Origin of the sequence: Martelella endophytica (assembly GCF_000960975.1) — a bacterium.
Taxonomy (GTDB): Bacteria; Pseudomonadota; Alphaproteobacteria; order Rhizobiales; family Rhizobiaceae; genus Martelella; species Martelella endophytica.
Genome location: NZ_CP010803.1, coordinates 114037 through 170471 on the forward strand (window position 1 = coordinate 114037; position 56435 = coordinate 170471).

At 61.8% G+C, this 56435-nt stretch carries 53 protein-coding genes, 1 tRNA gene and 1 pseudogene (2 of these 55 only partly in view); 20 read left to right on the plus strand and 35 right to left on the minus strand.

Annotation, left to right across the window (positions count from 1 at the left end; all coding sequences use genetic code 11):
• The 3 genes in view from TM49_RS00530 to TM49_RS00540 are tightly spaced (each overlapping or abutting the next) and all read left to right on the plus strand, a layout consistent with a single transcriptional unit that may run on beyond the window.
• Positions 1-397, plus strand: partial view of a ligase-associated DNA damage response DEXH box helicase gene (locus TM49_RS00530; protein ID WP_045679082.1) — the 3' end only. It extends 2126 nt beyond the left edge of the window; 397 of the gene's 2523 nt are visible here — the last part of the coding sequence; the start codon falls outside the window, past its left edge; it ends in the stop codon at positions 395-397.
• Positions 394-1101: a ligase-associated DNA damage response endonuclease PdeM gene (gene pdeM, locus TM49_RS00535; protein WP_045679083.1), complete on the plus strand. Its 708-nt coding sequence runs from the start codon at positions 394-396 to the stop codon at positions 1099-1101. Before TM49_RS00530 ends, pdeM begins: the two co-directional genes overlap by 4 nt.
• On the plus strand, positions 1101-2006 hold the full coding sequence (locus tag TM49_RS00540; protein ID WP_045679084.1) for a phosphotransferase: 906 nt from the start codon (positions 1101-1103) through the stop codon (positions 2004-2006). The genes pdeM and TM49_RS00540 overlap by 1 nt, the downstream gene beginning before the upstream one ends.
• On the opposite strand, the gene TM49_RS00545 is transcribed toward TM49_RS00540, so the two are convergent.
• The 7 genes from TM49_RS00545 to acnA all read right to left on the minus strand — a co-directional run bounded on the left by TM49_RS00545 (position 1987) and on the right by acnA (position 14588).
• The gene (locus TM49_RS00545; RefSeq protein WP_045679085.1) at positions 1987-2766 is read right to left on the minus strand and encodes a TIGR02186 family protein; all 780 of its coding nucleotides are present in this window, start codon (positions 2764-2766) and stop codon (positions 1987-1989) included. The genes TM49_RS00540 and TM49_RS00545 overlap by 20 nt on opposite strands.
• Positions 2763-3689 carry a sulfite exporter TauE/SafE family protein gene (locus TM49_RS00550; RefSeq protein WP_045679086.1) on the minus strand — a complete coding sequence of 309 codons (927 nt, stop codon included), beginning with the start codon at positions 3687-3689 and terminating at the stop codon, positions 2763-2765. Before TM49_RS00550 ends, TM49_RS00545 begins: the two co-directional genes overlap by 4 nt.
• Positions 3690-3806: 117 nt before the next feature.
• Entirely contained in the window at positions 3807-8666 is a 4860-nt protein-coding gene (locus TM49_RS00555; RefSeq protein ID WP_045679087.1) for a peptidoglycan-binding protein, read from the minus strand.
• A gap of 158 nt (positions 8667-8824) precedes the next feature.
• Positions 8825-9553, minus strand: a complete 729-nt coding sequence (locus TM49_RS00560) for a DUF1223 domain-containing protein (RefSeq protein WP_052700005.1) — start codon at positions 9551-9553, stop codon at positions 8825-8827.
• Positions 9554-9733: 180 nt separating this feature from the next.
• Positions 9734-10333, minus strand: a complete 600-nt coding sequence (locus TM49_RS00565) for an exopolysaccharide biosynthesis protein (RefSeq protein WP_052699641.1) — start codon at positions 10331-10333, stop codon at positions 9734-9736.
• Positions 10334-10449: 116 nt separating this feature from the next.
• Entirely contained in the window at positions 10450-11538 is a 1089-nt protein-coding gene (locus TM49_RS00570; protein ID WP_045679088.1) for a Gfo/Idh/MocA family protein, read from the minus strand.
• A gap of 356 nt (positions 11539-11894) precedes the next feature.
• Positions 11895-14588 (minus strand): aconitate hydratase AcnA, encoded by a 2694-nt coding sequence (acnA, locus tag TM49_RS00575; protein ID WP_045679089.1) that lies wholly within the window; start codon positions 14586-14588, stop codon positions 11895-11897.
• Positions 14589-14848: 260 nt separating this feature from the next.
• Here acnA and ccmA point away from each other — a divergent pair, with 260 nt between their 5' ends.
• The 5 genes from ccmA to TM49_RS00600 are packed head-to-tail and all read left to right on the plus strand — an operon-like array spanning position 14849 to position 17724.
• Positions 14849-15511, plus strand: coding sequence for a heme ABC exporter ATP-binding protein CcmA (gene ccmA, locus TM49_RS00580; protein ID WP_244464769.1), 663 nt, complete (start codon positions 14849-14851; stop codon positions 15509-15511).
• A 2-nt stretch (positions 15512-15513) separates the two neighbouring features.
• A complete protein-coding gene (gene ccmB / locus TM49_RS00585) occupies positions 15514-16173 on the plus strand; it encodes a heme exporter protein CcmB (protein ID WP_045679091.1) in 660 nt (219 codons plus the stop codon).
• Between the two features lie 38 nt (positions 16174-16211).
• Entirely contained in the window at positions 16212-16982 is a 771-nt protein-coding gene (locus TM49_RS00590) for a heme ABC transporter permease (RefSeq protein WP_045684536.1), read from the plus strand.
• Positions 16982-17146, plus strand: coding sequence for a heme exporter protein CcmD (gene ccmD, locus TM49_RS00595; protein WP_045679092.1), 165 nt, complete (start codon positions 16982-16984; stop codon positions 17144-17146). Before TM49_RS00590 ends, ccmD begins: the two co-directional genes overlap by 1 nt.
• Positions 17143-17724: a DsbE family thiol:disulfide interchange protein gene (locus TM49_RS00600; protein ID WP_045679093.1), complete on the plus strand. Its 582-nt coding sequence runs from the start codon at positions 17143-17145 to the stop codon at positions 17722-17724. The genes ccmD and TM49_RS00600 overlap by 4 nt, the downstream gene beginning before the upstream one ends.
• A gap of 6 nt (positions 17725-17730) precedes the next feature.
• Here TM49_RS00600 and TM49_RS00605 read toward each other — a convergent pair whose 3' ends face one another.
• The 3 genes from TM49_RS00605 to TM49_RS00615 form a co-directional block, all read right to left on the minus strand.
• Positions 17731-18366, minus strand: a complete 636-nt coding sequence (locus tag TM49_RS00605) for a YitT family protein (RefSeq protein ID WP_045679094.1) — start codon at positions 18364-18366, stop codon at positions 17731-17733.
• 106 nt (positions 18367-18472) lie between these two features.
• Positions 18473-18778: a hypothetical protein gene (locus tag TM49_RS00610; protein ID WP_045684538.1), complete on the minus strand. Its 306-nt coding sequence runs from the start codon at positions 18776-18778 to the stop codon at positions 18473-18475.
• A gap of 104 nt (positions 18779-18882) precedes the next feature.
• Complete coding sequence (locus tag TM49_RS00615) at positions 18883-19824, minus strand: class I SAM-dependent methyltransferase (protein ID WP_045679095.1); 942 nt, start codon at positions 19822-19824, stop codon at positions 18883-18885.
• A gap of 186 nt (positions 19825-20010) precedes the next feature.
• On the opposite strand from TM49_RS00615, the gene TM49_RS00620 reads away from it, so the two are divergent.
• Together TM49_RS00620 and TM49_RS00625 are read left to right on the plus strand one after the other, a co-directional pair.
• Entirely contained in the window at positions 20011-20277 is a 267-nt protein-coding gene (locus tag TM49_RS00620; protein ID WP_045679096.1) for a DUF6460 domain-containing protein, read from the plus strand.
• Positions 20274-20777 (plus strand): CAP domain-containing protein, encoded by a 504-nt coding sequence (locus TM49_RS00625; protein WP_052699643.1) that lies wholly within the window; start codon positions 20274-20276, stop codon positions 20775-20777. The genes TM49_RS00620 and TM49_RS00625 overlap by 4 nt, the downstream gene beginning before the upstream one ends.
• Here TM49_RS00625 and TM49_RS00630 read toward each other — a convergent pair whose 3' ends face one another.
• Positions 20778-21854, minus strand: a complete 1077-nt coding sequence (locus TM49_RS00630) for a quinone-dependent dihydroorotate dehydrogenase (protein ID WP_045679097.1) — start codon at positions 21852-21854, stop codon at positions 20778-20780.
• Positions 21854-22195: a DUF952 domain-containing protein gene (locus TM49_RS00635; RefSeq protein ID WP_045684540.1), complete on the minus strand. Its 342-nt coding sequence runs from the start codon at positions 22193-22195 to the stop codon at positions 21854-21856. The genes TM49_RS00630 and TM49_RS00635 overlap by 1 nt, the downstream gene beginning before the upstream one ends.
• Before the next feature lie 270 nt (positions 22196-22465).
• On the opposite strand from TM49_RS00635, the gene TM49_RS00640 reads away from it, so the two are divergent.
• From TM49_RS00640 to TM49_RS00655, 4 genes are all read left to right on the plus strand, one after another.
• Positions 22466-23113, plus strand: coding sequence for a response regulator transcription factor (locus tag TM49_RS00640; protein ID WP_045679098.1), 648 nt, complete (start codon positions 22466-22468; stop codon positions 23111-23113).
• Positions 23114-23202: 89 nt separating this feature from the next.
• A complete protein-coding gene (locus TM49_RS00645; RefSeq protein WP_045679099.1) occupies positions 23203-23877 on the plus strand; it encodes a S24 family peptidase in 675 nt (224 codons plus the stop codon).
• Positions 23878-23912: 35 nt separating this feature from the next.
• Entirely contained in the window at positions 23913-24329 is a 417-nt protein-coding gene (locus tag TM49_RS00650) for a tellurite resistance TerB family protein (protein WP_045679100.1), read from the plus strand.
• A 275-nt stretch (positions 24330-24604) separates the two neighbouring features.
• Entirely contained in the window at positions 24605-26482 is a 1878-nt protein-coding gene (locus tag TM49_RS00655; RefSeq protein ID WP_052699644.1) for a glycosyltransferase family 2 protein, read from the plus strand.
• A 45-nt stretch (positions 26483-26527) separates the two neighbouring features.
• On the opposite strand, the gene TM49_RS00660 is transcribed toward TM49_RS00655, so the two are convergent.
• Both TM49_RS00660 and TM49_RS22850 read right to left on the minus strand, forming a co-directional pair.
• Positions 26528-27742 carry an NAD(P)/FAD-dependent oxidoreductase gene (locus tag TM49_RS00660; protein ID WP_045679101.1) on the minus strand — a complete coding sequence of 405 codons (1215 nt, stop codon included), beginning with the start codon at positions 27740-27742 and terminating at the stop codon, positions 26528-26530.
• Positions 27743-27951: 209 nt separating this feature from the next.
• Positions 27952-28263 carry a hypothetical protein gene (locus TM49_RS22850; RefSeq protein WP_201777074.1) on the minus strand — a complete coding sequence of 104 codons (312 nt, stop codon included), beginning with the start codon at positions 28261-28263 and terminating at the stop codon, positions 27952-27954.
• Here TM49_RS22850 and TM49_RS00665 point away from each other — a divergent pair.
• Positions 28231-28536, plus strand: a pseudogene (locus TM49_RS00665) (integrase core domain-containing protein); the annotation flags it as partial. The gene TM49_RS22850 and the pseudogene TM49_RS00665 sit on opposite strands and share 33 nt — an antisense overlap.
• A gap of 111 nt (positions 28537-28647) precedes the next feature.
• Here the strand turns inward: TM49_RS00665 and TM49_RS00670 are convergent.
• Positions 28648-29802, minus strand: a complete 1155-nt coding sequence (locus TM49_RS00670) for an ABC transporter ATP-binding protein (protein ID WP_045679102.1) — start codon at positions 29800-29802, stop codon at positions 28648-28650.
• An 81-nt stretch (positions 29803-29883) separates the two neighbouring features.
• Entirely contained in the window at positions 29884-30963 is a 1080-nt protein-coding gene (locus TM49_RS00675) for a LacI family DNA-binding transcriptional regulator (RefSeq protein WP_158498590.1), read from the minus strand.
• A 497-nt stretch (positions 30964-31460) separates the two neighbouring features.
• On the opposite strand from TM49_RS00675, the gene TM49_RS00680 reads away from it, so the two are divergent.
• The 4 genes from TM49_RS00680 (at position 31461) to TM49_RS00695 (ending at position 36265) form a co-directional block, all read left to right on the plus strand.
• On the plus strand, positions 31461-32726 hold the full coding sequence (locus TM49_RS00680) for an ABC transporter substrate-binding protein (RefSeq protein ID WP_045679104.1): 1266 nt from the start codon (positions 31461-31463) through the stop codon (positions 32724-32726).
• A 140-nt stretch (positions 32727-32866) separates the two neighbouring features.
• Positions 32867-33799 carry a carbohydrate ABC transporter permease gene (locus TM49_RS00685; RefSeq protein WP_052700006.1) on the plus strand — a complete coding sequence of 311 codons (933 nt, stop codon included), beginning with the start codon at positions 32867-32869 and terminating at the stop codon, positions 33797-33799.
• The gene (locus TM49_RS00690) at positions 33799-34635 is read left to right on the plus strand and encodes a carbohydrate ABC transporter permease (protein ID WP_045684547.1); all 837 of its coding nucleotides are present in this window, start codon (positions 33799-33801) and stop codon (positions 34633-34635) included. Before TM49_RS00685 ends, TM49_RS00690 begins: the two co-directional genes overlap by 1 nt.
• A 31-nt stretch (positions 34636-34666) precedes the next feature.
• Positions 34667-36265 (plus strand): glycoside hydrolase family 43 protein, encoded by a 1599-nt coding sequence (locus TM49_RS00695; RefSeq protein WP_045679105.1) that lies wholly within the window; start codon positions 34667-34669, stop codon positions 36263-36265.
• Between the two features lie 133 nt (positions 36266-36398).
• Here the strand turns inward: TM49_RS00695 and TM49_RS23560 are convergent.
• From TM49_RS23560 to TM49_RS22475, 17 genes are all read right to left on the minus strand, one after another.
• Positions 36399-36516, minus strand: a tRNA-Gly gene (locus TM49_RS23560).
• 231 nt (positions 36517-36747) lie between these two features.
• Entirely contained in the window at positions 36748-38253 is a 1506-nt protein-coding gene (locus TM49_RS00700) for a tripartite tricarboxylate transporter permease (RefSeq protein WP_045679106.1), read from the minus strand.
• Between the two features lie 26 nt (positions 38254-38279).
• Positions 38280-38786, minus strand: coding sequence for a tripartite tricarboxylate transporter TctB family protein (locus TM49_RS00705; RefSeq protein WP_045679107.1), 507 nt, complete (start codon positions 38784-38786; stop codon positions 38280-38282).
• Between the two features lie 63 nt (positions 38787-38849).
• On the minus strand, positions 38850-39809 hold the full coding sequence (locus tag TM49_RS00710; RefSeq protein ID WP_045679108.1) for a tripartite tricarboxylate transporter substrate binding protein: 960 nt from the start codon (positions 39807-39809) through the stop codon (positions 38850-38852).
• 157 nt (positions 39810-39966) lie between these two features.
• Positions 39967-40935: a 2-dehydro-3-deoxygalactonokinase gene (locus TM49_RS00715; RefSeq protein WP_144409412.1), complete on the minus strand. Its 969-nt coding sequence runs from the start codon at positions 40933-40935 to the stop codon at positions 39967-39969.
• Positions 40936-40939: 4 nt separating this feature from the next.
• Positions 40940-41752 carry an IclR family transcriptional regulator gene (locus TM49_RS00720; RefSeq protein ID WP_045679110.1) on the minus strand — a complete coding sequence of 271 codons (813 nt, stop codon included), beginning with the start codon at positions 41750-41752 and terminating at the stop codon, positions 40940-40942.
• Between the two features lie 187 nt (positions 41753-41939).
• Positions 41940-42878, minus strand: a complete 939-nt coding sequence (locus TM49_RS00725; RefSeq protein ID WP_045679111.1) for a 2-hydroxyacid dehydrogenase — start codon at positions 42876-42878, stop codon at positions 41940-41942.
• Between the two features lie 144 nt (positions 42879-43022).
• Positions 43023-43673: a 2-dehydro-3-deoxy-6-phosphogalactonate aldolase gene (locus tag TM49_RS00730; RefSeq protein ID WP_045679112.1), complete on the minus strand. Its 651-nt coding sequence runs from the start codon at positions 43671-43673 to the stop codon at positions 43023-43025.
• A complete protein-coding gene (gene dgoD, locus TM49_RS00735) occupies positions 43667-44815 on the minus strand; it encodes a galactonate dehydratase (protein ID WP_045679113.1) in 1149 nt (382 codons plus the stop codon). Before dgoD ends, TM49_RS00730 begins: the two co-directional genes overlap by 7 nt.
• 228 nt (positions 44816-45043) lie before the next feature.
• Positions 45044-45835 carry a TIM barrel protein gene (locus TM49_RS00740; RefSeq protein WP_045679114.1) on the minus strand — a complete coding sequence of 264 codons (792 nt, stop codon included), beginning with the start codon at positions 45833-45835 and terminating at the stop codon, positions 45044-45046.
• Between the two features lie 57 nt (positions 45836-45892).
• Positions 45893-46855, minus strand: coding sequence for a 2-dehydro-3-deoxygalactonokinase (locus TM49_RS00745; RefSeq protein ID WP_045679115.1), 963 nt, complete (start codon positions 46853-46855; stop codon positions 45893-45895).
• Positions 46852-47913, minus strand: a complete 1062-nt coding sequence (locus tag TM49_RS00750) for an ABC transporter ATP-binding protein (RefSeq protein WP_045679116.1) — start codon at positions 47911-47913, stop codon at positions 46852-46854. The genes TM49_RS00745 and TM49_RS00750 overlap by 4 nt, the downstream gene beginning before the upstream one ends.
• A 162-nt stretch (positions 47914-48075) precedes the next feature.
• Positions 48076-49410: a mandelate racemase/muconate lactonizing enzyme family protein gene (locus tag TM49_RS00755; protein WP_045679117.1), complete on the minus strand. Its 1335-nt coding sequence runs from the start codon at positions 49408-49410 to the stop codon at positions 48076-48078.
• A gap of 53 nt (positions 49411-49463) precedes the next feature.
• Positions 49464-50390 carry a dihydrodipicolinate synthase family protein gene (locus tag TM49_RS22470; protein WP_052699645.1) on the minus strand — a complete coding sequence of 309 codons (927 nt, stop codon included), beginning with the start codon at positions 50388-50390 and terminating at the stop codon, positions 49464-49466.
• A 38-nt stretch (positions 50391-50428) separates the two neighbouring features.
• Entirely contained in the window at positions 50429-51259 is an 831-nt protein-coding gene (locus TM49_RS00765; RefSeq protein WP_045679118.1) for a carbohydrate ABC transporter permease, read from the minus strand.
• Positions 51260-51270: 11 nt separating this feature from the next.
• Positions 51271-52209 carry a carbohydrate ABC transporter permease gene (locus TM49_RS00770; RefSeq protein WP_045679119.1) on the minus strand — a complete coding sequence of 313 codons (939 nt, stop codon included), beginning with the start codon at positions 52207-52209 and terminating at the stop codon, positions 51271-51273.
• An 81-nt stretch (positions 52210-52290) separates the two neighbouring features.
• The gene (locus TM49_RS22475; protein WP_052699646.1) at positions 52291-53535 is read right to left on the minus strand and encodes an ABC transporter substrate-binding protein; all 1245 of its coding nucleotides are present in this window, start codon (positions 53533-53535) and stop codon (positions 52291-52293) included.
• Between the two features lie 326 nt (positions 53536-53861).
• On the opposite strand from TM49_RS22475, the gene TM49_RS22480 reads away from it, so the two are divergent.
• A complete protein-coding gene (locus TM49_RS22480; RefSeq protein WP_052699647.1) occupies positions 53862-54581 on the plus strand; it encodes a GntR family transcriptional regulator in 720 nt (239 codons plus the stop codon).
• 91 nt (positions 54582-54672) lie between these two features.
• On the opposite strand, the gene TM49_RS00785 is transcribed toward TM49_RS22480, so the two are convergent.
• The gene (locus TM49_RS00785; RefSeq protein WP_045679120.1) at positions 54673-55818 is read right to left on the minus strand and encodes an ABC transporter ATP-binding protein; all 1146 of its coding nucleotides are present in this window, start codon (positions 55816-55818) and stop codon (positions 54673-54675) included.
• A gap of 23 nt (positions 55819-55841) precedes the next feature.
• Positions 55842-56435 carry the 3' portion of an IclR family transcriptional regulator gene (locus TM49_RS00790; protein WP_045679121.1) on the minus strand. The gene runs 129 nt beyond the window's last position, so 594 of the gene's 723 nt are visible here — the last part of the coding sequence; the start codon falls outside the window, past its right edge; the stop codon is at positions 55842-55844.

Genomic DNA, 56435 nt, shown 5'->3' on the forward strand with positions numbered 1-56435 from the left:
GAAGCGCACCTTCCGCACCTGCGCCACCATTGCCGGGCTGATCGAGCGGCGCTTTCCCGGCAAGGAAAAGACCGGCCGGCAGATGACGGTCTCGGCCGATCTCATCTATGACGTTCTCCGCAGCCACGAGCCCGACCACATCCTGCTGCAGGCAACGCGTGCCGACGCTGCGGCCGGCTTGCTGGATATCGCCCGCCTTGGCACAATGCTCGAACGAATCAAGGGCCATCTGACCCACTACCGGCTGAAGCGCGTGTCGCCGCTGGCCGTTCCGGTGCTTCTGGAAATCGGTCGCGAAAGCGTCAATGGCGGGGCCGGTGAGAGTGTGCTACGCGAAGCGGTGGATGCGCTGGCGGCGGAACTTGAGGCAGCCGGCGAACAGGAACAGGTATCATGAGCCTTCAACAGCAACCGCGCGAACGGGAGACGGCATGTGACACGCGCTTTTGCGGCCACGCCGTGACGTTCGACGCCTCCGGTGCGCTGTGGTTTCCCGAACTCTCGCTGCTCGTCGTCTCCGATCTGCATCTGGAACGTGGAGCAGCCCATGCCCGGCGCGGCTTTTTCCTGCCGCCCTATGATACCGGCCGCACGCTTGCAGCCCTTGCCGCCGTCATCGACCGCTACCGGCCCGAACGCGTCGTCTCGCTCGGCGACAATTTCCATGACCGCGTCGGCGCCCGCGACATGGCGGCTGCCGAACGGCAGAGCCTTGAAGCACTGACCGAGCGCCGCGACTGGGTCTGGATCAACGGCAATCACGACCCCGACGGCGTTGCCGGGCTTCCGGGGCGCGTGGAAGACGAGTGGCTGTTCGAGGGCCTCACATTCCGCCACGAGCCGAAGCGCGGTGTTAAGGGCGAGATCTGCGGCCATCTTCATCCGTCCGCGACGCTCCGCCGGCCGGGCAAATCGGTGCGCCGCCCCTGTTTCGCGCTCGATGGCGCACGGCTGATGCTGCCGGCCTTTTCGACGACCGCCGGCGGGCTCGATCTCAGACACGCCGCATTCGCCGGCCTCTTCGACCGGCGGGTTCTGACCGTCCACATGCTTGGACCCGAGCGGGTCTATTCGCTGCCCTTCGCAGCGCTTTCCGCCTGATGCACGCCGATGCTGTTCCGATCGACCTTGCGCGCGCCCGCCGGCTGATCGAGGACCAGTTTCCCGAATTTTCCGGTCTGCCGCTGACCCCGCTGGAGGCGGGCACGGATCATGCGATCTTCCGGATCGGCGAGACCGCGGCGGCGCGATTTCCACGCCGGGCCGCCGACCCCGATGTCCTGCACCAGAAGCTCGAGCAGGAGGCCGCAGCACTTGCCGAACTTGCGGCCTATGCGCCGGTGCCAACGCCCGAACCGCTCGGCCTTGGCCGACCGGGCGCGGACTATCCCCTGCCCTGGTCTGTGCAGACCTTCCTGCCGGGAGAAACCGCAACGCCCACCGGACTGGCGCATTCGGAGGCCTTTGCCGGCGATCTCGCGCGGCTGATCGCGACGCTGCGGAACGTCGATACCGCCGGGCGCAGCTTTGACGGGGTGAACCGGGGCGGACGGCTGACCGACCATGACGGCTGGGTCGCGACCTGCCTTGCCAACAGCGAGGGGCTTCTCGATGTGACGCGGCTTCGCGCGCTCTGGGAAGGCTTGCGGACTCTGCCCGCCGTCGGTCCCGACGTGATGAGCCACCGTGATCTGATCCCCGCCAATCTTCTGGTGCGTGAGGACAGGCTTGCCGGCCTGCTGGATGGCGGCGCCTTTGGCCCGGCGGATCGCTCGCTCGACCTTGTAGCCGGCTGGCACCTGCTTGATGCACCACGCCGTGCGCAGTTCCGGCAAGCGCTTGCGCCGCCGGAAACAGAATGGTTGCGCGGGGCTGCCTGGGCCTTCGAGCAGGCCATCGGCCTGGTCTGGTACTATGAGAAGAGCCATCCGGGAATGCACGCGCTCGGGCGCAGCACACTTGCCCGCCTGCTCGATGATCCGGAAATCAGTTCTTACGGAAGATGACGCTGGCGAGCCAGCCGGACATGAGCGCGATGCACACCGCGGCAAGACCGTAAAACAGCGCATATTCATGCGCCGCGGTGGTGATCTGCGCCTCGAAACCGGTCTTCACCACATTGAGCGGCAGCGCTCGCCGATCGACCAACTGGCCCTTCTTGAAGAGATAGGCCTGAACCGTGTGAATGCCCTGCGGGATGTTGACCGACAGTCTGAGGCTTGCGCGAAACAGGCTGTTGGACACGAATTTCACGCCGTCCGGCTCATACTCGTAGAGCTCGTCGGTGGCGTTCAGCCGCAGCATCGCGGCGCGGAAGGTGGCAAGATCGCTGGCATCGAAATAACCGACGGGCGAAATGCGCAGATGATCGACGCCGAGCCCTTCCGAAGAAAGCGCCTGCGGGCTGGCGATATCTGAAAGCGGCCGCGTGCTCGAAATCGAATAGGAGCGCGGCACATGCTCGAATGTGACCGTCTGGCGGTTCACCCAGATGCCGAAGACGCGCTCCTTGCGGCGGACATCGGCCTCCGCCTTGGGCCCCTCGAGCAGCACGACAATATCGTAATCGCCGCGCGACAGCAGCATCGGGTCGGCATCGTTGATCGCGCCGAAGACGGTGAGGTCGGCACCGGAGAAATCCGAGGTGATGGCGATCTGGTTGGTCGACGTGCCGATCTCGAGCGTTTCCTGGCGGAGCGGCCCATCCTGCGCGCTGGCGGCTCCGCCGAGGGCAAGCGTCAGTGCGGCAACGAGGAAGCGTATCATTCCGGCGCCCCCTCGAAGACGACCGAGAACAGGTCGGCGGGCGTCGCCACCAGGCCGATGGCCAGCCTGACGCCGACGGCAAGGATGAGCAGCGCCAGCAGCGCGCGCAACTGCTCGCCCTTCAGTTTCTGGCCGACGCGCACGCCATACTGCGCCCCGATCACGCTCGACAGCATCAGGATGGTGGCGAGCACGATGTCGACGGCATAGTTGGTCGCCGCCTGCACGACGGTGGTATAGGCCGATACGAAAATGATCTGGAACAGCGACGTGCCAACGACGATGTTGGTCGGGATGCGCAGCAGATAGATCATCGCCGGCACCATGATGAAGCCGCCACCGATGCCGAGCGAGGAGGTCAGCACGCCGATGGTGCCACCCAGCAGGAAGACCGGGATGACGCTCAGATAGAGCTTCGATTTCTTGAAGCGCATCTTCAGCGGCAGGCGGTGGATCCAGTTGTGGTGGCCGGGCCGCCGCACCGTCTTCGGCTGCTGTTTCGCGCTGCGGCGGATGGCGCCGATGCTCTCGACCAGCATCAGGCCGCCGATCGAGGAGAGCAGCACCACGTAGAGCAGCGAGATGACGAGATCGAGCTGGCCGAGACTGCGCAACAGCGAAAACAGCCACACGCCAATCGTGGCACCGACCAGACCGCCGGTCAGAAGCACCGTACCAAGCTTCATGTCCAGCGTACCGCGCCGGAAATGGGTGAGCGTGCCGGAAACCGAGGAGGCGACCACCTGGCTCGCACCGGTCGCAACCGCCACAACGGGCGGAATATGGTAGAAAATCAGAAGCGGTGTGATCAGGAATCCGCCGCCGACGCCGAACATCCCTGAAAGGAAGCCTACCGCCGCGCCCATGCCGAGGATGACGAAAATATTCACCGAGAGCTCGGCGATCGGCAGGTAGATTGTCACGACGGCCCCAATAGCGTTTTGGCCGGATCGCGAAATCCAGCCTCTTGAAAACACATATTCTTTTGCGACTCATTGCGTCTTGTGTCAATTCGCCGCAAGATTATTTTAGGTTTTGGTTCAGGCGTTGTTACGTGCCAGGAGCGCCTTTACCAATTCAGGCGTGATCTCGCCGTTCGCGGCAAAGCCGTTTGCCTTCTGAAACGCACGGATAGCGGCATCGGTGCGGGCGCCGAGAACGCCGTCGGCTGGGCCTGCGTCATAGCCGTTCTTGTTGAGGATCGACTGGATGTCGCGCACGACCGCCTCCTTGTCGACACTGGCGGCGGCAACATCCGCGGCTGTCCATTCCGGGGGCGTTTCGACAATATTGGCAGAGGCTTTCGGGGTCTTTGCATGCCAATCGGCAACCGCCTTCTTGCCGGCAAGCAGCGCCTCCGGTGCCAGCGCATCCGCCACTTCGTCCCGACGCTTGGCCGCCTCGGCATCGCCATTCTGTGCTGCGATCGCGAACCACTTGTAGGACTGGGTCAGGTCGTGCTCGACGCCCGTGCCGCGGGCATAAAGGATCGCAAGGTTGAACTGGCTGTCGCCGACGCCATAATCGGAGGCTTTCTCGAACCAGCGCGCGGCAGCATCGAAATCCGGTTTCTCGCCGCCGGTGCCGCTCGCCAGCATGACGGCGAGGTTGTGCATGGCGCTGACATTGCCGGCTTCGGCGGCCGCGCGATAGAGCGCGATAGCGCGTTTCGGATCCTTGGTGACACCGAGGCCCTTTTCATAGGCACTGCCGAGCTGGAACGTCGCCGGCACCAGGCCGCGATCGGAAGCTTCGGCCATCCAGATTGCCGCCTTGGCCTCATCCTTCGGCAGGCCAAGACCCTGATCGTAACGCAGCCCGATCTCGTAGAGCGCGGCGGCATTGCCGGCACGCGCAGCGGTGGCGAGCGCCTGAGGCTCGAGCTTTTCCGGAAGCGGAATGTCGAGGGGCTTCGGCGGCTTCGCGGTATCCGCGAATTCTTTGGGCAGCACCGTCTCATCGGACTTGCGCAGCACGGTTTCCGGCTCCTCGCTGTCGCCGACAGGGCTCTGCCCGACCGGCTCGGAAAGCATGGCGAGCACATCTTCGGTGGAAACGGTGGTGGCGGCGGTCCGGACGGGACTGTCGGGCGCTGCGGCGCTTTCGGCGACCGGCGGTGTTGCTGCCGGCGCCTTCGGCGCATCGGTAACAGCGGCCTGCTTCACGGCAAGTGCGACCGGCGCCGGCGCAGCGGCCACGGGAGCGGGCTTGCCGGCCACCGGGGACTGCGGCGCGGCACGCGTGGTTTCGACCTTTTCGGGCCGGTCGAGCGAAATGCTGCCGGTCACGATCTGGTTGTCGGTTTCGACCATGCGGAATGCGTCCGCCGCTGGTGCCACAGCCTGAGAGAACGATGCCGCGACCTCTCTTGGCTGAGGATCACGCAGCGATGGCGATGCGGCAACGACCGGCTTCGGCTGAGCGGCGACAGGTGCCGGCTTCTGCTCCTGCGGCATGGCGATTAGATGTTGCGGCGCCGCGGTCGGGCGGATCGGGTCGAAGGCGGGCGGGCTGTCGCTCGCCGTCCCCTTCAGCATCGGATAGGCCATGATCGCGAGCAGGATGGCGCCGGCGGCGAGATAGACGGGCCGGCGGGAGACATCCTTGCGCGGTGGCTCGTCGCCGGTTCTGTCGGCCCGCGGCTCGGCGGAGATCGACGGCGTCATGTCCTCGGCATTGGCGATCGCGGACTGGGCGGCACGGCGGGCAGCGGCGATCAGATCGCCCTGGGGCGGCGGCGCATTCAGCACCTTGTTCTTCACGCCGGCGGGTTTTGCGGGCTCGCGCTTGCGCTCCGGAGCATAGGGAAGATCGCGCGTCGGCGACGGCGCTGCCGGCGCGCCGGCCTGGCTTGCCCGAACCCGCGAGAGAATGGCCATCACATCGTCGGCTTCGGCGCGGTCCGGTTTTTCGGGTGCCTCGGCGGGAGCGACCGCGGCAACCGGTTCAGGCTTTTTTGCCGGGATGTTTTCAACCTCCGCGTCGCGCGCCTTCGTCGGTACCTGCAGCGTGTCGAGGCGGTTCGCGATCGATTTCAGCGTCGTGTCGAGACCGGTCCGGTCCCCCTCCGCGCGGCTCGCCTCGTAAAGCGCCTTCATGTCGGCGGCAAGCGCGGTGATCGTGCGCACATGGGCATCGGTTTCGTCCCGGCGGCTTTCCGAAAAGGTCTTCAGCACTTCTTCGGCGGCATGCTGGGCGGCCTCGATGACATAGTCGTCATTGCTGGCAGACATCGCCTCGATGCGGGCGGAGAGCCGTTCCTCGAGTTCCGAGAACGGCAGCTTCGGCGCCGGGCGGCTGGCAAGCGTCGTCAGTTCGGCAATCTGGCGCTCAAGCTTCTTCAGCGACTGACCGCTGTCATCGCGGCGGGTCTCGTCAAGCTGCGCGGCGAGCGCCGCAAGCTGGGCGGAAAGCCGCGCTTCCGTGCCATTCTGTTCCAGCGCCTCGAGCCGCCGGCCAAGCCGCTCTTCCATGCCGGAGAGATCGAGGCTGTCGATACGGCGAACGAGCTTCTCCTCGACGGCCTTCGGATCGAGCGCCTCGATCTGGTGGCGAAGCGCCCGGTCGAGCGAGGGAACCGGCATGGCATCGATCTTCGAGGCAAGCCGGCGTTCGGCGGCGGCGAGATCGATGCGGGAAATCCTGTCGTCGATCCGGGCCACCGCCTCTTCCAGCATCCGCGGATCGAGACCGCCCTTGCCGTTCTCGACGAGGCTCGCAAGCCTGTCGAACTGGGCTCGGAGCTCACGGCGGGTTTCGTTATCGAGCCCGGCCGGGCCGATATCCTGCAGCCGTGCGGCAATCCGGCGTTCCAGTGCCTCGATGTCGATACGGCCAAGCTTTTCGTCGATGCGGGCGACAGCCTCTTCCAGCGCGCGTGGCTCGAACGTCGACTTACCGTTTTCGACGGCTGCAGCAAGCTTCGCGAACTGCGACCGGATTTCCCGCTGCGTTTCACCGTCAAGCCCCGCAGGGGCCTGAAGGCGTGCGGCAATCCGGCGCTCCAGCGCCTCGATGTCGATACGGCCAAGCTTCTCGTCGATGCGGGCAACGGCCTCTTCCAGCGCGCGCGGCTCGAACGTCGACCTGCCGTTTTCGACGGCTGCGGCAAGCTTTGCGAACTGAGACCGGATTTCCCGCTGCGTTTCACCGTCGAGCCCCGCAGGGGCCTGAAGGCGTGCGGCAATCCGGCGTTCCAGCGCCTCGATGTCGATACGGCCAAGCTTCTCGTCGATACGGGCGACGGCCTCTTCCAGCGCGCGCGGCTCGAACGTCGACCTGCCGTTTTCGACGGCGGCGGCAAGCTTCTCGAACTGGCCGCGGATTTCCTGTTGGGTCGCGTCATCGAGCGCGGCAGGCCCCTTGGCCTGCAGCCGTGCGGCGAAGCGGCGCTCCAGTCCATCGATATCGATGCGGGCGATCCGGTCGTTGATGCGCGACACGGCATCCTCAAGCGCCTGCGGCGCGATGCCGTCCTTGCCATTTTCGATGAGGCCGGCGAGCTTTTCGAACTGCTCGCGGATTTCGCGGCGACTTCCGGCGTCGAGTTCGTTCGCCCCCTGAGCGTCGAGCCGTGCCGCGATGCGGCGTTCCAACCCGGCAATGTCGATGCGACCGATGCGGTCGGACAGCCGGGTCACGGCATCTTCGAGTGCGCGGGGCTCTATGCCCGGCTTGCCGTTTTCGACGAGTTGGGTGAGCCTGTCGAAGCGCTCGCGGATTTCCAGCTGGGCCTTCTCGTCGAAACCGGGAGCCGCAAAGCTGTCGAGCTTGCCGGCAAGTCGACGCTCGGCGCCGGCAACGTCAACCTGGCCGATCTTCTCGGCAAGTCCGGCCACGGCCTCGCCAAGGGCTTCGCGGTCGATACCGGGGCGGAGGTTTTCGATGGCACCGGCGAGCTTGTCGAGGCGGGCTTCGAGCCGGATATGGCCGTCATCCTCACCGTATTTCTCGATGCGGCGCGCAAGCGTTTCCAGGTTTTCGAGGAGAACGGCCTGCTTGTTGCCCTGGTCGCGCATCTGCCAGTCAATGGCGGCAAGCGCATTGCCGAGTTCGCCGAGCCGCGTCTCCATCCGCTCGACCGCAGGATCGCGCACCGCTTCGTTCTGGCGGCGGCCAATGCGTTCGAGATTGCGGTCGATATCGCCGATGCGTCGCTCGATGGCCGTGACCTGGCCATCAAGCCTCTTGGAGGAGGCCGGAAGCCGCGTGCATAGCGTCTCCATCGCCTGCGCCAGCGTCGAAAGACGCTCTTCGATTTCCTCCAGATGTTCGCGACTGTCGCCGGCAGCAAGGCCGCGCTTGATGTCGTCGAGCCCCTTGGCGAGGCTTGCGAGATCACCATCGAGACGGGCGGGATCGAGGCCTTCGAGCTGGCGTTCGATACCATCGAACCGGCCCTCCAGCCGCTCGATGCTCTTGGCGTCGGCAAGGCCGCGCAGCATGGTCTGCAGGTTCGAGAACTCCGCCATAAGGCGACTGTCATCATCGGCCGCGGCATTGGCGACCAGCCAATCTATACCCTCGGAGATGCGCAGCAGTTCGCCGCGCGTCTCGGCATCGACCTCACGCGTATCGGTCTGCCGATCGATATGGGACAGCATGTCGTGAAGGCTGGCGAGCTCGTCGCGCAGGCTTGCGGTAAAATCCTCGCGCAGGCTGGAGCGCAGGTCGCGCAGCGTGCGGCTGATGTCGCGCAGTTCGGCATCCATGCGGGCCGAGCCGGCAGCCTGCGGAGCCGCGGCGCGTTCCGCTCCCGGAAGCGGCGGAAGACGGCGGCTCGGAGCGCGTGCCTCCATCAGGTCGCCGAGACGTGATTCCAGTCCCTCGATCGTGCGGTTGAGCGCGTCGAGAGAGGGGCGCCCTCCCGTTTCGTCCTGCATCCTGCGCGCTTCAGCCATCCGCTTGCCTCACCGATAGGGTTTTGCGGTCGCTGGCAGCATCTGCGAGAAGCAGGCGCGCAGGACCGCAGTCATGCGCAAGAGCATTGTCCGATTATGGTAAATAAGTTGTTAACCGGATGACAAAGTCCGGCCACAATCCGGCCGCGAGCGACGCTTCAGCCGTTCTTCGCCGTCATCAGCGTTGCGCCGAGAATGGGGCCCGGATTGCCCCTGGCATCCGTCGATTGCAGCAGGATGGCGCAGCCATCGCTTTTCTTCGGCTCCAGCACACGGGCGGGCAGCGCAATGCTTTTTGCTTCGCCATGCCACATGCCGACCGTCTGCACATCGGTGACGATGTTGCGGTAGTCGATGGTCTTGCCCTTGTTCTCGCCGTCCTTGATCTCGACCTGCTGGCGGGAATTGAAATAGACCACAAGCACATCGGCCTTGCCGCTGCCGGCGCCGATATTGATCTGAACCTCGTCGCCCTCCATGCCGATGTCGATGGGCACGCTAAGACCGTCGCCCTTGGCTTTCATGGCTTCGAGCGACTGGTGCAGCTTCGTCGAACTGGTACCGACCATCTCGCTGCGACCGTTCAGCACCGCCTGCGGCGTGTAGACGCCGGATCGGCCCATCGCGGCCCCGTAATCGTACTGGCGTTTGGTATTCTCCGGGCTCGACATCTGATCGGTCCAGCCGAGATAGTTCCAGTAGTCGACATGATAGGCGAGCACGATGACATCACCCTCATCGACAAGTGTCGCGGCCGCCTTGTCGGCCGGCGGGCAGGACGAGCACCCCTGCGATGTGAACAGCTCGATGACGCCGAGCGGGTTCTTCAACGCGCCGGCCTGAGCGCTACCAAGCGCAAGGCCCGCCAAAAGCGCGCCCAGTATCATCGTCTGCTTCAGCACTGCCTGAACCTTTATCTGCGAGCCGGAAAAGGCCCGTCTGGAAACCAGCGCAATCTAGCGCCATCCGGCTTCAATCGAAAGTCACGATGGGGTGAAAATCCGCGGCGAAAAGCGTGATGCCGCTTATGCGGGCCGGGACGGTCGGGCCCTTCTGGCGGGCGGCCTTCAAAACAGCACGGTCTGCCCGAACCATAGCCCCCCAGCGATCGGAAAGAGCGCCAGCAGCGCGAAGATGCCATCGCGGGTCAGCATCGAGTAGGCCATCAATACCACGGCAGCGCCGAGAAAGGCGGAGGCGAAAGGCACGATCTCGAACAGCGGCATGCCCGCCCCCGCAAGCACGCAGGCAAGCGGCAGAAGCCGGACAAGCGGCGGACGGAAGAGGAAAGTCAGTCGCTGGCGGGAATAGCGATCAACAAAACGCGTGACGGGCAGGATCTTCTTCATCGCGCTCTCCGCCTTGTCGCTGCCAATGCTGCGATTGCGGATGAATCCGGGCAGCCAGATATTGTCACGCCCAAGCACCCTCTGCGCGGCAATCAGTACGATCATGATGCCGAAGAGCGATGACAATCCGGGCACGCCGCCGAGCGGCGAGACCACCAGCAGTGCGGGCAGGATCAGCAATGGCACGAATGATGTCGCGCCGAAGGTCTTCATCATGTCATTGACCGAGACCTCCTGTCCATCGGCCGATTTCAGCGCCTCGCGGGTGATGCCTGTCAGTGAATGTTCATCGTTCTTGTCGCCTTGAGCCAAATCCATTCCTTTGCTTGCGGTGCCTGATGCGGTCGAAACCGGCGGAATGACTGTAACCCTAACGTGTCCCTTTGAAAGGGTCGTGACGGATCTTCCAGGAATCATACACGTTGCGGCACGCTTCAGAGAGTCGCAGGCCTGCTCCACGGCTGGCTTGTCGTGGTGACGGGCTTCCCCGTCGCCGCCGCGGCATCCATCGCCTCAGCCAGATAACAATCCTGTGCGGCCTCGGCGAAGCTGTAGGACGAGCGGCCCTCCTCGACATAGCGCCGCATGTTGGCAAGGCAGGTCGCGACCGCGATCTCGTCGTCGGTCATCGACGGGCCGGGGAATGGGTTTTCGTAAACCCACCGCCCGCCGGCCATGATGCCCGCATGATGATAGCCCTCGAAATTAACGAAATGGCCCTTGTCCATGCGCCTGAGCTCGACGGACATCGGCGTCTTCTCGTCGATCAGGTAATCGGCGCGCTCCGGCGTCACCTCGCCGCGTTCGCCGCGCACGGTGATGCGGGCCGCGCGGATGCGGCTCCTGTGCTGGCCATCGGCGAAATCATAAAGCCCGACCTTGTCACCGAAATCGAAGGTGGCAACGGTCTGGGCCGCCGGGATCACTTCGTAGCGTTCGGGCCCGCCATAGCGTCCCGGTCCCTTCACCACCGGCAGCGAGAAAGCGTTCGCCGTCACCGTGGCATTCTCGAAGCCGATGCCGAGCAGTTTCCGCATGACGCTGACGCCGTGATAGGTCTGCATGATCGAAACATGCGCATAGCGCGGAGTGCCGATCAGCCCGTCATCAATGAGCGTCCGCATGGCAGAGAGCGTCGGATGCAGGAAATATTGCTCGGCGACCTCGATCCGCGCACCGGCTTCGACCAGCCTTTGAAGCTGCAACAGTCCATCAAGATCGGCCGCCGCCGGCGTTTCGGCCAGCACCGGCATCGCATGCGCCGCAAGCTCCGAAATGCGTGCGACGATCTCTTCCTTGCGCACGGAAACGACCACGAATTCCGGACGGGTCGCGGCCAGCAGTTCATCGACCGCGGCGAAGACCGGCACATTCCATCGCTCCGCAAGCGCCGCCCGCCCGTCGGCATCGCGACCGCTGACGATGCCGGCCACGGCGAAATGCTCAGGAAGATAAACCGCTGCCCGCAGAAAAAATTCGGCCCGCCAGCCGGAGCCAATGACGGCAAAAGGTATGGGCGACATGCTGGTTTCCTCCCGATGCTATGCACGTGAAGACATGGCCTAGACGCTATTCGACCAAGGGACAAGCCGCCTTGCGCAACACAGCAACCAATCTCCCCCTTGAGGGGGAGATGTCGCGAGAGCGACAGAGAGGGGTTTGGGGCATAAGCCGCACTCTCCGTGCTCTCGGAAAGGGTTCACCCCTCTCTGCCCCTGTCGGGGCATCTCTCCCTCAGGGGGAGAGATCAGCTTCTAGGAGGCCTCGGGATACTTCTATGCCTGCCTGAGCCCGGTTCAATACCAAGCTCAACAAACACAAAAGCCGGGCAGCTTTGGCTGCCCGGCTTCAAATCTCACATCAGTGACGAACGAACCTCTTAGTCGGTCAGGTCGCGCAGAACGGTCTGCAGGATGCCGCCATTGTTGACGTAGGTGAGCTCGTCGAGCGTATCGATGCGGCAGAGGATCGGAATGTCCTTCACCGTACCGTCGGCAAAGGTGACCTTGGCGATCTTGTGCTCGCGCGGCTTGACGTCGGCAAGACCTTCGATGGTGACGGTCTCGTCGCCCTTCAGGCCGAGGCTTTCCCAGCTGGCGCCGTTTTCGAAGGTGAACGGGATGACGCCCATGCCGACAAGGTTGGAGCGGTGGATACGCTCGTAGCTTTCGGCGATGACGGCGCGAACGCCCAAGAGGTTGGTGCCCTTGGCCGCCCAGTCGCGCGAGGAGCCGTTGCCGTATTCGCCACCGGCGAAGATGACCAGCGGAACGCCTTCCTTCTTGTATTCCATGGCGGCGTCGAAGATCGACATCTCTTCCTTGGACGGATAGTGGATGGTGTAGCCACCTTCCTTGCCGTTCGGGCCGAGCATGTGGTTGCGGATGCGGATATTGGCAAAGGTGCCGCGCATCATCACTTCGTGGTTGCCGCGACGGGTGCCGTACTGGTTGAAGTCGGCAACCGAGACGCCGTGAGCGATGAGATATTCACCGGCAGGCGACTGTGCCTTGATCGAACCGGCCGGAGAAATGTGGTCGGTGGTGATCTTGTCGCCGAAAAGACCGAGAACGCGAGCGCCCTCGATATCCTTCACACCGGCCGGCTCCTTGGTCATGCCAACGAAGTAGGGCGGGTTCTGGACATAGGTCGAATTATCGTCCCAGGCATAGGTCTGGCCATCGGGAACCTGAACAGCCTGCCAGTTTTCGTCGCCCTTGAAGACGTCGGCATACTTGGTCTCATAGAGTTCGCGGGTGACGTATTTCTCGATCGTCTCCTGAACTTCCTTGGCCGACGGCCAGATGTCCTTCAGGTAGACCGGGTTGCCATCCTTGTCCTCACCAAGCGGCTCCGAGGTCAGGTCCTTGGTGACCGTGCCGGCAAGCGCATGGGCGACAACCAGCGGCGGAGAGGCCAGGTAGTTTGCCTGAACGTCCGGCGAAATGCGGCCTTCGAAGTTGCGGTTACCGGAGAGAACGCCGGCAGCAATCAGGCCCTTGTCATTGATGGTCTTGGAAACCGGGGCCGGCAGCGGACCGGAGTTGCCGATGCAGGTGGTGCAGCCGAAACCGACGAGGTTGAAGCCGAGCGCATCAAGGTCCTTCTGCAGACCGGCCTTTTCGAGGTATTCGGCAACGACCTGCGATCCGGGTGCAAGCGAGGTCTTCACCCACGGCTTGGACTTCAGGCCCTTGGCAACGGCGTTGCGGGCAAGAAGGCCGGCAGCGATCAGCACGGACGGGTTCGAGGTGTTGGTGCACGACGTGATGGCGGCAATGGCGACATCGCCGTGGCCGAGATCGTAATCCGTGCCTTCAACCTTGTAACGCTTGCCGAGCTCGGAAGCGTCCTTCTTGTACATGGAAGACAGCGCCTCGGCATAACCGGAAGCGATATTTTCCAGCGCGATGCGGCCTTCCGGACGCTTCGGGCCAGCCATGGACGGGACAACGTCGCCGAGGTCGAGTTCGAGCGTATCGGTGAAGACCAGATCTTCGCCGTCGCCTTCGCGGAACATGCCCTGTGCCTTCGAATAGGCTTCGACAAGGGCGATACGGTCCTTGGTGCGGCCCGACATGTCGAGGTAGCGAAGCGTCTCGGTATCAACCGGGAAGAAGCCGCAGGTGGCGCCGTATTCCGGACCCATATTGCCGATGGTGGCGCGGTCGGCGAGCGTCATGTTGTCGAGGCCGTGGCCGTAGAACTCGACGAACTTGGAGACAACGCCCTTCTTGCGCAGCATCTGAACGACGGTCAGAACCAGGTCGGTCGCGGTCACGCCTTCCTTCAGCTGGCCGGTGAGCTTGAAGCCGATGACCTCCGGCAGCAGCATGGAAACCGGCTGGCCGAGCATGGCCGCTTCGGCTTCGATACCGCCAACGCCCCAACCGAGAACGCCAAGACCGTTGATCATGGTGGTGTGGCTGTCGGTGCCGACGCAGGTGTCGGGATAGGCGATTTCAGAACCGTCTTCTTCCTTGGTCCAGACGGTCTGGCCAAGGTATTCGAGGTTCACCTGGTGACAGATGCCGGTGCCGGGCGGAACGACGCGGAAGTTCTTGAACGCCTGCTGGCCCCACTTCAGGAAGCGGTAACGTTCGCCGTTGCGCTTGTATTCCAGCTCGACGTTGTTGGCGAAGGCCTGGGGCGTGCCGAATTCGTCGACAATGACCGAGTGGTCGATGACGAGGTCGACGGGAACCAGCGGATTGATCTTTTCCGGGTCGCCGCCGAGGTTGACGATACCATCACGCATCGCAGCGAGGTCGACAACGGCGGGAACGCCGGTGAAGTCCTGCATCAGCACGCGGGCCGGACGGTAGGCGATTTCGGCGCCGGCGGTGCCCTTGTCCGTCAGCCACTTGGCGACAGCAAGAATGTCGTCTTTGGTGACCGAACGGCCATCTTCGTTGCGCAGAAGATTTTCGAGAAGCACCTTCATCGAGAAGGGAAGCTTGGAGACGCCCGAAAGGCCGTTGGCCTCAGCCTTTGGCAGGCTGTAGTAGACGTACTCTTTTCCGTCCACATCAAGTGTGGAGCGACATTCGAAACTGTCGAGTGATTTAGCCACGGATAAAAACCCCGCTCATTCTGATTGGCCTAGACCAGCCGTGCGAACGCCTATGTACATACGACATCAGGATGCGGGTACGACCATTTCCGCTGTCCGCACGCGGGACAAAATGCCCCAGGTTCGGCTCAAGGATGTGAAACACGCCGGCCGCTGGCGTGGTTGCGGAACTTATAGATAGTTTCTAAGAAAGGTGCCAGATATCACGCGCTGAAAATTGAATTTTTTTAGGAATCGGTTTGAGTGAGGGGAATGGCGCTTTGGCTGGCAGTCGTGTGAACGCCGAAAACCTGTCCGTCCGCCGCGCCGATCGGCTGATCTTCAGCGGGCTTTCGTTCGTGCTGAAACAAGGGGAGAGCCTTGTTTTCACCGGGCCCAACGGCGCCGGCAAATCGACCGCGATACGCGCTGCCCTCGGCCTGTTGAGGCCAGAGACCGGAAGCGCCTGCTTCGAGGACGAGGCGGGACGCCATCCCTTGGGAGCAGCAAGCCACTATCTCGGACACCTGAATGCGATGAAGCGGGAATTGACGGTTGGCGAGAATCTCGCCTTCTGGCGTGACTTCATGGGGGACTACGAAGGGGGCGATTCTGTTTCGCTCGAGGACGCTGCTGACGCCGTCGGGCTTGCGGGCGCGCTCGATCTTCCCTTTGGCTATCTTTCCGCCGGCCAGAAGCGACGCCTGGCCTTCGCGCGGCTGCTTGTGGCCCATCGCCCGGTGTGGATGCTCGACGAGCCGACAGCCTCGCTCGATGTCGCATCCAAGGTGCTGATCGAAGATATCGTCAACCGGCATCTGGCCAAAGGCGGCATCGCCATCATCGCCACCCACGAGCCGCTCGCGCTTTCCAACTGCGGAGAGCTCGGCTTTTCCGGCCCTGTCGAGCTTGCCGCCGACCCCTTTCTGCCGGAGGGCGTCTGATCGTGCTGGCGCTTTATCTCAGGGACCTGAAGCTTGCGGTGCGTGCCGGCGGTGGAGCGCTGATCGGGCTTCTGTTCTTCTTCTCCGTCATTGCCGTCATTCCCTTTGCCGTCGGCCCCGACCTTGCACTGCTGTCGCGCATCGGCCCGGCCGTCTTGTGGATCGGAGCGCTGCTTGCAACGCTGATCGGGCTCGACCGGCTGTTTCAGGCCGAGCGGGAGGACGGCTCGCTCGATCTTCTGTTGATTCAGGACATGCCGCTTGTCGTCACCGTGCTGGTAAAGTGTCTCGCGCACTGGACGGCATCGGTGCTGCCCCTCGTGGCGCTGTCTCCTGTCATGGGGCTGATGCTGAATGTCGAGGCGCGGGCGCTCGGCGCAGCGGCGCTGACGCTGCTCGCGGGCTCCCCGGCCATCACCTTTATCGGCGCAGCCGGTGCCGCGATTGCCGTGTCGCTGCCGCGCGGCGGCCTGCTTGTGCCGGTGCTGGTGCTGCCGCTCGCCGTGCCGGTGCTGATCTTCGGTGTCAGCGCCACCTATGCGGCGGTCACCGACCCGCAACCGTTTCTGCCGCCATTTCTGATCCTGGTGGCATTGATGCTGTTTTTTGCGGTCATCGGCCCCCTCGCCGCGGCCGCGGCCTTGCGTCAGGCGGCGGATTGAGCGACATCCTTGGGGCAAGGGAAGAAACCATGAGCACGATGAACGGAACCAGAGGCGGCATGATTTCGGGGCTTGCAAACCCGACACGGTTTCTTGCGCTTGTCGGCCGGGTGGTGCCGGTGCTTGCGGGCATCACGGCCGTGCTCTTCATCATTGGCCTGTGGCTCGCCTTCACCACCGAGGGCGACTACCAGCAGGGCGACACCGTTCGCATCATGTATATCCACGTACCCGCCGCCTGGCTTGCCATGATGTGCTACATGGTGATGGCGGCCGCGGCCCTTGGCACGCTGGTCTGGCGCCATCCGCTGGCAGATGTCGCGCACAAGGCGGCCGCCCCCATCGGCGCTGCCTTCACCTTTCTGGCACTGGTCACCGGCTCGCTCTGGGGCAAGCCGATGTGGGGCGCCTGGTGGGTCTGGGATGCGCGGCTGACCTCGGTACTGGTGCTGTTCCTGATGTATCTCGGCATCATCGCGCTGCATCGCGCCATCGACGAACCCGCCCGCGCCGCCAGGCTTGCCGCGATCCTGATCCTCGTCGGCGTCGTCAACATCCCGATCATCAAGTTTTCCGTCGACTGGTGGAACACGCTACATCAGCCGGCAAGCGTGCTGCGGATCGGCGGCCCCACCATTGACCCGGAATTCCTCTGGCCGCTTCTGGTGATGGCTTTCGCTTATACTTTCGCCTTCTTCACCATGCATTTTGCCGCCATGCGAAACGAGATCCTGAGGCGGCGTGTCTCCGCAATGCGCAAGGTCGCGGCAAGCCGCATCGGTGCCGGCACGGTCGAAAGGGTAAGCTGATGGATCACGCCCCCTTCATTCTCGCCGCATATGGCATAACCGCACTGGTCTTTGCCAGCCTTGTTATCTGGCTCATCGCCGACGGCCGCATCCAGAGGCACAAGCTTGAGGCACTCGAGAAAGCCGGGGTCTCCCGTCGCAGCACCGGACGGCCGCAGGCATGACCACTGACAAGCATGAAGAGACGCCGGCGAATGGCCGCCGCTACGCTTTCGCCGCCATTCCGCTCATCGTCGTCATCGGACTTTTCGGCATCTTCGGCTGGCAGATCCTGTTTGGCCGCGACCCGTCGGAAATCCCCTCCGTGCTGATCGGCAAGCAGGCGCCGCCGATCGACCTTCCCGCGCTTCCCGGCAGCGAACGCCCGGCGCTGACCGATGCCGAGATCGCCGGCAAGCTGACGCTGGTCAACGTCTTCGCCTCGTGGTGCGTGCCGTGCCGGCAGGAGCACCCTTTTCTGCTGGAGCTTTCGAAGAACCCGGCGGTCCATCTGGTCGGCATCAATTACAAGGACAAGTCCGACAACGCCCTTCGCTTTCTTGGCGAACTCGGCAATCCCTATGCCGCGATCGGTGTCGACGCCCGTGGCGCCGAGGCGATCGACTGGGGCGTCTATGGTATTCCCGAGACCTTCCTCGTCTCCCCCGAGGGCACCATCCTCTACAAGAAGATCGGTCCGATCGATGCCGCCTCCTATGCGCGCGAAATCCTGCCGGAGATCAGCCGCGCGGCCGGCCGCTGAAGCAGGCTACATCGCGATATAGCGGTCGCGGCGATGGTTGACGGCGAGGATGAGGTTGATGACGACGGCGCCCGCGATCGAACAGGCAATGATGAAGGGCGAGGCGACGAAGAAGGACAGCACCAGCACCATGCCATCAAGGCCGAGCTGCACATAGCCTGCCTTCCAGCCGAGGCGATCCTGCAGGTAGAGCGCCAGAATGCCGAAGCCGCCGAGGCTGGCGCTGTGGCGGAAGAAGATCAGGAGCGCCGTACCGACCAGCGTTCCGCCGAAAAACCCCGCCGCCAGCGGATGGGTTTCCCCAATGGTCAGAAACTGCGGAACGATGCCGGTCAGCGCCGAGGTCAGCGCGACGGAGACGAAGGTCTTGAGCGTGAAGGCGAGGCCGAGCCGGCGCCAGGCGAAATAATAGAACGGCAGGTTGACGAGAAAGAAGGCAAAGCCGAAGCCAATCCCCGTGGAATAGACCAGCAGGAAGGCAAGCCCCGCCGTGCCGCCGGTCAGCAACCCTCCAGCCTTCAGCACCAGAACGCCGAGCGTGGCGAGCATGGCACCGGTGATGATGCCCTGCGCATCCTCGAGCAGCGAATGGCTTTCGGAGGTGGAGTTGAGGATGCCGCGGAGAAACCTGTTTTCTGACACGTGATGCTGTTTCCGTGATGTCGAGGCCGGCCGCCGGATACAAGGAGGCCGGAGCGCTGTCGCGCCCCGGCCAGTCATCACTCAAAATCATGTGCACGTCAAATGGTCAGACGACGTCATCCTGGTTGACGCGACCGCCCTCGCCTTCCCAGTTGAGAATGCGTCGGGTCTCGCCCTCGGTGAACTTGAGACGCAGCCCCGCCCCGCCTTCCTTGTCCTCAGGCAGGAAGATGACGCCGAGCGCCTCCAGCGTCGTTCCGATCTTCTCGCGCATGGCCTCACCAAGGTCGCCGGTCCCCTCCTCGAAGGCCGCGATCTGGTCTTCGGCAAGGCCGCTCTCCTGCGACAGGGCGGAACGGTCGATATGGGCGAGAATGCGGGCCGCATGGCAAAGTTCGGGTGTGATGTTCATGTCTGCCTCCTTTGAGGTTTCCGACGCATCGCGCGCAGCGGCGCGGAGATGCGTGCGGATCAATTTCATGAACAACGCAGTTTGCTGCGGCGAGGTTCCCCGGTTCAGCCGTTCCGGGCGGCGAGAAACAGGATGCCCGGCACTGGTTCGCCGGCGTCCTTGCGCAGCGTGGTTTGGCGCTCGGCCCTAAGCACGAAGCCATGCGCGGCTAGCAGACGGCCGACATAGGCGGCGGAATGGGCATAGCGAAGCGACGGCAGCAGCGTGAAATCGGCGCCAGCACCGCCGTCCTCCACGGAAAACAGGAACAGCCCGTCATTCGCGATCAGCGCCTTGACGTTCTCGAACAGGCTGCCGAGCGCGCCGAGATACATCAGCACATCGGCGGCGACCACAAGGTCGGCGCGATGGCGCCCCAGACTTTCGCCGAAAAGCCCGCTCTCTTCAGGCGCGAGCAGCAGGTCGGCCTGTGCAAGCAGGTCGTAGTGCCCCTTCTCCTCGGCCTTCTGCAGCATGTTCTGCGACAGGTCGAAGCCTTCCAGCCGGTCGGCCCGTCCGGTCAACACCTCGCCGGAAAGCCCCGTACCGCAGCCGAGATCGACGGCCAGGGGGAAGTGACGGCTCCCTTCCGTTTCGGCAAGGAGGGCTGCAAGCCGCTCCGGCGCGCTGTAATCGAGCCGCTCCGTCAGGGCCTCGTCGAAATGTTCGGCATAGGAATCAAACAGCGCCTCGACATAGCGTCCCGGCGGATGGGCGGGAACGCGCGCAGCGCCCAGCACGGCCAGCTTCAGCCGCGCGGCGAAGATGTCTTCCGCATCGAGCTTTTCCAGCACTTCCAGCGTGGCGATGGCGCCATCGACGTCACCGGCATGTTCCTGGTAGGCAGAGAGCATGGCGAGCCCGGCCGGCCATTCCGGAACAAGCGAAAGCGCCTGTTCCATGAGATCGGCAGCGGCGGCAAAATCGCCGGCCTCATCCAGCATGCGCGCATAATCGGCACGCCGATCGGCGATGAGGTCGCCGGAGGAGAAGAAAGTCATGTTCATGATGTGTCGACCGGGAGAATGGACTGAGCGCCAATGCTGCCTTTTGCCGGGAAAAGCAAGCGGAATGTTTACGGCCCATCTTGCCAATCGCCGCGCCCGTCGCCACCTTGCGGCGGAACAACCATGAATGCGCCGCATTGCGCATCTATCGCCCGCGATAGTCGGGGCCTCGGACGGGAGAGCGGTATGGGCAATGAAGTGAACAGGTTTCTGGGCGGCACGGTCGTCGGAACCATCGTCAGGCTGCTGGTGGTGTCGCTGGTCGTCGGCTTCATCCTGTCAGCACTCGGCATTCATCCGCTCGACCTCTGGTACGGCGTCATCGATTTCTTCCGCAACATCTGGCAGCGCGGTTTCGCCGCCCTTGGCGAAGTCGGCCACTATTTCGTGCTCGGCGCCATCATCGTGGTACCGATCTTCCTGATCATCCGCATATTGAGCTATCGCCGTTGACCACCATTCCCTTTCGTACCGGCCGCAGGGCGTTTGCCGTCGGTCTCCTCGCCGTCGGGCTTTCAGCCTGCAGCATCAGCCTTTTCGGCGGCAGTGGCATGCCTTCCGGCGATGTCGACGCCGAGGGCATGACATCGACCTTCCTGCCCTGGGTCAACGATCTGCGCAAAAGCCGTGGCCTGCCGCCCGTTTCATATTCGCGCAGCTGCGAGGCCGCGGCCATCGACCAGGCAAGCCGCATGGCGCTCGCCGGCAAGATGAACCACATCACCGGTCCGGAGAGCGTTTATAATCGCTTCAAGCGCATGAACCTGACGCTGCCGGCGGCGGAAAACATCGCCATGCAGCAGCGCACTCCAGAGCGCGCCTTCCAGGCCTGGGTGAACTCGCCGAAGCATCTGGAAAACATGCTCGGCCCTTATGCGCACGTCGGCGTGGCGATGGCGACGAGCCCGAAATCGGGCAACACGCCGTTCTGGTCGATGTGCCTCAGCCAGTAGTCAGAACGGCTTTCTCGCCCATTCCTCGACGCTGCTGTCGCGCAATTGCGCAAGCGATGAAACGCCCATCCGCTCCATCGCCGTGACCATGGCCTTGAGGCTCGCCTCGACAAGGTCGAAACCTTCATAGACCATGCCGGAATAGATCTGCACCAGATCGGCACCGGCGCGGATCTTTTCTGCGGCCCGTTCGCCGGTCGAGACGCCGCCGACGCCGATGATCACCGCCTCCGGTCCGAGACGCTGGCGCATACGCGCGAGAAGCGCGGTCGACCGCTCGAAGAGCGGCGCGCCGGAGAGGCCGCCGGCCTCACCCGCCTGCCTCTGATCGACAAGCCCGTCACGCGCGAGCGTCGTGTTCGAGACGATCACGCCGTCCAGCGTGCTCGCCCGGATCTCCGCGACGATATCGTCCAGCCCCTCTTCCGTCAGGTCGGGAGCGATCTTCAGGAAGACCGGCGTGCCGGTTGCCGCCTTCTCGCGTTCCTCGGCAATGGCGCCCAGCAGGCGCGCAAGCTGTTCGCGTGCCTGCAGGTTGCGCAGGCCCGGCGTGTTCGGCGAGGAGATGTTGACGGCAAGGTAATCGGCCCTCGCGGCAAAGCGGGCGACGCCGGCGGCATAGTCGGCGATCCGGTCGTCGCTATCCTTGTTGGCACCGATATTGACGCCGACGATGCCCTGCTTGCGGCGGGCATCGAGCCGCGCGGCCAGCGCATCATGGCCTTCATTGTTGAAGCCCATGCGGTTGATCACCGCTTCATCCTTCACCAACCGGAACAGGCGGGGTTTCGGACTGCCCGGCTGCGGGCGCGGCGTCACCGTGCCGACCTCGACATGGCCGAAACCGAGCTTCACCAACCCGTCGATCGCCTCGCCGTTCTTGTCGAGACCCGCGGCCACACCCAGCGGATTGCGAAACGACAGGCCGGCGGCCCGTATCGCGAGCCGCTTGTCATCGGCATGGCGCGCGCGCGGCAAGAGACCGCTGGCGATCCCCTTCAGCGTCAGCCCATGGGCAATTTCGGGATCGAGCGCAAACACCGCCGGACGAGCGGCGCATTTGAACAGGTTGACCATCAGAGCAGCCCCGCAAAATCGTGAAACCCGTCATCCTTCAGCGGCAATGGCTTCTGCCAGAGGACCGCGGAAAGCGGCAGCGGCGCGTAAAGATGTGGGAACAGCGCACCGCCGCGCGACGGCTCGAATTTCAGCGACGCGCCAAGCGCGCCGGCATCAACTGCGACCAGAACCAGATCGCCTGCCCCGGCAAAGTGCTTCGCCGCGGTCTCCTCGACCTGCGCGGCCGTCGAGAAATGGATGAAGCCATCGGCCCGGTCGATCTCGGCGCCGGCATAGACGCCGGCTGCAAGCGCCTGCTGCCACTCCCTCTGGTCGACAATCTTGTATATCGGGTCCATCGGCAGGCCTTCCTTTCTCCGGTGCTGTCCGGCTGACGGCTCCGGGTGTGCAGCAGCCGCCGTCAAAAGTCCATCGCCGCCGGCCCGCGGAACGCCAAAAGCAACAGCAAATTCGGGATTTCGCGGCTTTTTCGGGCGTTTTTTATTGCACTTCATGCCAAAGAGGTGATCATAAACGCGATATCGTGGTCCGTGCCGTGCGGATCGGATCGCATCCGGCAATGGGGAGACCCTGATGGTTGTGAAAATGCCTTTGGGAGGAGGCAGTGAATGACCGGACAGACAATACTGATTGCAGACGACCACCCGCTGTTCCGCAGTGCGCTGAAGCAGGCGATCAGCGGCATGGCGACGTTCTATGCTGTGGTGGAGGCCGGCGACTTTGATAGCGCTCAGCAAGCCGCCCGCGAAAACCCGGAAGCCGACCTGCTTCTTCTCGACCTGACCATGCCGGGGGTCAGCGGACTTTCCGGCCTGATCACCCTGCGCGCCGAATTTCCGGGACTGCCGACCGTCGTGATCTCCGCAAGCGACGACGATGACACCATCCGCCGGACGCTGGCGCTCGGTGCCTCCGGTTTCATCTCCAAGTCCGCCGGCATCGACGAGCTGCGCCAGGGCATCCGCACCGTGCTCGCCGGCGACGTCTATACCCCGGAGAACTACGAGGGCGGCGAGGAGACCGATCCCGACGTCGCCGACATGCTGGAACGGCTGCAGACGCTCACGCCGCAGCAATCGCGCGTGCTGCGCATGCTTTGCGAGGGCCTGCTCAACAAGCAGATCGCCTATGAGCTCGGCGTCTCGGAGGCAACGGTCAAGGCGCATGTTTCCGCCATTTTGCTGAAGCTCAACGTCGACAGCCGCACGCAGGCGGTCATCCAGCTCGGCAAGGTCAATATGGCGATGGTCGCCTGAGGAGAGGATTTTATTCCTCTGCCTTATTTACGCTACGTGTAAGGTTCGGGTATATATTCCCAACGACAACGCGCCGGCCAGGAAACCCGATGCCCCGGAGGTTCTCCCATAGTGAAACGTGGAAGGCGATTGACGCGCTCGCCAGCCGCCTTAACCTCACGTCATCGGGCCTTGCGCGCAAGGCTGGGCTCGACCCGACCACTTTCAACAAATCCAAGCGGCTTGCGCCGGATGGCCGCGAACGCTGGCCGTCGATGGAGTCGATCGTTAAGGTCCTGAATGCGACCGGCACGACGATGACGGAACTGTTCGGGGTCGAAGATGCGTTCGACGACAGCGGCCGGCGCCCCGTCGGCGCCTTTCCGCCGCAGCCCTCCACCATTCCGCTTCTGGGTCTCGCCCGCGCCGGCGCGGGAGGCTTCTTCGATGATGGCGGCTATCCCGTCGGCCACGGCTGGGATGAGGTCGACTTCCCCACGCCGTTGCACGCCGCGCACGGCGTTTATGCACTTGAAGTGCAGGGCGACAGCATGCAACCGCTCTATCGTGATGGCGACGTTCTGATTGTCGAAGCCAATGCCGATACCCGCAAGGGCGACCGCGTCGTGGTGAAGACCCGCGATAGCGAGGTGATGGCCAAGATTCTACTGCGCCGCACAAGCCGCCATATCGAGCTCCAGTCCATCAATCCCGAGCATCCGAACCTCACGATCGACCTCGACGAGATCGAATGGATCGGGCGCATCCTGTGGGTCAGCCAGTAGCGCCACCCGAGGCCAACCACCGAAAGGAACCGCCGATGCAGCGGACCCCGCTCACCCATTACGACGCCCTCATCTATGTCATGGTCATGGCCTCCGCCGTCGACAGCGCCATGAGCGACACCGAGCTTGCCCGCATCGGCCAGATCACCCGTTCGCTCCCCGTCTTTTCAGGCTTCGACGCCGGCCGGGTGACCGATGTCGCACATGATTGCGCCGAGATCCTCTCGGGTAACGAAGGCATGGATATTGCTCTCGAAATCATCCGCGACACCCTGCCCGAGCGGCTCCATGACACGGCCTATGCACTGGCGGTGGAAATCGTCGCCGTCGATGAGACGGTCCTTCCGGAGGAAATCCGGCTGCTGCAGCTTATTCGCGACAGGTTGCAACTCGACAAGCTGACCTGCGCCGCAATCGAGCGTAGCGCCATCGCCCGCTACCGCCACCCATAAATCCAACCGAATGCCGACAGCGACTCACTGCATTCTGCCTGCAGCGGGCCTGCGCTAACGTTTTTCAGGCTTCCCAGCCTTGATTGCAGCTGCAGCTTTGCGGCTTCCATGCCGCATATGCTCACGCGATCTGCGACCTATTTCAGAAAAAGCACATATAATAGGTTGAAAATGTCGCAGGCAAAAAGAAGCAATTACATGTTGAAATTTTTTCCGTGACTCCCTTTAATGTGGTTATTGCGGCGGTAACAATAAAACCATGTTGGGGGAATAGCATGGACAATTCAGGCCGGCTCGATACCCGTATTGCGATTTCCGATGACACACTGGCGCCGACATACGGTCACCCGCTTGCGGCCGAGCGCCGCATGCTTCGCCGGCTCGCATTTCCAGATGCGCTGATCGACGCCGCCCTGGCCGCAGCCCTCGCCAATCGCACGACGATCGAACGGGAACTGCTCGCGGCGGGCGGAGTTACACCGGAACAGTATTATGCCGTGCTGGCGGACTATCTGTGTCTGCCCTTCATGCCGGAACTGCCCGCCGCCTCTGTCATCGATCGCCCGCATCTCGACAAGCTGCTTCTCGATCCGCGCGGTCTGCGGCTCGAGGAAAACGACGGCATGACGACCTTCGCCATCGTGCCGCGCGCCAACGACCTCGCGAGCCTGCACCGGCGCCTGGCGCTTCATCCCGAACTTCGCAGGCGCGTGGTGGTCACCTTGCCGTCTGCCGTGCGCAGCACCGTCTGGGAGGTCGGCAGTCGGCGGCGGCTGACCAACACGATCCACCGGCTGTTTTCCTGGCAGCCGCGCTTTTCCGCGCGGATCGTGTTCTGGGGCAAGCAGGGATTTCTGATCGGCAGCGCCGCCGTGGCACTTCTGGCGGGGCTTGCCATCGCAACCGGACCGACGCTTCTCGTCGTCCACATGCTGATGTCGCTCTTCTACCTGCTCGCCATCCTCATCAGGCTTGCCGCGCTCCGCAGCCGGCCGCTGCCGGTGACAGCGCTGCCGGACATGAACAGCCAGCGGCTTCCCGTCTATACGGTGATGATCGCGCTCTACCGCGAGGCAAACATGATCGGCCAGCTCACCGACAATCTGCGCAAGCTGAACTGGCCGGCTTCCAAGCTGGACATCAAGCTCGTCTGCGAGGCGGATGACGGCGACACCATCGCGGCCATCATCGCCGCTCGCCTGCCGCCGCATTTCGAGCTGGTTACGGTTCCGCCCGCCCATCCGCGGACCAAACCGAAGGCTCTCACCTATGCGCTGTCGGGCGCCCGCGGCCAGTTTCTGACGATCTACGATGCCGAGGACCGCCCGCATCCCGACCAGTTGATGGAGGCGTGGCGCACCTTCGAGGCCGGCCCACCGGAACTCGCCTGCCTGCAGGCGCCCCTCACCATCACCAACGGCACGCAGAGCTGGATCACGGCGCTGTTTGCCTGCGAATATGCCGGGCTGTTTCGCGGCATCCTGCCGTTTCTCGCCCGCCACCGCTTCCCGATGCCGCTTGGCGGCACCTCCAACCATTTTCGCACCGATGCGCTGATGAAAAGCCGCGGCTGGGACCCCTATAACGTGGCCGAGGACGCGGACCTCGGGCTCCGGCTGCACCGGCTCGGCTATCATTGCGGCGTCATCGTCGCGCCGACCGGCGAGGATGCGCCGACCACCATCAGGAGCTGGACGGCGCAGCGCTCGCGATGGATCAAGGGCTGGCTGCAGACCGTGCTGGTGGCGCTGAGGGAGCCGGGGCGGCTGCGCGACGAACTCGGCGTCGTCGGCTTTGCCGTTTTCCTGCTGAACGGCCTCGGCATGATCGTCTCCGCGCTGCTGCACCCGCTGTTGTTTCTGGCGCTGGCGATCACCATCGCGACCGTGATGATGCCGGATTACAATCCGGGCCTCGTCCATCAGCTGCTGTGCGGTGTCGACCTCGCCAACATCCTGATCAGTTACTGGGCGTTCCTGAAACTCGGCATGTCGCGGATGACGGCCACGGAGGTTGGCCAGCTGCGCACCGACGCCTTCTATGTGCCGTTCTACTGGCTGATGTTGTCCTATTCGGCGTGGAAGGCCTTTCTGGAACTCTACCGCACGCCTTTCCTCTGGCGCAAGACCGCTCACCGCCCGAGTTCGACCTGAGCGGCCTCGACGCGTGCGACGGGAAAGCCGCACCCGCCCGTCCCGTCAGCGATAGGCGAAGAGATCGGCATCGGGATCGGCCTTGCCGGCAACCCATTGGCTGACGATCTGTCCGGCGATCATGCTGAAGGTGATGCCGTTACCGCCGAAGCCCATCACCGAAAAGACGCGGCGGCATCCAGGGGCACAATCGATGATCGGCAGTCCGTCATCCGTGTTGCCGAAGCGCGCCGCCCAGTGATAGGCGAAATCGTCGACCTTGGAACCCAGAAGGGCTTCAAGCTTGTTGCGGATACGGGCGATCTTGCGCGCCATTTTCTCGGTGTTCTCGATCGAACCCGCCGCGGCCTCATCCTCGCCGCCGGCAATGATGCGGCCGTCGGGCGTCGTGCGGAAATAGAGGTAGGGATCGCTGCCCTCCCAGACGATGTGGGAGGCAAGCCAATCCGGCCGCGATGCGTGCGGTGGCGTCGCTGCGGCCCATGTGGCGATGATCTGGTGATGCTTGCTCTGCATCGGCTTTAAAAATTCGTAGCCGGTGCAGAAAATCACATGGCCTGCTGAAAGGAGCCTGCCATCCGAGGTGGCCAGCACGACCTCTCCATCGCTTTCGCGATAATCGGTCACCTCCACCGGGCTGCAGATCGAGACATCGGGTCCAAGCGAACGGAACAGGCCGGCCGTCAGCTGCGCCGGATTGGCGGAGGCGGAACAATCCGAACGGATGGCGCCCGCTCTCTCAAGCCCGTATTCCTGCCCGAGTTTGCCAGCCTCCAGGAATTCGGCGGAAAGCCCGTTCTCGGCCCGCAACCCGGCTTCCTTGCGAAGCACGCCGGCGCCGTATTCGTCACCGGCCAGAAACAGGGCCCTCTTTCTTTCCCACGCGCATTCGATCCCGTGGGTCTCGACAAGGCTTTCGAGGCCTTCGACCGCCTTTGCCGATCTCTGCCAGGCCCTGATGGCGCGCGTCTCGCCGAGGAGACCCGCAAGCTTTGTCAACGGCAGATCGATTTCGTACTGGATCATCGCCGTGCTCGCCATCGTCGAGCCGTGCACCGGGCGGCGTCTGTCCAGCACCAGAATACGCCGCCTGCCATCGGCCAGCATACGGGTTATCAGGGCCCCGGAAATACCGGCACCGACGACGATAACATCATAATCCTTGCGGTCCGGCGTGGATTGCGTTTCGACCCTGATATTCGGCGTCGCAGCCCAGAACGGCCGCGCCGCCCTAAGGTCAGTCTTGTTTGTGATGGCCACTGAACAAAATCCCAGATCGTTGCCAGAAACAAATCCCTGAGATGCGCTTCGGTTCCACACAGCCGCAGAAAACGCGGTTCACTGCCCCCCCCCCAGAACCGTCGCGACCAGACTTGCCGACCCTCAGCTTGCCTCGATGCGCACCGGTGCGCCCTCGTAGGTGGGGGTCTGGTAGCGCTTTTCGTGATAGGAGAGCGGCAAAAGGCCGTTTAGCTCCGGATAATATCCGGCCACGCATCCGGCGGCAGGTCGTAAGGTGTCACCGTCAGCCCTTCGACCCGACGGTCGATCCCGTCGTCGAAATCCGACACCACCGTCACCCGCTGCCCCTCGCGCCACTTGAGCCGCTCCATCTCCTCGCGATTGATCAGGATGATGTCGCGACTACCGCCCAGACCCCTGAGGCGATCGGAGAAGCCGTAGACAGTCGTGTTGAACTGGTCGTTGGAGCGGAGTGTGACAAGCGTCCATGGGAGCGCCGCGTCGACGAAAGCGCTTGCGCCAAAAACGATATCGAGCACCGGATGACCAAAGCAAAGCCCCCATGGACCAACGGCCAGGTCGAAAGGATGAACCGCACCATCAAGGACGCGACCGTCAAGCGCTTCTATCATGAGAGCTACGACCAGCTACGCGGACACCTCACCGACTTCATCAACACTTACAATTTCGCCCGCAGGCTCAAGTCCCTCAAGGGTCTCACACCGTAAGAATTCATATGCAAGACATGGACTTCACAGCCGCAACGCTCCAAACTCAATCCAATCCGTCAAATGCCGGGACTGAACATCTAGCCACGATGGGACGCTGGCAGCGCACGGTCTCGGAGCCATTGCAAAGGTGCCGCGCGCCAGCGTCCCTATCATCGCGCAGGGCCTTGCCGGGCCCATTTGCACGGCGAGCCCTCAAAGGGTCAGATTGATCCCTGCATCGTCGCTGGCGAAGACATGTGATTTTTCCATGACGAAGCGGAAGCGGAAAGCCTCTCCGCGGATGGAATCGTCCAGTCCCGCGGCATCGTCGGTCGGAACCCGGGCCGTGAACGGCATGCCTTCGAGATCGAAGTGAACATAGACCTCGTTGCCCATATGCTCGACCAGCCGGACAGGTCCGGTCGCCTCGGCGACCACGGCCTTCTCATCGCGCCGAAGTGCGGCACTTTCCGGTGTCACTATATGTTCCGGACGGATGCCGAAACGAACGCTCTGGCCGATATGGCCGGAAAGTTTCGCGGCGTAGTCCTTCGGCAGCGACAGCAAAGTGCGTTCCCCCAGAAGCAGCGCGGCAGAGCCGTCATTCCCGACAATGGTGGCGGTGTGGATATTCATCTCCGGTGAGCCGATGAACCCGGCTACGAACGCGTTGGCGGGACGTTCGTAGAGCCTCGTCGGCACATCGACCTGCTGGATCGTGCCTTCCTTCAGCACGCAGATGCGCTCGCCCATCGTCATCGCCTCAACCTGGTCGTGCGTGACATAGATGGCCGTCGAAGGCTGTCCGGCATTGCGCAATTCGCGATGCAGCTCCGTCAGACGGACGCGCATGGAGGCGCGCAATTTGGCATCGAGGTTGGACAGCGGCTCATCGAACAGGAAAACCTCCGGCCGCTTGACGATGCAGCGGCCGACGGCAACGCGCTGGGCCTGACCGCCCGACAGCTGCTTGGGGTAGCGATCGAGCAGATTGACCATCTCCAAGAGCTCGGCGGCATGCATCACGCGCTGCTTGATCTCCGCCTTCGGCACATGGGCGATCTTCAGGCCAAGCGCCATGTTGTCGTAGACCTTCATATGCGGATAGAGCGCATAGTTCTGGAACACCATGCCGATGCCGCGCTGCTTCGGCGGCAGCTTGTTGACCGTAGCCGAGCCGATCTTCAGCTCCCCGTCGGAAATCTGCTCGAGGCCGGCCACCATGCGCAGGATCGTGCTCTTGGCGCAGCCCGACGGGCCGACAAACACCATGAATTCGCCGTCGCGAACGTCGAGATCGATGCCGTGAACGGCCTCGAAACCGTTCGGATAGACCTTGCGAATCTCGCGAAGACTGACATTGGCCATTGGTTCACTCCCTTTGTCTTTCTGGATGGAGACCGCTCCTCTACAGTCTGTGGCCACCACCCGTTCCCTCCCGTGGAGGGCCTATTTTCCGGTTGGCGGCGGACCGACAGACATGCGCTCCACCAGTTGCATGGTCATGCTCACGCGCCGCCTGGACGTCAGACGGCCGGCGGCCTGTTCGGCGAGCATGCGGATGGCAAGCCTGCCCATTTCGCCGCGCTCGATATGCATCGTCGACAGCGGCACCTCGCAATGGGCACTGATCGGCAGATCGTCGAAGCCGATGACAGAAATATCCTCCGGCACTCTGTATCCGGCGGAAATCAGCGCCTGCGTCACGCCAATCGCCAGCATATCCGAGGCGCAGACGATGGCCGTCTGATCGAACCCGCCGTCCTTCAGTCGCTGGAGGATTGCGTTGCTGGCATCAAGGCTCGAGAAATTGGAACTGCCGGTATCGAGGACATCGCGTTTCGGATCAAAGTCGATGCCGGCCGCCTCCAGCGCATGGCGCATGCCGTCGACTCGCTGGGCGACAGTGTCGCGATAGATATGCGACACGTGGAGAAAGCGCTTATGCCCCTGTTCGATCAGGTGCTGCGTTGCTGCATAGGAACCGTAATAATGATCCGGCGAAATGCTGGAAATCCGCATCATCGGATCCATGCCGTTGACGATCACGGCGGGACATCCGAGCGCGGCGACGGCTTCGACGATCGGCTTCTGGTCGATGCCGAGCAGGATGACACTGTCCGGGCGTCCGCGCCGGAACAAGGATTCCGGTGAGATGGCAGTGTAGCCGTCGCCGATCAGCGCCAGATCGAGCACCACATCCCAGCCAAGGTGACGCGCCTCGTCCGTCAGTCCCCGCATCGTGTCGACGTAATAATGGTCGTTCGCGGCATAGCGGTCGAATGTGACGATGGTGACCGAGCCGATCTCGGCCCCCGGCTTCGGTTTTGTTTCGGGACGCCGATAGCCGAGTTGCTCGACCACCTGCATCACCCGGCTGCGATTGTCCTGGCTGACACCGACGCGGTCGTTCAGCACCTTTGAAACCGTGCTGATCGAAACGCCTGAAGCCTCGGCAATATCATGCAGCGTTGCTGCGGTTGCCGGCTTCCTGCCCCTCGTTCTGACGATTTCGTCACTCGTTTGCATGTCTTCGTTTCCGACCATCCCGGCTCCCTCCGTGATTCCATCCCAAAGGGCACCAGTTTCCGGCCTGACACGCAAGCTCTCTTGCGCGTGCCGGCATTCCCGACATTAACAACACAGCACGAAAAAGGAAATATGATTCTTTTATTTTCTTTTTTCTCGTCCATTATCGACGCGACAAGATCCATCAAACAGGCCTAAAACAACGTGTTCTGCCAGTTAAGCCCTATTCGAACTGACTTTTGCCCGCATCCGCTGGCCTAAAATCTATTGACTCCGGAAAGACACGGGAGCATTTTCTCTATATCGGTATTTTCGCTTATTATTTTCCATTTATTTTCCATTTTCGGGAAATTTCTGGGGGATACGGGCGACGCCCGGCCATTTGGGAAGAGCGACCGAGGATCGTTGCCGCGGCGGAGGCGTGCGGCGAGCAGTAAACTTGACCAGGCGCGCGTTCACGCCGAACGGCTTCAATGCGCGCCAGTGGAGGAAAAACGATGAAATTTGCCAACAAGCTGGCGCTTGGCACCGCCGTCGCGCTTTTCGGACTGATGGGCGTTGCCCAGGCGGAAACGACCGTGCGCATCATGGGCATCGAGCCCAATGACGTGCAGGAAAAGACCATCAACCAAGAGGTCTTCGACGCCTATCAGGCCGAACATCCCGATACCAAGATCGAGATGGAATATCTCGAGAACTCGGCCTTCAAGTCGAAGCTGCCGACGGTGCTTCAGTCCAACAAGCGTCCTGATCTCTACTGGTCGTGGGCGGGCGGCGTGCTCGACGAGCAGTTCGAAAGCGGTGCGACGCAGGATATCACGGCAGCGGTGAAGGACGATTTCGCCGCGACCATCCCGCCGGGACCGGTCCAGAGCTTCACCGTAGACGGCCAGATCGTCGGCGGACCAACCAAGGTCTCCCTGATCGTGCTCTGGTACAACAAGGCGCTTGCCGAGCAAGCCGGCGTCGATGTTTCCGCAATCGAGACATGGGATGATTTCCTCGCCGCGGTCCAAAAGGCCAAGGATGCCGGCGTGACGCCGATCGTCGCAGGCGGCAAGGACAAGTTCCCGCTGCATTACTACGTCGCCTATCTGGCAACGCGGATCATGGGCGTCGATGGACTTGCTGCCGCGCGCGCCGGCGAAGATGGCGGTTTCAACAATCCCGACTTCATCAAGGCGCTCACCGAATTCAAACGGCTTGCCGACCTTGAACCCTTCCAGGATGGTTTCGCCAGCGCCACCTTCGCCAAGGAGAGCGGCATGTTCGGCGATGGCGGAGCGCTGTTCGAACTTGCCGGCCAGTGGAACTACTCGACGCAGAAAGGCAATTCGGCCAGCGGCAAAGGCCTGCCGGAAGACGAGCTCGGCATGACCACCTTCCCCGCGGTTCCCGACGGCAAGGGCGATCCATCGGATGTCGTCGGCGGCGTCAACGGCTGGGTCGTCACCAAGGATGCGCCGGCCGAAGCGGTCGACTTCCTGAAATACTGGGTCTCCAAGCCCGTCGTGGAAAAATATGCCGCCGCCGGCCAGTGGATCCCGGTCGCCAAGGGCGCGGGTGAGGCTCTCACCAACCCCTATTTCCAGACAGTCTCGAAAATGGCCGGCGACGCCGCCCATCTGCAGCTCTATCTCGACCAGGCCTTCGGCCCCAATCTCGGCGCCACCGTCAACGATGTCGCGGCCGATCTCGCCATCGGCGCGATCACACCCGAGGAAGCAGCCCAGCAGCTCGAAGACGAACGCGAGATGGAATGATCCTCCCGCGTCCCGGCGGGCCCAGGCCCGCCGGGGCATTTCTCCAATTCCCGTTGCAAATTCCGGCGCGCCGAGCGCCGCTCTGCCAGGCATGAAGCGCGCATGTGCCGCGCCTCGTGCCCGGACTGCAGGAGGACAGGATGTCTATCGATACGAGTGGGGGCGCCCTCACCGAGGCTCAGGCCACAAAGGTCTTGTGGCGGCCGTCGAATGCAGTGGTGACCTTTGTCATCTTCATGTTGCCGGCACTAATTCTCTTCACCACCTTCGTCATGCTGCCGATGATCGATGCCGCGCACTTCTCGCTTTACAAGTGGAACGGCTACGGCACACCGACGGAATTCGTCGGGCTTGATAACTTCGAGCGCCTAGCCGGAAACCGCATCTTCCTGCATTCCTTCGGCAATTCGATGAAGATCATCGCGGCTTCGCTGTTCATCCAGCTGCCGGTCGCCCTGATCCTCGCTCTGCTGATCTATGAAAAGCACTGGTCGAACACGGTCTTCCGGCTGATCTTCTTCTTGCCCTACATTCTGGCGGAAGTGGCCAGCGGCCTGATCTGGAGCTTCATCTTCGATGGCGACTATGGCCTGGCAGCGGAAATCTCGCGCTGGCTCCACGTCGACAATTTCTACATCCTCGCCGACCGGCAATGGGCCTTCACCGCGATCCTGACGGTGATCGTGTGGAAATATTTCGGCTTCCACATGATGATCTACATCGCCGGCCTGCAATCGATCCCCAAGGACCAGATCGAGGCGATCACCATCGATGGCGCCGGGCCGCTGCAGGTGATCCGCTACGTCAAGCTGCCAATGCTAAAGCCGGCGCTCACCATGTCGGTGTTCTTCTCGGTCATCGGCGCGATGCAGGTCTTCGACATCATCATCCCGCTGACGAATGGCGGCCCATCGAACCTGACGCATTCGATCGTCAGCTTCCTCTACACCTTCGGCCTGCAGCGGATGAATATCGGCTTCGGCAGCGCGGTCGGCATCGTGCTGTTCCTGTTCTGCGCCACCTTCGCCTTCACCTACCGTTCGACGTTCCAGCGTGAAAAAGGAGCCCGATGATGAACACCGAAACCATGTTCGGCTGGCGCACGGCCCTCAAGATCATCTTCCTGCTGCTGATGAGCTGCGTCATCCTCGGTCCGCTCTCGATCACCGTCTTCGGTGGCTTCAAGACGCTCGGCGAATTGCGGGTATCGCCGATCGGGCTGCCGCACGAATGGGTGTTTTCCAACTATGGCGATATTCTCGGCTCGGCTGAATTCTGGGGCTATCTCAAGAACTCGCTGGTGATCTCGATTTCCTGCGTGCTGCTGACGCTGATCGTCTCCGGCATGGCAGCCTATTGCTTCGCCCAGCTCCACTTCTTCGGCAAGAAGATGCTGTTCGCCTATTTCACGGTCGGCATGATGTTCCCCTTTGCCACCGCCATCCTGCCGCTGTTCATCAAGATCCGCGATCTCGGCCTGCTCGACACCCCGGTCGGCGTCATCTTCCCCCAGGTCGCCTTCGGGCTCGCCTTCTCGATGATGCTGTTTCGCGGCTTCTTCGAGCAATTGCCGAAGGAACTGTTCGAGGCCGCCCAGATCGACGGCATCGGCTATATGGGCTTCTTCTTCCGCTTCACCCTGCCGCTTTCCGTACCGATCCTGTCGACCGTCGCCACCTTTGTCTTCGTGCAGAGCTGGAACAACTTCCTGCTGCCGCTCGTCGTCCTCAACGAACAGCCCGCCTACACCTGGACGCTCGGCATGATGCAGTATCGCGGCGCCTACATGACCGACTGGAGCCGTGTGCTCGCCTTCGTCACGCTGACCATGGTGCCGGCTGTCGTCTTTTTCTTTGCCGCACAGAAATATATCGTCGCCGGACTGACCGGCGGAGCCGTCAAGGGTTGATGCGCGTCTCGTTACACAAAGGTCTTTTGAAATGACAAAAATCGTCAATCCGATCCTTCGCGGCTTCAACGCCGATCCGGCGATCTGCCGCGTTGGCGACGACTACTATATCGCGACCTCGACATTCGAGTGGTTTCCCGGCGTGCAGATCCACCATTCGCGCGACCTGAAGAACTGGGAACTGGTGAAGCGGCCGCTCGACCGCGCCTCCCAGCTCGACATGCGCGGCGAGCAGGATTCCGGCGGGGTCTGGGCGCCGTGCCTGACCTATGCCGATGGGCTGTTCTGGCTGATCTATACGGACATGAAACGCGCCGAAGGCGACTTCAAGGACGCCTTCAACTACCTTGTCACCGCGCCATCCATCGAAGGACCATGGTCCGACCCGGTCTATCTGAACGCCAGCGGTTTCGATCCCTCGCTGTTTCATGATGACAACGGCCGCAAATACCTGACCAACCAGCTCTGGGACTACCGCCGCAAGCCTTCCGCCTTTGCCGGCATCGTGATGCAGGAATACGACCACACCAGGCGCAAGCTCATCGGAGAGCCGCGTGTCGTCTATCACGGCACCCCGGCAGGCATTACCGAAGGTCCGCATATCCATAAATTCAACGGCTGGTACTACATGATCACCGCGGAAGGTGGCACCGGCTACAATCACACGGTTTCCTGCGCCCGCTCGAAATCCGTCGATGGGCCTTATGAAAACCATCCGGACCTGCACATCCTGACCAGCCGCAACGATCCGCAGTCGCCGATCCAGCGCTCGGGGCACGGCTGCATCGTCGAAACGGCGGATGGCGAGTATTACATGACCCATCTGATGAGCAGACCGCTCCCCGGCATCAGGCGCAGCGTGCTCGGCCGAGAAACGTCGATCCAGAAGGTCGACTTCGATGCCGATGGCTGGCCGCGGCTCGCCGGTGGCGGCATGGCGCCCAGCCTGGAGGTCGATCCGCCGCAAGGCCTTGATGTCGGCCCCGAGAAAGCTGACGCAACCGATACCAGCTTCGACACGCTGGACCTGCCGATCGAGTTCCAGTGGCTGCGATCGCCCGAGCCCGAACGGCTGTTCAGCCTTGCCGCGCGGCCCGGTCACCTCAGGCTTTTTGGCCGCCAGTCGATCGGCAGCTGGTTCGAGCAGGCGCTTGTCGCCCGCCGGCAGACGGAATTTGCCTGTGCGGCGGAAACCGAGACGGACGCCACGCCAAAGACGTTTCAGCAAATCGCCGGCCTGATTGCCTATTACAACCGCTCGAAATTCCACTATCTTGCGATCTCGGGCGACGGCAAGGGCGGACGCGAACTCTCGATCATCTCCTGCAACGGGGCCTGGCCGGAATCCAGTCTCACATTTGCGCTCGGCACCGCCGTCGCGCTTCCGGCAACAGGCAATATCCGCCTCGGCCTCGATATCGACGGTGTTGTCCTGCAGTTCCGCTATGCCGTCGAAGCTGGCGACTGGGTCAAGATCGGCCCGACGCTCGATGCCTCGATCCTTTCGGATGAAGGCGGCCGCGGCGTGAACGGCAGCTTCACCGGCAACTTCATCGGCATGGCCGCCTACGATCTCGCCGGTGGCGATTTCACCGCCGACTTCGACAGCTTCTCCTACAAGAACCGTTAGGACCAGATGGCAGCCGAAGAACGGCGTTGTTGTTTCGAGGAGATCCGCGACGTTGACAAAAAAGGCCGGAGCCGAGCGCTCTGTCGCCTCAAAAGGGCATGGCCAAGCCGCGCGTCGGGTACCTTCAAATGACTGGAGCGGGTAGTGGGAATCGAACCCACGCGTTCAGCTGGGGAAGCGACCCAATTCACGAAAAGAAACAGCGCGGCGTTTCAATCGAAATGGTGCCCGTGCCAACTCACTTTACTCGCATTTTCATTGTTTGCACGGCAAACATCGAGTTCGGACATCTGCCTTTCGCAGCTCTATCATGAGATAATCTTGTCTGTTCGCAGGAACCTGCGAACAGACAAACGACTCGATCACCACAAGGTATAACCACCGTCCACGATATGGATCGATCCGGTGGTGAAGCTCGACGCGTCACTCTTGGCAGCAGCGACCAGCACATGAGATCCCGTCGCCGAAGCCAAGATATTCGCTCAAGCTCTTGTGGCTGTAGCCACTCTTCTGAAACGAAGCAGAGAACGGATCAACGGAACTGCTAGTGTCAGGATGGCTGCTGTCAATAGGACGACGGTAATCGGCCGCGTGTAGAGGAAATCATAGCTTCCGCCCGAAAGGGAAAGCGCGCGGCGGAAGTTGGCTTCGGCCATCGGCCCCATGATCAGCGCCAGAACGATCGGCGATGCAGGGAAACCCCATTTCTGCATGAAGTATCCGACCACACCGGCAGCGAGCATGATGTAGACATCAAACATCGAATTGTTCAGGGCGTAGGTGCCCACGATGCAGAGCGCCAGGATCGCCGGCGTCAGGATGGAGCGAGGAACCTGCAATACGCGCCCGAGAATGCGCATGGCGCCGAAGGACATGAACACCATGACGATGTAGCAGAAGAGCATGCCGACAAAGAGCGTGAACACGAGATTCGCATGTTCCTGGAAGAGCAGCGGTCCAGGCTGCAGTCCCTGCAAGGTCAGTGCTCCGAGCATGATGGCGGTAACCGCATCACCCGGGATGCCAAGCGTCAGCATGGTCAGAAGCGCACCGCCGGTGCAGCCGTTGGCGCCGGCCTCGCAAGCGGCCACGGCGGTAATTTCACCCTTGCCGAAGTTCTCCGGGGTCTTCGAGAACCGACGCGCTTCGTTATAGGCAACATATGCGGCGATGTCTGAACCGGCGCCGGGGATCATGCCGATCAGAGTCCCCATGCCTGCCGAACGGAGAACCGTCAGCAGCAAGCCACGATACACATTCCACGGCGGCAGCAGCCGGCCAAGCGACATCTTGGCCTTCAGGTTGACGGCGCCTCTTTCAAGCGTCGAGAAAGCCTCGGCCGCAGCAAAAAGCCCGATCATGACCGGAATGAAGGGCACCTGGTAGAGTTCTGTGAAGCCACCGGTGAAGCGCGGGAAGCCGCCCATCGGGTCCATGCCGACGGTGGCCAGAAGCAGGCCGAGAAAACCGGCAATCAGGCCCTTGATGGGCGAGCGGCCGGAAATGCCCGAGATGATAGACAGACCGAAAACGGCCAGCGCGAAAGATTCCGCGGCGCTGAAGTTCAGCGCGAAGCGCGCGATGATCGGCCCGAGAAAGATCAGAACAATGACGCTTCCGGTGCCGCCGAGAAAGGCAGAAATCGCAGCCGTGCCGAGGGCGAGACCTGCCTTGCCCTTCTTGGTGAGTTCATAACCGTCGAGCGCCGTGGCGGCGGCTGCCGGCGTGCCGGGAATACGCAACAGGATCGCCGTTGCCGTGCCGCCATGCACGGCGCCGAAGAACACGCCACAGATCATCAGGAGACCGGAAACCGGATCCATTCCGAAGGTGAAGGGTAGCATGATTGCGACACCCATGGCCGCTGTCAGTCCCGGCATGGCGCCGATGACGATGCCGAGCGCCACGCCGCACACGGCCAGCACAAGCGCAAACGGGTTGGCGGCCAGATTGGCAACACCCTGCATAAGCATATCGAGCTGATACATATCTTTTTTCCTTCTTCAGGCTCGACTTATTCGAAGAGACTGCCCGTCGGCAGCGGCACCATCAGCCCACGCGAAAAGGCGAAGTAGATGATGGCGGTCAGCGCGATCGATATGAGGGCGTTGACGATGATGTTGCGACGGCCCATCAGCCACATCAGCGCAAAGAGCAGGACGGCAGCGGGGGCCGGATAGCCGACGAAATTGATCGCCGCCACGCAAAGCGCGGTGATCGCCACGCCGAGCGCGACGTTGCCGTATCGCGGCTTTTCTTCCTCAGGCTCGGCCGGAACGACTTCGGCGCGGAAGGCCTGAATGAGCATGACCACGCACAGCACAATCAGCACCGTCGCGAAGATGACCGGGAAGCGCCCCGGACCGATATCGGCGCTCAGGCGGATCTGGGGAAAGTTCCGTGTTTCGAGAATGGCGAGAACGGAGATGCTGCTCAGTACGATCGCGATGATGATGAGGGCAATCCTCTCACCCTTCGTGATGGTCTGACGGATGGGCGCGTTTTGGGTTTGTTCGGTCACTGCCGTTCCTCCCGGCTGCCGGAGAACCCGGCAGCGTTGTGCCGGGTTCCGGAAAAGACGTTATCAGTTCTGGGTAAGGCCGATCCGCGGAACGAGATCGGCGAAGAAGGCGTCATCGCGTTGGATTGCTTCTTCGAATTCCGGCGCATCCAGATAGGCGAAGGTCATCTTCATGGCCTTCATCTGCTCCTGGAAGGATTCCTCTTCGGCTACCGTCTTCACCAGCTCGCGCAGGGTGTTGACGACATCTTCCGGCGTACCCTTCGGTGCGAACAGCCCGCGCCAGGTCCCGACATTGACGTCATAGCCAAGCTCGGAAAGCGTCGGAACATCCGGATAGAGCGTCGAACGATGATCGTCCATCACGGCGAGGATGCGAAGCTGACCGGCGTCAACGTAGTTCGAGACTTCTGCCGGCGAAACGCTGACGGCCTCGATGTGCCCACCAAGCAGAGCCGTCACGGCCGGATTGGCGCCATCAAAAGGAACGTTGTTGAACTGGGCATCGGCGGCTTCGCCGAATGCGGCGGCGGCGAGATGATAGATCGCGCCTGTGCCGGAATTTCCGACGCGGATCTTTCCGGGCTCTTCCTTGGCGGAGGCCAGGAATTCCTCAAGCGACTGCCAGGGCGAGTCAGCGCGCACGGTAATGGCGGCGGGCTCTGCGTTCAGACGGGCGATCGGCTGGAACGAATCGGCCTGGAAGGCAGCAAGACCGAGATGCGGCAGCGTGGTGATTTCAACGAAACCCATCGCAATGGTGTAGCCATTGGGACGAGCGGCCATCAACTGCGTCAGGCCCACGGCGCCACCGCCGCCAGCCTTGTTGACCACACCCATGGACTGCGGGAAGACCTTGTTGGCGTGATCGGCGAAGGCGCGGGTCAAGAGGTCGGTGCCACCACCGGCAGCGGTCGGGACGATGACTTCCACCGGGCGCGTAGGGTAGTCGGCAGCGGCAGCGGCGGTAACGAGCGAGGCGACGCCAAGAAGCGCACCAGCAAATGCGGGTAGAAATTTCAATTGAACCTCCCGGGGTTACTTTTTTGAGGTACGCCCTTGCGGGCGCAGGTGTGCGAAAGTCTTGGGAGGCTTTCGCAGGTTGGGCGATCCGCGCGACGTTGCCGCAACAGGACAACGAACCTCGCGCGAACCGTCAGGGCGCGCTTCAGCCTGGTGTTCAGGCGGAAGCGGAAGACAGGAAACCAAGCGCCGCCGCGAAGCGGTAAAGCCCCGCTGGCGCCGTGTTTCCAAGCAGAACGGGTTCGCACTCGCAGGCAATCCTGAAGCCTTCGACATAGCGGGCACAAAGGTCGCCATCGCCGATAACAGGAAGCTTCATGTCCGCCCGCATGCGCCCGCCAAAGCGGTTGCGCGCCGAGACGAGCTCATGACCAATGACGATCCCGGAGAGATAGTCGGCGAGCGCCGCATGCTCCATGCGGCCGAACAGGCCCATCGTGCGTGCGGAAAAGATCTGGTGAGCGAGATCGCCGGGGCCGCTTTCAAGCGCAAGCTCAATGCCCTTGGCAAAGGCGGCAGCGGCGACATCTGCGGCCGGCTTCCGGTCCTCCGGCATCAGCCGGCCGAGGATGGTGGCGCGCCTCAGCGCACTGAAAAGCTCGCCGGTCATGTAGCTGTGAAAGGCCTCGATAGTGCCGCCCCTGACCTCGACCCACTTGGAATGGGTGCCGGGCAGAACGATCAGACGTTCGGCACCATCGCTGACGTCCTCGCCAAGCGCACCGGCAATCTGGATTTCTTCGCCACGCATCACGTCGGGGCAGCCATTTTCGGGATCGTAGCTCAGTCCCGGTGCGATCAGTATCTCCACACCCAAAGGCGCCTTGATGCTGACGGCCTTCGAAGCGAGGCTGTGGGTATCGGCCGGGCAAGGCACATAGGGCGCTTCGCGCCAGCCCTGCGCGCTGCCGACCATGCCGCATGCCACGCCGGCACGGATATTATGTTCTTCCACCCAGTTGCCGCACAGCGAGACGAAGGCCTGTTCGAAGCCTTCCGTGCCTTCGGCGGGCAGGTTCTGGATGCCGTGCCGGCTGGCGCGGGTTTCCAGTACCTTGCCGTCCTCATCCATCAGAAAACCTCTGAGGCTGGACGTCCCCCAATCGAGCGCTATCAGCGCAGTCATTCCATTACTCCTTTGGTGTCCAACCGAGTTCGGCGGAAATTGCATCGGCCGTCGCCCGCACCACCGGCCCCAGAGACCGCATGCGTTCTTCCGGCATGTACGGCACCGCGCTTGCGATGCTCACACCGGCGACAGCCTCACCCCGGACATCGAAGACCGGTGCGCCGACGCAGCGAATGCCCAACTCGTTTTCCTCGAAATCGAGCGAGAAGCCTTCGCGAACATATTCATCCATCCCTTCTTCGAAGACGCTCCAAGGCGCCAGTTGCGGGCGTTCATCGCTCTGGGCGCTGAACGCGCAGGCCTGTTCATAAAGGCCTTTCCAGGTCGATTTCGGCAGGCCGAGCATCAGGCCCTTGCCAACACCGGTCGAGGCGGCCGGCATGCGCTTGCCGATACGCGAGCGCATTTCCAGGCCCCGACGACCGGGGATCTTCGAGAGGTAGAACAGGGTGGCGCCATCGAGCTCGGCCAGATGCACCGTGTCATTGGTCTTGCGTGCCAGTTCTTCGAGATGAGGCTTGGCAAGCGCCACCAGCGGACGCTGTTCAAGGCCCACCATTCCGAGCCGGATCAGCTTGGGGCCGATCAGATAGCCGCTATAGGGAACGTGATGCAGGTAGCCCTCGGCGACCAGATTGCCGAGCATGCGGTGTACCGTGCTGCGCGGCTTGCCGATTGCCGCCGAGATGCCTTTCACGTCCGAGATCCCGTCAGCCACGCATTCGAGAATGGCAAGGCCACGGCTCAGTGTCTGCGTGCCAGCGGGAGCACCCTTTGGGCTGTCATTCGAGGTGGTGTCTTCGGTTGATGTCATTGGTTCAGACCTTTGCCTTTGTCCTACTGCTGCCAGTAAAGTGTGTCAAATAAATAATTTACGTTTCACTATATGAGACATTGAGGCGTAAGGAAAGAGAAAATCGCAACCTCCGCGCCTGTCGGCGCGAAGATACAATCCAGGCCGCCAGCCATGTTTGGCAAAAGCGATACGCAGTGCTGACCGCTTACTGCGGGACCTTCGCCGGGATCGGCCGGCCGGAAAAATGGGCCGCCAGGTTTTCGGCGAACAGATCGGACATGGCCTTGCGTGTCTCGTGGGTAGCACTGGCCATATGCGGGGTCAGCACGGCGTTATCGAGTGCCTTCAAAGCATCGGGCACATGCGGTTCTTCCTCGAAGACATCGAGACCCGCGCCGGCGATCGTGCCGTTCTGAAGGGCCGCGATCAGAGCGGCTTCATCAACCACCGTTCCGCGGGCAACGTTGATCAGATAGCCTTCCGGCCCGAGAGCGGCGAGGACCTCGGCGCTGATGAGGCCGCGCGTCGACGGACCGCCGTAGGTGGTGGCAACGAGGAAATCGACGTTGGCGGCAAGCGCTGCCGGTGTTTCATGGAAGGCGTAGGAAATGCCGTTGATCGGAGCGCGATCAGTGTAGGCGATCTCCATCGAAAAGGCTTCGGCGCGCTTGGCGATCGCAGTTCCGATGCGTCCGAGACCGACAATACCGAGCCGCGAACCGCTAACCTTCTTGGTAAAGGGAAAACCGCCGTCCACCCATTTTCCCTCGCGCACGAAACGGTCGGCGACCGGGGTGCGCCGGGCCACGGAAAGCATCAGGCCGATGGCGTGATCGGAAACATCGTCCGTCAGGACACCCGGCGTGTGGGTAACGATGACGCCCTGTTCATGCGCGGCAGCCGCATCGACACCATCATAACCGACGCCAAAGACCGACAGGATTTCGAGATTGGGAAACTTTGCGATGAACTCGGCCGTGACGGTCGATTCGCCGTTGGCTGCAATGGCGCGGATGCGCGGAATGAGAGCCTCGAATTCGCCGCGCGCCACAACGTCTTCGTAGCGATGGTAGCTGTAGGCCTCCTCCATCTGGCGGTCGAGCTTCGGCGGCAGCGGCGCGACGGAAAGCACATCGATAGACATTCTGATTTCCCTTTTTTGACAAAGCTTCGCCGCTAGGGTCAGCCGACGTTTACAGCCACCCTTTCGCAGAGAAGAAGAAGATGATGAGAGCGCCCGACAGACTTAACCTTTCGGGCGCACCTGGTCTTTCGAGCCGTAACCGGCTTAGCTTTGAGCGCCAATGATCCGGCGATACTCGGCCACCAGCGCCCTTGCGGACGCGGCGATTTCCTCGACGGACTTACCGGATTTATAGAGCGTGGAGCCGAAGCCGAAGCCGGCAGCGCCCTTTTCCATGAAGGCCGCCATATTGGAGACGTCGACGCCGCCAACCGGCAGAAGTCTTGTCCCCTTGGGGAGAACCGCCTTGATATCCGGCAGATAGTCAGGTCCCATGCGGCCCGCGGGAAAGATCTTCACCGCGCTCGCGCCGGCCTTCAGCGCCTGAAAGCACTCCGTCGGCGTCAGCGCGCCGGGCATGGTCGCCATTCCGAAGGAGACGGCCCTGCCGATGACGGCGGGATCGACATTCGGCGAAACCATCAGCGTGCCGCCGGCTTCATGCAGCCGGTCGACATCGGTAACATCGAGCACCGTGCCGGCGCCGACGAGGACGTTTTCCGGCAGCCGGGCCGCGAGCCTTGCGATGGAGGCGAAGGGATCGGGAGAGTTCAGCGGAACTTCGATGAAACGGAAGCCGGCAGCAATCACCGCATCGGCGACAGCATCGACCTCATCCACCTTGACCCCACGCAGGATGGCGACGAGCGGCATGGCCGCAAATGCGTCGTCCAGAATATCGAGACCCTTTACCATTCTGCGATGCTCCCGTCTTCGTGCCGCCAGATCGGATTGCGCCAGCGATGGCCTTCCTGCGACCGTTCGATGATCTTTTCTTCGTCAATGCTGACACCGAGGCCGGGCTGATCGAGGACCGGCAGATAGCCGTTTTCGATCTTCAGCGGCGTCGGATCAGTCACGTAGTCGAGGACGTCATTACCCTTGTTATAGTGAATGCCCATCGACTGTTCCTGGATGAAGGCATTGTGGGAAATGAAGTCGAGCTGCAGCGAGGCGGCAAGCGCGATCGGCCCGAGCGGGCAATGCGGCGCAAGCGCGACATCATAGGTTTCCGCAAGCGTGGCGATCTTCATGCCTTCGGTGATGCCACCGCAATGGCAAAGGTCGGGCTGGACGATATCGACCATGCGGCCTTCCAGGATGGCGCGGAAATCATAGCGGGTGAACATCCGTTCGCCGGTGGCAATCGGGTAGGAAAGTCCGGAGGCGATCTGCGGCAGGCAATGGAGCTGCTCGGAGAGCACCGGCTCTTCGACGAACAGCGGATGAATCGACTCCAGTTCGCGCAGCAGCGTCTTTGCCATGGGACGATGGACGCGGCCATGGAAATCGATAGCAATGCCGACATCGGGACCGACGGCTTCGCGGGCCTCGGCGGCACGGGCGACGGCCTCATCCACCTTGCGATGGCTGTCGACGATCTGCATCTCCGGGGCGCCGTTCATTTTGAAGGCAGTGAAGCCCTTGGCGACGACTTCCTTCGCCTGACGGCCGATATCACCGGGGCGATCGCCGCCGATCCAGCAATACATGCGCATCTTGTCGCGCACCGCACCGCCGAGCAACTGGTGCACCGGCACGCCGAGCGCCTTGCCCTTGATGTCCCACAGAGCCTGGTCGATGCCGGCAATGGCGCTCATCAGGATCGGGCCGCCGCGGTAGAAGCCGCCGCGATAGAGCATCTGCCAGATATCCTGAATATTGCGGGGGTCCTTGCCGATCACATAGTCGGAGAGCTCCTCGACCGCGGCCTGCACGGTGGCGGCGCGTCCTTCGATGACAGGCTCGCCCCAGCCGACGATACCTTCATCCGTCTCGATCTTGAGGAACATCCAGCGCGGGGGCACCTGCCAGGTTTTGAGTGCGGTGATCTTCATGTCCACGTCCTTTAATTCGCACGATGCCGGCCTGTCCGGCGTGCGGGATGTCAAAGGACAAATGTTTTGCACCCGCGCGCCATCAGGTCGCAGGTGTTGTTCTAGGCGCAAGCACAAAGTATGTCAAATAATGATTTTATATCTCATATATTGAGATACTTTTCAATAGCTATCGGACAACTTTCTTCCAAACCCAGCTACGTGCTGCCATATCACCCAGAACAGGCATCAGACTGCAGCAAGGTCTCGTGCGAAGTCGGACCGAATGCTCGCCAGAGACCAGTGATTCGTTGTCGTGGGTTTGAACTCAAAGCCGATGCGCCCATCATAACCGCTATCGAGCAGCCACCGGAGCCGCCGAACAAGGTCGACCGTGCCGCTGCCCGGTTCGTGTCTTCCCGGATGATCTGCAACATGGACGTGAACGATCTTGTCGACATGGCCCGAAAGCGTTTTCTCGAACGGCTCTTCCATGACGGCAGAGTGGTAAAGGTCATAGACAACACCGACCTCTGCCCGCCCGACCTTTTCAATGATCTCAAACGCCTCAGACGTTGAGCCGAGATAATAGCCAGGGTGATCGGCACGCGTATTGAGAGGCTCGAGACCAAGGCGCACGCGGGACCCGGAAAGGATGTCGGCGGCCTGCCGCAAGGCAAGGACAAGCGCCTCCCTTTGCGACCTCCGATCGGCGCCATCTACTACATTGCCGGCCTGCGCTATCAGGACTGGCGCTCCTAACCGTTCAGCAACCGCAATGGATTGCTCAAGCCCAGCCAACCAATTCGCATGGTTGGCTGGATCAGTCAGCGGAATCAGAGGTTCGGCCACACAGCCCGCAACCGCTATGTCGTATTCTTCAACCGCCCGACAAATGGCATCGATATCTTTGTTCGACCACAGCCAGAACTCAAAAGCATCAAAGCCCGCATTTGCGGCACGGAATATGCGGTCCACAAACGCGTCGGATGGCTCTGCAAAAAGCCATTCGAGGCAGGCAGAAAATTGCGTTTTTGACATGATAGGACTCATTTGGTTTGGCTCAGGCAGCTATCGGTTTGGCACTTGGCGATCGAGCTAAGCGGCTTTGATAAGCCCAGCTTTGCAGGCAACCAGATAGAGGCCGGAGGCCGATGCGTTGTCGATATAATCGGCGGGCGGACAACCAAATACTTGCAAGGCTTCCTGATAGCGCCTGCAAAGAGCCTGTTCACCAATCAATACCAATGGAACGCCAGGATCTGTCCGCCGCGCCAGACTTGCCGCTATTTCGTTGCCGATCAGCAACCCGGAAAGATAATCGCTGAGGACATTGCCAGCCAAATCGCCGGCCAGCCCGTGCGTTCGCACACCAAACAGCAAGTGTTGGAGACGGTCCGGGTCAGCTGCCGAGACCGCAAGTCCCTTTTCGAATGCCCGTCCGGCGGCCTCCCCTTTCGATGGCGTTTCAGACATCAGACGCCCCAGTATCGAGTGGCGCTTGAGCACCGAAAACAGTTCACCGGTCATATACGTATCGAAGTCGACAACCCTGCCCTGGGAGACGCGGACCCATTTTGAGTGCGTGCCCGGCAGAAGAAACACGGTGTTGACGCCAAGCGTAGGATTTTGCGCAAGAGCGCCTGCGATCTGGATTTCCTCACCCCGCATGACATCCGGTTGGCCATGGTCCGGGCGATAGATCATGCCCGGCGCTATGACGACTTGCTCTCCCGTCTCAGTTGTGACGTGGACTGAAGCATCCGCCAGTTGGGTGAAATCAGCTGGGCAGTCAATATATGGCGCCTCTTTCCAACCCTGGGCACTGCCGACCATGCCGCCGGCAATCACCGGCAGGCCTGCCGGCCAGCCATCGCGAATATCTGAAAACGCTTTCTCGAAACCGGCCCCACCCGGCTTCGCTAGGTTCTGAATGCCGCAATCGCTTGATCGCGTTTCCAGGACCGCTCCATCAAAATTCATGAGATAGGCACGAAGGGCCGACGTTCCCCAGTCGAGTGCGATCAGCGATGCCTGCCCCTCTTTCCAGTTACTGGTCATGGTCGAATACGCGCCCCGTTCTCGGGTTCAAAAAAGTAAAGCTGATCCTCCGGCAGGTTGATCTGGATCTTTTCACCAATCCGGACCCTGAGGCGTTCATGGAGCACGATCGCCAGGCTCTGACCCGCAACAGAAACAACCAGGTGCGTATCTGCGCCCATAGGCTCAACAGCTTCGACCTGCGCAGGCAGGCCGTCTGTGTCGACGCGCACCTGCTCCGGCCTGATACCAACCGTCACCGGTCCGGCATGCGTTCTCAGTCGGCCTGCCGGAAAGCTCAACTGATCATCGATTGCAATCCGGCCCGTCACCGGATCGACCGCGCGCGCTTCTATGAAATTCATCGATGGTGACCCGAGGAAGCCGGCGACAAAACGATTGTCGGGATCATCATAAAGATCAAGCGGCGACCCCATCTGCTCGATTACGCCGTCGCGCATGACGACGATCTTGTCAGCCATTGTCATTGCTTCGACCTGGTCATGGGTGACGTAGATCGTGGTGGTTTTGAGGCGCTCATGCAGCGCTTTGATCTCTATGCGCATCTGCACGCGCAGTTTCGCATCGAGGTTCGACAGCGGTTCATCGAACAGGAACACCGAAGGGTCTCGGACGATCGCACGGCCCATGGCCACCCGCTGACGCTGGCCGCCCGACAGCTGTCCGGGATAGCGTTCCAAAAGGTCGTTCAGGCCCAGAATGTCGGCGGCGCGATTGACCTTCTCATCGAACTCGGCCTTACCCGCTCTGCGCAGGCGTAGCGAAAAACCCATGTTTTGTGCCACTGTCATGTGCGGATAAAGCGCATAGTTCTGGAACACCATCGCAATGTCGCGTTCCTTGGGCGCAAGGTCATTCAAAACCTTGCCGTCGGATGAAAGCTTGCCACCAGTAATCGGTTCGAGCCCCGCGATCATGCGTAGAAGTGTCGATTTCCCGCAACCGGACGGGCCGACCAGCGTAACGAACTCACCATCCCTTATATCAATGGACACGCCATGCAGGACCTCATGGGCACCGTATGACTTGCGAACCTTGTCAATCGTGATTGAAGCCATGATTTTTGACCTCCCGTAAGCGGAGCGGTGTCAAAACCGCCGGGCGCTCATTGTCCTTCAACGCACCGGTGAAATCGGTTCTACCGGAACAGCTCCTGAATTGATCTTTTACCGGGCAGCGGAGATGTGCTCCTCGCACACCCCGCCACCCCTTGCTTGCGCCTATTCCGGCCACCGATCATCCGGCCGCCAGAAAGCAAGCTTCGGCGTGTTCCACTGGTCTGTAGGCAGGAACGCAGTTCCGGGCGTCCGGAGATTTTCCTCGATTGCCTCATAGTTCAGGTCGACACCAAGGCCCGGCTTCTCCGGAACCTTCACGAAGCCGCCGTCCATGTAATCATCGTCGAGCCCGGTCACGAGAGACTTCCAGAACGGTAGGTCCAGCCCGTGATGCTCGAGCGCGAGGAAGCTTGAGATCGCCGTTGCACAATGGACATTCGCCATGAAGGCGATCGGCGAGCCGGCGAAATGGAGTGCCGTCGGAATTCCCGCCTCCTCAGCATCGTCGGCGATACGCTTGGTCTCGAGCATGCCACCAGAGGTAAGGAGGTCAGGATGAATAATGTCGAAGGCTCGCATTTCGATCGCTTCCTTGAAGCCAGCGCGCAGAAACAGTTCCTCGCCGGCGGCAATCGGGGTCAGCAGCGCGTCGGCGACGCGCTTGTGGGCGGCCATGTCGAAGAAGGGAACCGGATCCTCGATCCAGACGAGGTCATAGGGCTCGAGCGCCTTGCCGAAGCGGATCGCCTCGTCGGTCATCATGTAGCCCTGGCCGAAATGGTCGACGCAAAGCTGGATATCGGGACCGACGGCCTTGCGCACCGCGGCGACGACTTCGACGGCGTTCGCTATGCTTTTTTCGGTCAGCTTGACGCCACGGCCTGCGCCCGGTGCCTTGAAGATACTGGCCGGCCAGAAATCGTAGTCGTAAGGCGCGTCATGGCCGATCAGGATCTTTTCGTCGCGCTCGAACAAGCTCGGGCGCAGGTCGAACTTGATGAAGGTGAGCCCCATGTCGCGGCGACCTTCGACGGCCTTGACGAAATCCTCGACGCTCGGATTGTCGGGCGTCGGCGTGTCGCCGTAAAGGCGCACGCGGTCCCGGTATTTGCCGCCGAGAAACTGGTAGCACGGCACGCCGTAGATCTTGCCGATCAGATCCCAGAGCGCGATCTCGATGCCCGAGACGCCGCCGCCCTCGCGGCCCCAGCTGCCGAATTTCTTCATGACGTTGAACAGCATGTCGACATTGCAGGGGTTCTGGCCGATCAGCATGCTCTTGAACTGCAGCGCATTCTCAACATGGCCGGCATCGCGAACCTCGCCGATGCCATAGACACCCTGATTGGTGTCGATGCGCAGGATCGGGTAGTCATAGTTCGATGCGACCACCGCCAGCCGTATGTCGGTGATCCTGATGTCGGAAGGCCGCGAATGGATGTTCACGGCGTCTTCGACGCGGCCGATTTCTTCGTTTTCCCTCGTGTTTGCAGACATGTCTGACCTCTTGAATGTTCGGGGATGTGCTTGTTGACGTCGCTTCGCGGGGTTCAGGCCGGGCGATGCGGGTATTTGGGGTTCATGTAGGCGGCTGCGCCGTCGAGGAGCGTCAGCATCTCGGCGCGGGCATGATCGTCGAGCGCCCGGTAACCGGTCTGGCGCCAGTGCGCGCCGGCGATGATGCCACGCGCCTTCTCGACCTCCTTGCAGAGCGGAATGCCGTAACTCGCCTCGTAGTCGAGAAGCGGCAGGAGGCAGCGGAAGATTGTCCGGGCGAGCGTCATGTCGGCCGCCTCGATCGCGTTCCACAGCGCCATATGAACGTCGGCGAATTCGCAGGCCGGCATGGTGCCGCAGATGCCGTGCGGCAGTTCCTCCATCAGCGTCTTGCCGGCCCGGCCGCCCATGACGCCGATCAGCCGCTCGCCCGCGAGCGCGCGGAGGTCGCCGGTCATCTGCGCCGGATAGGTCGTCTCTTCCTTGACGAAACGGGCATTCGGGAGCTCGTTGACGAGTTCGGCGAGAAGCTCGGCGCTCATCACCGTGGCGCCGAGGCCGATCGCGTTTTGAAGCACCAATGGCAGGTCGCTTGCCGCGCTGATTGCCTGGTAGTGCGCTTTGATTTCCGCCCGTCCCGCCGGATGGAAGGTCGGCGGCATGGCCATGATCGCGTCGGCGCCGATCGTGCCGGCATGCTCGGCGAAGGCCGCGGACATGCGCCAGTGATTGGCGGAAACCCCGACGACGGTCTGCGCCTTGCCCTTGGCCTCCTCGACCACGATTTCCGCGACGCGCCTGCGCTCGGCGTCGGAGAGATAGCCCACCTCGCTGGCATTGGCGGTGGATACGACGCCGTGGACGCCGCAGTCGAGGCAGAACTGGAGCGTGCTGCGCAGGCCGTCCTCGTCGATGGCGAGGTCTTCGGAAAAGGGCGTCGTGACGATGACGAAGATGCCCCGGAAAGTATTGCGATCCATCTTGGTGTCTCTTTGGTTTCGTTGTTTTCGGCCCGGCCTCACGATGCCGAGAGCGCGCCCTTGGTCATGCCGCTGACAAGGAAGGGTTCGAGCAGCACGAACAGGATGATGGCCGGCACGACGGAGAGCGTTCCCGCCGCCATCAGCAATTGCCAGTCGACGGACTGTTCGCCGACGAAGGATTGCATGCCGACCGTCAGCACCTGCTTTGCGGGCGAACTGATCAGCGTGCGGGCGAAAATGAATTCCGACCAGCTCGTGAGGATCAGGTAGACGCCGGAGGCGGCGAGACCCGGCTTGGTCAGCGGCAGGATGACGATCCTGAGGGCCTGGAGCTGGGTGGCCCCGTCGATCATCGCGGCCTGTTCGAGTTCGCGCGGAATACGGTCGAAGAAGCCCTTCATCAGCCAGGTGGCGAGCGGAATGCCGACCGTCATGTTGGCGAGGATCAGGCCGATATAGGTGTCGAAGAGCCCGATATTGTTGTAGATGATGAACAGCGGGATCAGGATCAGCGTCGCCGGAATGAGCTTGCTGATCAGGAGGCTGGCGCCGAGCGCCTGCTGCGGACGGCTGGCAAAACGCGACAGCGAATAGCCGGCAAGGGTAGCCAATACCAGGCTGATCGCCGAGCTGCCGAGCGAGACGATCAGGCTGTTGATGGTCCAGCTCAGGAACGGACGGGCGCGGAAGACTTCGGCAAAGGCGGCGAAGCTGACCCGCGACAGGTCGGGAAGCAGTGACGGATTGCGCGAGAGGATGGCGTCGGTCGGCATGATCGCCGTCATCACCATCCAGTAGAACGGAAACAGCGTGACGATTGCGACCAGAACGAGAATGGCCCAACTGATGAAACGGCCTAAGGTCATCGCGATATCTCCTATTTGAACTTCGAACGCTGGGCGAAGATGGTGAAGATGGCGCCGATCATCAGCGCGACGATGATCATAACCGTGCCGACCGCCGTGGCGGTGCCCATGCGGAAATAGTTGAAGGCTTCGCGATAGACGTAGAGCGACATGGTTTCCGTCGCATGTGCCGGTCCGCCGCCCGTGGTGCCGAAGACGATGTCAACGTCGCGGAAGATGCCAAGCGCGCTGATCATCAGCACCAGCATCGACGGGCCGCGAATGCCCGCCCAGGTGATGAAGCGGAATTTCTGGATATGGGTGGCGCCGTCGACATTGGCCGCCTCATAGAGTTCGCGCGGGATCGATTGCAGCGCGGCGAGCACGGTCAGCGTGATCATCGGATAGGATTTCCAGATCGTCGGCACCATCACCGAGATTAGCGCCGTGCGCCGGTCGACGAACCAGGGGAAATCGGCTGACAGAATACCAAGGTCGCGCAGCATGGCGTTGAAGACGCCGTAGGAGGAATCAAGAATCCAGAGGAACATGATGCCGAGCACAATGCCGGGGACAGCCCAGGGGATGAGGACGATGGTGCGCAGGATCCGATTGCCGGGCAGGCGCTCATTCAGCAGGAGCGCGATGCCGAGCCCGATCGCGTAGGAAATCGCGATGCTGCCGCCGACATAGATGACCGAGACGAGAACGCTGTTCCAGAACTGCGGATCGGTCAGCACTCGGACATAGTTGCCGAAGCCGAGCGGCAGGTCGTGGATGCGCGCGAAATTCATCACGCGCCCCTCGCGCAGCGAGATGTCAACGACCTGGTAGAGCGGGTAGAGGATCAGCGTCAGCACGCCAAGTGCTGCCGGCAGGATGAGGGAATAGGACAGGATTTGCTGCCGGCGGTAGAAGTTCAGGCGCGTTCCGCCATGGCTACCGTCTTCGGTACCCGACGATATGGACATGAGCTTTCCCCGAATTGAGGTTGGGTCACAGATGCGCGGGCCACAGCGGAGAGAAGGCGGCGGCCCGCGACAGGCTCAGGTTCAGTCGAGCGGGATCGCCCGTTCGAGCTGGCTCTGCGCATCTTCCATGATCTCTTCGGTCGGATCATTGGTCGAAAGCAGGCGGAGAGCCGCCTCCATCAGGACCGAGGAATATTCGGTGAAATTGGCCTGGATCGGCTGCTCCTTCGGAAACAGCGGCACAGCATCCAGCGCCGAGGCGCTCGCGATGGCGAGATTGGGGTGAGCTTCCTCATCCTCGGGCGTCAGGACGTTTGCGGCGCGGCCGGGCGGCTGGCCGGTGGTGAGCAGGTATTGCCGCTGCCATTCCTCGGAGTTGGCGAAGGTGATGAACTTCCAGGCGGCGCCCTCGATGTCGTCATCGAGCCCTTCGGAAATATTCATGATCAGGCCGCCGGGGGCGAGCTGCGGATCGAAGGGGAGCCGGCCCATCACCAGTTTCGGCCGCATCTCCGGCGTTGCCTTTTCCAGCCACGACCAGACCCAGGGACCATCGATCAGCATGGATGTCTTGCCATCGATGAAGAGCTGGCGGGCGACGGAGGAGTTGTTGCCGAGCGGCGCGTTCTTTCCGACCGTTTCGCGATAGGCGTTCATCGCGTCGATAACCTCGGGGGAGGTCAGGTTGTAGTGACCGTCCTTGACCAGGTTCGTGCCGGCCCAGATGGCATAGCGATGCACGTCCTCGACGGCCGTCGGATGCTCGGTCGTCACTGCCGACAGGCCGAAGATACCGGCGTCGCGGTCGGTCATCTTTGCTGCCGTCTCCTTGAAGCTTTCCCAGCTGTCGGGAACCGGCAGACCGGCCTTGTCCAGCATGTCCTTGTTATAGAAGAACTGGTAGGCGTTGTTGGACAGAAGCACGCCGCGCGTGGCGCCGTCCCAGGTCAGCGCCTTCTGCGGCGCGGCCCAGTCGGTGGCGATGTCGGTACCTTCGATGCGGTCATCGAGCGCCGCCAGCCAGCCTTGAGCGGCAAACGAGCCAAACAGCTGTTCATTTAGCTGCATGACGGCAGGGGCACGGCCAGAGGCAAAACGGATCGTCATCTGCGGAAGATAGTCGGCGAAGGGAATGTAGATTTCTTCGATCGAAATATCCGGATTTTCCTCCTCAAACGCATCAATCACCGCATTCCACCAGTCCGCATTTCCTGGCTCCTGAAACTGCCAGGATGCGAAGGTAAGGTTGATCTGCGCAGTCGCTAGTCCCGGAGCGGCCACAACACCGAGTCCGAAGACCGCTGAAAGCAAGAGCTTATTCAGCATTCATTCCTCCCTGATTCTTTTCGGGGCCACGTCTGACGACGCCAACAACCCGCTCCTCAAAAACGCGAAACCGGTCGGCAAGCGATCAGAAGCACGCATTGCGTCTGTCGGTTTCGTGATGGATCGTGTATGATCGTATCAAACATGTCAATATCGTATCAAATAAATAAATATCGTATGTAATCACTCTTGAGCCGATGACCAAATCTGGCGTAAAGGATGCAACTCGTGCATTGTCCCATCAGGTGCGATAAAAGCATCCGATTGGGGAGCCTGCCCGCGTTGTGCCAATCGGCCGGTCGCGGAATTTCGCCTGGGTGAATGAAATGAAAAACTCGCGCTTAGCCAACAGTCCAGAACTCAGCTTTTCGGGCGATAGCGAAACGGTCGAAACAAGCTATATGCGTGTTACGAAGCAGCTGAGGGAAGCAATTATCGCAGGGGAACTCCCGCAGGACAGCCGCCTCCCAATGGCGGCTCTGGCAGAGCAGTACGGCGTCAGCGTACAGCCTGTGCGGGAAGCCTTGCAGCAGTTGGAGGGAGAAGGTCTAGTCCGGATCGTTCCCAATCAGGGTGCCCGAGTTTCGGCGATTGATCGAAACCGTCTGATCTATGCACATGAGATCGGCCAAGCATTGGAAGGGTTCCTCGCAGCTCAGTTTGCCGAGGAGGCCTCGCTTTCAGCAATCCGGATGCTTGAATCCATTCAGGTTGATCATGATCGGGCAGCTAACGATCGGGACTGGCAAGCGATGGATGACGCCAATACTCGCTTTCACAACATGATCAATTCATACGGGGGCAATATTGAAGCCGCCCAGCTCCTGCGTCGATACTATTGGTTGAGCCTCGGCTTGATGAACCAAAGCGGCCGAGACGCCAACTTTGCCGAGCGCGTCACCTCCGAACATCACATGATGATTGACGCCTTCCATAAACGGGATGCCTCCACAGCGCGCCAAGTTGCGGAACAACATGTCAAGGCCACACTTCATGACGTGCTTTCTGCTTTCGAAAAGCTTCAGAAAGAACGCCAACGAAAGTGAGATTCCGCGAGCCCAGCAGCCACACGAGATTTTATTGGCCTTGGCCGCGACTGACTTAAGGCTCACAACCCAGAGCATGTGCGCACTGGGTTCAACTGGCAGGCACCACGGTCGCAACCGAGTTGCAACCACCGGCCGGCGGATCTGTGTCCCGCTGAAGCATGATAGCTCTGCCCTCGTCATCGAAGAGATGCAAGCGGTCTCGATCGAAGCTGAAAAGCCCATCCTTACCGCGCTCGATCCGCATGTCGCCATCGCCTTCCACAATGATCTGGCATCCGTCATATTCACCATAGACATAGGTGGTACCGCCGAGTTCCTCCACGACATCGCAATGCAGCATGACCTCGAAGTCACCACCCTTTCCAACGATGAAATGTTCGGGGCGAATGCCGAGCTCCAGCATATCACCGTGTGAAGGCAGCTGACCGGGCGCGGAGAGCGAGATGTCCTGACCATCCGGCAGAGTGATTGTGAAGCTGTTGCCGGCAACCGATTTCACGCGCACAGGCAGGAAGTTCATCTTGGGCGAACCGATGAAGCCGGCAACAAACCGGTTTTCCGGCCGGTGATAAAGGGTGAGCGGAGTGCCGATCTGCTCCACTGCACCGTCGCGCAGGACCACGATCGTGTCGGCCATGGTCATGGCCTCGACCTGGTCGTGGGTCACATAGATCATGGTGTTACCGAGCCGTTCATGCAGCCGGGTGATCTCGATGCGCATCTGCACGCGTAGCTCGGCATCAAGATTGGAAAGCGGTTCGTCAAACAGAAACACCTTGGGCTGGCGCACGATGGTGCGGCCGATGGCCACGCGCTGGCGCTGGCCGCCCGATAGCTGGCGCGGCTTGCGATCGAGCAGTTCGCCGAGTTTGAGGATCTCAGCCGCTTCGCTGACACGTGCTTCAATCACCTCCTTCGGTTCGCCGGCAACCTCCAGGCCAAAGCTCATATTTTCGCGTACCGTCATATGCGGATAGAGCGCGTAGGACTGAAACACCATGCCGATGCCACGCGCACTTGCCTTCGCCTCGGTTACGCATTTGCCGCCGATGTAGACATCACCTTCGGAGACCTCCTCCAGCCCAGCAATCATCCGCAAAAGCGTCGACTTCCCGCAGCCCGACGGGCCGACAAAGACGACGAAGGATCCGCTTTCAACGTTGAGATCGACACCGTGGATGGTCTCCAGTTCTCCGAAGCGCTTGAATACGCGATCGAGTTTCACATCGGCCATGTTTTTCCTCCCAGTACCGCCCGTCAGGCGTAGCTTTCAATTTCGCCGATCAGCGACTTCAGTTCGCCGACATAGGCGTCAAGCGCGTCATCGCCGATGGCAATATCGGTGAAGGCGATGCCCGCCTTGGCGCTGCCGACCGAAAACGTGGCGGCAATGTTGTTGATGCGGCCCGCCGCGTCGCGCTGGCAGGCATAGCCGTTGCGCCTTATGGTGGTGATGGTATCAGCAAGACCTGCCCGCGCCTCTTCCGACCAGTCGGCGATACAGAGCGCCAGCGCGCCGTCATCCATCTCAGCCAGAAGCGCTTTGCCGATCGAAGACTGTGAGGCGTGATAGAGGTGGTAGCCACCAAGCCCTTCGGCCGGGTTCTGATGGGCAAGAGCGTGATACATATAGACCACCGCATCTTTCCACAGAATGCCGATCGCCAATGTTCGGTCGTCGTAGGCGTGACTGATCGCAACGTGAGTGGCGGCCCTAAACAGGGCGGAGGAATGAAAACTCTGCGCTGCCAGAACATGCACCACCGGACCAGGCAAATACTTCTTCTGCTGGTTCTGTTCGGCCATGCCGATCGCTTTCAACGTCCTGAGCAGCCGGTTCACCTTGATCAT

What these genes read in the sequence shown, in the direction of transcription:
- TM49_RS22470 (WP_052699645.1), bottom strand. Translation starts at nt 50,390, where the DNA reads ATGGATCGCAATACTTTCCGGGGCATCTTCGTCATCGTCACGACGCCC.
- TM49_RS00750 (WP_045679116.1), bottom strand. Translation starts at nt 47,913, where the DNA reads ATGGCTTCAATCACGATTGACAAGGTTCGCAAGTCATACGGTGCCCAT.
- TM49_RS00540 (WP_045679084.1), top strand. Translation starts at nt 1,101, where the DNA reads ATGCACGCCGATGCTGTTCCGATCGACCTTGCGCGCGCCCGCCGGCTG.
- TM49_RS00615 (WP_045679095.1), bottom strand. Translation starts at nt 19,824, where the DNA reads ATGAACATGACTTTCTTCTCCTCCGGCGACCTCATCGCCGATCGGCGT.
- TM49_RS00765 (WP_045679118.1), bottom strand. Translation starts at nt 51,259, where the DNA reads ATGACCTTAGGCCGTTTCATCAGTTGGGCCATTCTCGTTCTGGTCGCA.
- TM49_RS00545 (WP_045679085.1), bottom strand. Translation starts at nt 2,766, where the DNA reads ATGATACGCTTCCTCGTTGCCGCACTGACGCTTGCCCTCGGCGGAGCC.
- ccmD (WP_045679092.1), top strand. Translation starts at nt 16,982, where the DNA reads ATGGATCACGCCCCCTTCATTCTCGCCGCATATGGCATAACCGCACTG.
- TM49_RS00630 (WP_045679097.1), bottom strand. Translation starts at nt 21,854, where the DNA reads ATGGTCAACCTGTTCAAATGCGCCGCTCGTCCGGCGGTGTTTGCGCTC.
- TM49_RS00700 (WP_045679106.1), bottom strand. Translation starts at nt 38,253, where the DNA reads ATGTATCAGCTCGATATGCTTATGCAGGGTGTTGCCAATCTGGCCGCC.
- TM49_RS00745 (WP_045679115.1), bottom strand. Translation starts at nt 46,855, where the DNA reads ATGACCAGTAACTGGAAAGAGGGGCAGGCATCGCTGATCGCACTCGAC.
- TM49_RS00785 (WP_045679120.1), bottom strand. Translation starts at nt 55,818, where the DNA reads ATGGCCGATGTGAAACTCGATCGCGTATTCAAGCGCTTCGGAGAACTG.
- TM49_RS00725 (WP_045679111.1), bottom strand. Translation starts at nt 42,878, where the DNA reads ATGTCTATCGATGTGCTTTCCGTCGCGCCGCTGCCGCCGAAGCTCGAC.
- TM49_RS00680 (WP_045679104.1), top strand. Translation starts at nt 31,461, where the DNA reads ATGAAATTTGCCAACAAGCTGGCGCTTGGCACCGCCGTCGCGCTTTTC.
- TM49_RS00590 (WP_045684536.1), top strand. Translation starts at nt 16,212, where the DNA reads ATGAACGGAACCAGAGGCGGCATGATTTCGGGGCTTGCAAACCCGACA.
- TM49_RS00695 (WP_045679105.1), top strand. Translation starts at nt 34,667, where the DNA reads ATGACAAAAATCGTCAATCCGATCCTTCGCGGCTTCAACGCCGATCCG.
- TM49_RS00600 (WP_045679093.1), top strand. Translation starts at nt 17,143, where the DNA reads ATGACCACTGACAAGCATGAAGAGACGCCGGCGAATGGCCGCCGCTAC.
- TM49_RS00610 (WP_045684538.1), bottom strand. Translation starts at nt 18,778, where the DNA reads ATGAACATCACACCCGAACTTTGCCATGCGGCCCGCATTCTCGCCCAT.
- TM49_RS22480 (WP_052699647.1), top strand. Translation starts at nt 53,862, where the DNA reads ATGAAAAACTCGCGCTTAGCCAACAGTCCAGAACTCAGCTTTTCGGGC.
- TM49_RS00740 (WP_045679114.1), bottom strand. Translation starts at nt 45,835, where the DNA reads ATGTCAAAAACGCAATTTTCTGCCTGCCTCGAATGGCTTTTTGCAGAG.
- TM49_RS00755 (WP_045679117.1), bottom strand. Translation starts at nt 49,410, where the DNA reads ATGTCTGCAAACACGAGGGAAAACGAAGAAATCGGCCGCGTCGAAGAC.
- TM49_RS00730 (WP_045679112.1), bottom strand. Translation starts at nt 43,673, where the DNA reads ATGGTAAAGGGTCTCGATATTCTGGACGACGCATTTGCGGCCATGCCG.
- TM49_RS00655 (WP_052699644.1), top strand. Translation starts at nt 24,605, where the DNA reads ATGGACAATTCAGGCCGGCTCGATACCCGTATTGCGATTTCCGATGAC.
- TM49_RS00640 (WP_045679098.1), top strand. Translation starts at nt 22,466, where the DNA reads ATGACCGGACAGACAATACTGATTGCAGACGACCACCCGCTGTTCCGC.
- TM49_RS00690 (WP_045684547.1), top strand. Translation starts at nt 33,799, where the DNA reads ATGAACACCGAAACCATGTTCGGCTGGCGCACGGCCCTCAAGATCATC.
- TM49_RS00570 (WP_045679088.1), bottom strand. Translation starts at nt 11,538, where the DNA reads ATGTCGCCCATACCTTTTGCCGTCATTGGCTCCGGCTGGCGGGCCGAA.
- dgoD (WP_045679113.1), bottom strand. Translation starts at nt 44,815, where the DNA reads ATGAAGATCACCGCACTCAAAACCTGGCAGGTGCCCCCGCGCTGGATG.
- pdeM (WP_045679083.1), top strand. Translation starts at nt 394, where the DNA reads ATGAGCCTTCAACAGCAACCGCGCGAACGGGAGACGGCATGTGACACG.
- TM49_RS00685 (WP_052700006.1), top strand. Translation starts at nt 32,867, where the DNA reads ATGTCTATCGATACGAGTGGGGGCGCCCTCACCGAGGCTCAGGCCACA.
- TM49_RS00555 (WP_045679087.1), bottom strand. Translation starts at nt 8,666, where the DNA reads ATGGCTGAAGCGCGCAGGATGCAGGACGAAACGGGAGGGCGCCCCTCT.
- TM49_RS00715 (WP_144409412.1), bottom strand. Translation starts at nt 40,935, where the DNA reads ATGACTGCGCTGATAGCGCTCGATTGGGGGACGTCCAGCCTCAGAGGT.
- TM49_RS00560 (WP_052700005.1), bottom strand. Translation starts at nt 9,553, where the DNA reads ATGATACTGGGCGCGCTTTTGGCGGGCCTTGCGCTTGGTAGCGCTCAG.
- TM49_RS00670 (WP_045679102.1), bottom strand. Translation starts at nt 29,802, where the DNA reads ATGGCCAATGTCAGTCTTCGCGAGATTCGCAAGGTCTATCCGAACGGT.
- TM49_RS00635 (WP_045684540.1), bottom strand. Translation starts at nt 22,195, where the DNA reads ATGGACCCGATATACAAGATTGTCGACCAGAGGGAGTGGCAGCAGGCG.
- TM49_RS00650 (WP_045679100.1), top strand. Translation starts at nt 23,913, where the DNA reads ATGCAGCGGACCCCGCTCACCCATTACGACGCCCTCATCTATGTCATG.
- TM49_RS00720 (WP_045679110.1), bottom strand. Translation starts at nt 41,752, where the DNA reads ATGACATCAACCGAAGACACCACCTCGAATGACAGCCCAAAGGGTGCT.
- TM49_RS00620 (WP_045679096.1), top strand. Translation starts at nt 20,011, where the DNA reads ATGGGCAATGAAGTGAACAGGTTTCTGGGCGGCACGGTCGTCGGAACC.
- TM49_RS00770 (WP_045679119.1), bottom strand. Translation starts at nt 52,209, where the DNA reads ATGTCCATATCGTCGGGTACCGAAGACGGTAGCCATGGCGGAACGCGC.
- TM49_RS00645 (WP_045679099.1), top strand. Translation starts at nt 23,203, where the DNA reads ATGCCCCGGAGGTTCTCCCATAGTGAAACGTGGAAGGCGATTGACGCG.
- TM49_RS00565 (WP_052699641.1), bottom strand. Translation starts at nt 10,333, where the DNA reads ATGGATTTGGCTCAAGGCGACAAGAACGATGAACATTCACTGACAGGC.
- TM49_RS00675 (WP_158498590.1), bottom strand. Translation starts at nt 30,963, where the DNA reads ATGCAAACGAGTGACGAAATCGTCAGAACGAGGGGCAGGAAGCCGGCA.
- TM49_RS22475 (WP_052699646.1), bottom strand. Translation starts at nt 53,535, where the DNA reads ATGCTGAATAAGCTCTTGCTTTCAGCGGTCTTCGGACTCGGTGTTGTG.